Below are 57,671 nucleotides of genomic sequence, written 5' to 3'. Positions count from 1 at the left end.
TATCACGATGGCGCAAATGATCGCAGGATTAGACGAAAGTAGAAACATGCTGCGTTTAAAAAGTTAGCGGGCGAACACAATCGTTAAGTTGGGTTGAATAGGAAATGTTTGGATAAGGTGTTTGGCGGTCAGGCGATAGGGGATTCCACTGAAAGCAACCGCTCACGCAGACGACGGTTACGCGGCACCAAGCCGGTTTGCAGACCCAAGGGGCGGAATACTTGGTTTAGCAGCGCCAGTGTAGGGCTTGCTTTATCGGCTTCCAGATCAGACAAGGTGCGGCGACTGATACCTACCAACTCGGCATATTGTGTCTGCGACATTCCCAACACTTCGCGGCGTAGTTGACGCAGCACCTGCCCTGAGCTGATCTCTTCCCGCAGCAGCTGGGACAATAGCGCCATAAGTAGTGCCTCGCGCTCAATGCTAGAGAGTTCTTTGCGTTTCATACCAGCCCCCAGCGGCGCAGCTTAGCATCCAGATAATTTAACCCCACCGCATTCGATGCTAGCAACGCTTCCGGCACTCCCCGCGCAGCAAGTCGTTCTTTTAGCCCGACTAACTGCCTCCCCAGCGCTTTTAGCTCTGCCATCAACTGCTCGGCTGGCACATAGGCATTTAAGTTCTCCGCAATGGCGACCCAGTTGAATTCAGGACCCTCTTCAAACGGCGCGCCCCAAGTGGTGGTGCGAATAATACCTTCTGGGTCAGCCTTCATGGGCGCAAAATCGTAGACTGGCGCCAGCCAGATTCCCTGAGGCGTTTTCAACAGCGCCGTATTGCGGCCATGGTTATCGCTATTAGCAAAAGCGACATTAAGCAGATCACGTTTCACCCACTCGCTCACGAAACGCGCCGTATCAAAATGACCTCCTAACTCGCGAACGCGGTATTGCTGGCTCAACAGGCCAACCAGTGCCTCAATCACGTCAAAATGGTTTAAGAAGCTTCCCGGCTGACGCTTCATCGCGGAATAAACCGACTCCAGCCCATACAGCGTTCGCTTCCCAGCGGGGTAATCAACATCAAAGCGGGGCAACCAGAGAGATGGATAGCGCTCGCCTTCCAGTAGCCGCATCCCTTGAGTGTCGATCGTCGCTATGCCGAGTGACGCCAGCTCATGATAGAAATGGTATTCGGCGCGAAGGATATTGTTATCAAGCTCGGTGCGCTGGCCGCGAGGAAATTTCACCAGATAGTGCTGGTCGGTATTCGCCGGATCATCCTGATAGGTATCGATCCAGACCTGATCGTTTGGCGAACAGCGTAGCAGTAGCTTAGGCGCTTCGCCGCCAGCGCCGGTCGCCCCCCCCCCAGCGGCTCCCATTTGCTGCGCATAAGCAAGAAAATCGCTATCTCGATCCACAACATCGCGTAAGGCAAAGCGCTGCTGCTCTAGCGTGCTACCTACTGGACGCTCGGGAAGGGCCTCTTTAATACGTAAATTACCCACCGGAGCAATCGTCCCTTTAGCCAATAGGGCGTAATCTTGTTCAGCCTCAGTAAGCGCCGATATCCCCAACTGCGTGACCCAGTAACGACGGCTGGCCCCAGAAGGCATGATATCGTCTAAAAAAGCGAACCAGCGTGGCGATTGATGAGTATTCATGAGTTCAATCGGCAAAAGCAGGCTGCAAGCATGCTCATCATCGCGATCCAACCATTCAAGGGCATAATCGGTGATATAGCCCAAACGCGCAGGTCCTCGACGACCTTGCTCTGGGTGCTCAATCACCAGCTCAGCGGCATCGTGCCACTGGCCATGATGAAATGCCTGGATGGTTAGCAACGTGGGACACCTTAATTGAGCAGTTAATAACTGAGCAGCTTAATGCTCAATAGTGTAGTCCAAGGCTCCGGAATGTGCATTTTAATACTCATAAATATATAAAAACCCAAATAGTGAGCAATATAATACTCATTTTAACCAGGAGTAATAATGCCAGCTAATACCTCATCTTTTAACACGATCGAACACGCCATGGCTGAACTCGTCGAGGCCGACCCCGATATCGCCCACGCCCTACCTCTAGTGGGGGCACCCTCGCCTCGGGAGCGCGATAAAGGCTTTGCGACGTTCTTCTCGACTATCGTTAGCCAGCAGCTATCCACCGAAGCGGCTCGCGCGATTATGGGTCGTGTAAATACACTGCTGCCCGAGCTTCACGCCAAGGCAGTGATGGAGGTAGAGGGCCAAGCGCTACGCGATGCGGGGCTTTCCTGGCGTAAGATCGAGTACGCTAAAGGGCTGGCAGAAGCAGAGTTGGCAGGCACTTTTAGCGCCGTGGGGCTTGAACAGCTAAGCGACGACGAGGCGATTGCCGCGATTACCGAGCTACGCGGCTTTGGCCGCTGGAGCGCTGAGATTTACCTGATGTTCTCGCTGCAACGCCCAGATATTTTCCCCGCTGATGACCTTGCCCTGCGGGTAGCGCTGGGCCGCTTAAAAGGCATGGACGACAAACCCACGCCCAAGCAGGCCCGCCAGTTGGTAGAACACTGGGCGCCCTGGCGCAGCGTGGGTTCGCTGTTTCTGTGGCACTACTATCGCGGCGAGCCGCTTTAAGCATCCAGCCCGCCAAACTTACCGTTCTGGTAGTCCTCGACCGCCTGAACGATCTCTTCACGGGTATTCATTACAAAAGGGCCGTGGGAGTAAACAGGCTCATCGATCACCTCACCATGACCAAACAGCAAGCGCGCGTCGCTACTGGCTTCGATATCGAGGTTATCGCCATCGCGATCTACTTCAATCAGATGGTGCGGCTTGACTGGCTCGCCTCCCACCGTGACATCGCCATCCACCACGTAGAGAAACACCTGCCGTCCAGGTGCTACGGGCAGTTGCTCGTGGCTACCGGCAGGCAGCCGCAGCGTCGACATAAACACGCCGGTTAGCGTGTCGATAGGGCCAGCACTACCCTGCCACTCACCTGAGATCAGGTTCAGCTCACCGCCACCCGGCAACTTAATAGCGGGAATGGATTCTTGCTGCAGCCCCACATAGCGCGGCGCGCTCATTTTCAAGCGCGACGGCAGGTTGATCCATAGCTGCAGAATTTCCAACGGGCCGCCGTCGCGCAAAAACTCCTCCGGCGAAATTTCCGCATGCACAATGCCGCTGCCCGCGGTCATCCACTGCACGCCGCCCGCATTGATCACGCTTTGATGCTTGGCGCTATCGGCGTGGGCCAATGAGCCTTCCAAGATAAAGGTGACCGTTTCAAAGCCCCGGTGCGGATGCGGGCCGAACGGCAGGCCACGATTATTGGCCGGATACGTCTGCGGTCCGTGATGGTTAAGAAACAGAAACGGATCGAGCTGTTCAAGCTGCGGCCCCGGCAGCGGGCGCCGGGTAACTAAATCGCCTATATCATCGCGCTTGGCTGGATGCTGGGCGATCACGCGGCGTGCTGATTGAATAGTGTCTGATGGCATAACTTACTCCTTATCAATACGCCCAGCGTAAAACCTCAACCCGCAGATGAGGAGCGAATAATTTGCCTTGTTTCATTGAAGGAAATTGTTATTAAACGTCTCAGCGGTTTCCTCAAAACTCGGTCACCACCGTCACGCCCGCCCCTTCGAACTTATCCATGTTCATCAGCGCATCAATCGACTGCTCAAGATTGATTCGTTTGCCGATTAGTTTTTCAGGCGCCAGCTTTCCCGACTCGATCATCGCCAGCATGGCGTCATAACGGTGGGCCTGCATGCCGTGGCTACCCAGTATTTCAAGCTCATGGGCAATGACCTTGCTCATGGGAATGGCGGGCGTGCTGTTCTCGGCCAACATCAACCCGACCTGGACATGCTTGCCACGTTTACGCAGGTTACTGATGGAGTTAAAGCAGGTCGTCGGGTGGCCCAGCGCATCCAGCGATACGTGAGCGCCTCCCCGGGTTATCTCTGCAACTGCTTCCACCACATTGGGTACCTTGGCAGCATTCACGGTGGCAGTGGCACCCAGTTGACGGGCCAGATCAAGCGCCTCTTCCGAAATATCGATGGCCACCACGTTAGCACCGACGGCGTTGGCAATCATTACAGCAGAAAGCCCAACCCCACCGCAGCCGTGGACGGCCACCCACTGGCCTGCCGCTGTTTTGCCCTGATCCACCACGGCCCGAAAAGAGGTAACGAACCGGCAACCCAAGCTCGCCGCCGTCGCAAAGTCGAGTGTCTCTGGCAGCGCGACCAAATTCACATCAGCGTAGTGAATACTCACATACTCGGCAAATGAGCCCCAGTGCGTGAAACCGGGCTGAAACTGACTATCGCAAACCTGATGATTGCCGGAGTGGCACTCAGGGCAAGTGCCACAGCCACCCACGAACGGCACCGTGACGCGGTCGCCAATGCGCCACTTTTTTACGTCTTTACCCACAGCTTCGACTACGCCGGAAAGCTCATGCCCCGGCACATGGGGAAGTTGAATATCGGTGTCATGCCCCACCCAGCCATGCCAGTCGCTGCGACAAACTCCGGTCGCCATGACTTTCACCACAACGCCATGCGGCTCAGGGGTGGGATCCGGCAGTTGCTGGATCTGTGGTGGGGCGGAAAATTGCTCAAAAACAACGGCTTTCATAAAGGATTCCTAAACTCTATCGTTCTTCACTTTATAAAGTCTCATGCGGATAAGAAGCAAATTATTGGTCGCTAACGCTTAATCGCCCCACTACCTGAAACAAATCATCCGTTGGACGCACCACGATCATCTCACCCGAGCCAACGCCGCCACCCATCAGTGCGGTGATATTGACCTGATGGGTGAGCAGCAACAAATTCTCCGGCCCCTGCCATGCAGCGATTTGCTCTTGAGCGGCTTGAGTAATTGACGCCTGATCACCGCGCCCGCGGAAGAACGAATCCAGCCAGGGGGGGGGTAGGCGCATGAGAATCACCAAGCCGCCTTCCTCAAGCGCCTGCCAGGTTGCCTCGTTTACCGGGGCAGTGGCCGAGAATATGCTCAACACAGCGAGCAGCAGCTCTCACAACAGCTTACCGAGCGGCTGGGAAAGGGTTTTGATATCTCTCATCTACGCAATATGCGCCAGTTTTATCAAAGCTTTCCAAAACGGAACGCAGTGCGTACCGTTTTGAGCTGGACTCACTATCGGACTCTGCTGCTGTGATCAGTTTCTGTTTATTTGGTTGTAATAGGTGCTAATTTCTCAAGAGAAACATGTGCGGTATTGGCTCTACTCGCTGATCATGCAGAGAGCGCACCTAGCACTTTAACCCTGGGTTCATAAACAACTGAAAAGCTTTGGTTTTCACCTAAAATAGGTGTGCCTGTTATTAGCTGACGATACCCGTTTCAAAAAAAAATAATATTTAACCCAGTAGAAAATTTAAACCAACAACAATCAGTAGACCTGCAAACGTTAGCTTTAGCACTTTAGCTTTAAGGCGGGAGGCGACTAGTGCCCCCAGCTTAGCGCCGGGCATACTAAGGATCACAATCCCAACAAAAGCGGGCCAATAGACATAGCCAGTTGTCCAGCTCACCGAGGTTTTCGTATCGCCGACGACCATAGCGGTAATAGCACCGACGATAGCAATAGGAATACCAGCCGCTGCCGAGGTGCCTACTGCTTGACGCATAGGAATACTGTGTCTTTCTAGAAATGGCACCATCAATGTACCACCACCGATTCCAAATAGAGCCGAGGCTAAGCCGATCGAACTACCCGCTATGAGCATGCCGTTACGACCGGGTAACGGATAACTGCCTACCGAGCGAGAGTTAACCAGCACTTTAATTGCCAATATTAAGAAAAATACTCCCAGTAACAGCGAAAGAGTTTTTCCAGAGAGCACGTCACCCACAACAACACCGTTGATCGCTCCGAAAACCAAGCCAGGCAACAGCAACCACACGCAATCCCTCCGAACATTGCCGTGGCGGTAATGTGCTCGCGCCGATGATATGGAAGTAACGGCGATCGTAGCTAGCGAAGTTCCCACCGCCAGGGATAAGGCTAAATCGTCATCGACCTGTTGCCATCCCAATATCGTAACCAATAACGGCACTATCACTACTCCCCCACCGATACCAAATATACCTGCGAGAAAGCCAGCTAACAGGCCGATAAGCGGATAGATCGCTATTTCATTCACCTGTGCCTCCACGGTGAAATTTTATACAAATAAATTTGACATGTTAAAAACTAAAATACAACCTTACAAAAACCAATCACAAAATATGGAACCTGATGCATGGAAAATATGGCTCTATTTTGGCCCGAAAATTGGCTGGCAAATCGACCACCCTGCTTTGAAGGTCAGCGCTTATTCTCGCGCTATCTCACCATGCGTGATGGGGTTCAGATCGCCATCGACGTACATCTGCCTGGCACAATAGAGGCTGAAAATGACCGCTTCCCGGTAGTGGTATTTTTTACTCCTTATTATCGGCGAATGAAGTTAAAGCCGGGAGCACCAGAGGGAACCGAAGATTGCCCGAATATCGCCATTTTTCGTTCGCTCCTTCTTGCTCGTGGCTATGCATTGGTAGCTGTCGACGTACGCGGTAGCGGGGCATCCTTCGGTACACGAAATGGACTCCGCTCGCCGAATGAACGTGGCGATTATCTGGAAATTGTTGAGTGGATTAACCAGCAACCTTGGTGCAAGGGATCAATAGGGGTTACGGGCATCTCCTACTTGGGCGCTGCTGCCGATTTCACTGCTTCTTGGGCTCATCCCGCTGTAAAAGCTATCGTGCCGCATTCCGCAGTATGGGATACCTGGTCAAACCAGCTCTATCCTGGGGGAGTCATGTGCCGCCGACTAGTTAAGGAGTACGGCAATCTGATGGAGGCTCTTGATGACGACAGAGCTGAAGTCCGCAGTAAATTCCCCTATTTTAAAGGTGATTACTACGATGGCCCCGCACCCGTCGACGAAGATGAAGACGGGAGCATTTTAGAGAAAGCGCTGAAAGATCATGTTGCTAACTTCGACATGGCAGACTTTGTCCATCAGCTAACGTTTAGAGACCGTGCACTACATACCGATCCTGACTTTACATCAGAAATCATTAGTCCCTACTACTACGCCAACCAGACAGCGGATGCACAAACTGCTGTCTATACCATCTCTGGCTGGATGGATGGACACTATTCCCGGGGAGCGGCGCTCCGCTACCAATGGCAGCAAAACCCGCACAAGCGTCTGATGCTTGGGGCCTGGGATCACGGTGCTCGTACCGGCTCTAGCCCTTACCATAACGATAAGACCCCACAGACTAAAGCTTTGGCAGAAACCTTACGCTTCTTCGACGAATACCTAATGGGTCTTGATACTGGAATGAGCGATGAGGCCCCAGTTCACTACTACACCGTAGGTGAAGAGCGATGGAAATCAGCCAATGAATGGCCACCAGCAGAAACTAACTACCGCACACTCTTCTTTCAAGAAAGCCACCGGTTAGGCATAGAGCCACCAGCCACGAAAGAGGCTTTTGACCACTACGTAGGTGATTATAGCTGCGGTACAGGTGAAAGCTCCCGCTACAATCGGCTATATGCTCAAAACGTCGATAATTACTACTCCGACTGGCACGATCGCGATAAACGGATGCTGTGCTACACCACCGATGTTTTTGAGAAGAATATAGAAGTGACCGGTCATCCGATCATTCGGTTGTATCTGACCAGTGATACGCAGGACTGTGCTTTGTTCGTTTATCTGGAGGATATAGATAAGAGTGGCAAGGTTCACTATGTAACCGAAGGAGTTTTCCGAGCTTTACACCGGCGTATTGCAGAAGGCCATACCAATATACCCAACATTGGCCCCAGTCATAGTTTTCTAGAACGTGACGCTCGTTACATGACTCCCGGTGAATGCAGTGAAATCACTTTTGATCTTTTGCCAACCTCGTGGCTGTTTAAGGCTGGCCATCGATTACGGATCGCTATTGCTCTGGCAGATAGCGATCACTTCTCGCGCATTCCAGATGGAGTAATTCCCACAATCGAAGTTTATCGCAACTCAATACAAGCATCCTGCATAGAGTTGCCAATCATTGAGAGTTAGCAACCCCGCCCCCTCAACTATTTGAAGGGCCAAAATCTTAAAAAGGTAAAACAAAATGTCAAAAAGAGATGCCTACATAAGCAAAAGTTGGAGCCCAATGCAGGCTTTAACAAGAATAAGCCTTAAGTTTGTTGAGAAATGCTTGCCTAACGCGTTTCTGCTTGCCATGGTGCTAAGCATTGTAGTCTTTCTTCTTGGCATGATATTTGGGGGGCAAAGTGCCAGCACAATGTTTAACGGGTGGGGAGAAGGTTTTTCAAAACTTTTTACGTTTGCTATGCAAATGTCTCTGATTCTACTTACCGGGTTTGTAATAGCAAAGACGCCTTCCGTATCGAATATGATCGATCGACTTGCGTCTATAGCTAAAACACCTACTCAGGCTATCGGTATTATAGCAGTATTTGGAATGGTCACATTCTACATAAATTGGGGTTTTGGTATGATCGCCGGTGCATTCATGGCCCGAGAAATGGGGCGCCGAGTGCCAGGCTTGCACTTTCCTCTAGCCGTTGCTGCAGCTTATGCTGGTGATATTATTCGTGGTATGACTGCATCTATTCCGTTACTGATGGCGACTGAGGGAAACTTCATGCAAAGTGTGGTGGGAGTTATTCCTGTTACAGATACGCTTTTCTCTTGGTGGAACCTTGGGCTATCTGCTGCCCTGCTTTTTTTAGTTTATTGGGTCTTTACTAGAATCAAACCAGAAGTGGATGAAATAAGGCCGTTTAAAGACGTAATACTAGACACCCCTGCCGAGAAAGTGAATACCAAAGGAATGCCCTGGGTTGAAAAACTTGAGCACTATCGGATTCTTAACCTTGCACTCGCTATATTGCCTATTGGTTACATCATAGTTAATTTTCAACAAATTGGATTCAACCTGAACCTAAACATGTTAATTGTAATTTTTTTAGCAATAGGGTTATTACTTCAACCGAGCCCAGCATCTATTGGAACTGCAGTCAAAGAAGGCGTTCTAGCATGCCGTGGCATCATTATGCAGTTCCCGTTATATGCAGGTATTGCTGGCATGGTTCAAGTATCAGGACTCGCTGATGGAATATCTAATTGGTTTGTTAGCATTGCCAATGTTCATACTTTTCCAATTGTGACATTCATTTCTGCAGGCATTGTTAATATTTTTATACCATCAGGGGGAGGCCAGTGGGCTATTCAAGGGCCGATAATGCTTGAAGCGGCTAAAAATTTAGGCGCCGATATTCCTCAGACGATTATGGCTTTTACTTGGGGCGATGCTTGGACTAACCAAATGCAACCATTTTGGGCTCTTCCACTGCTCGGTGTAGCTGGGCTTTCGGCGCGCGATATCATGGGATACTGCCTTATGTGGACGTTGATCTGCGGGGCGGCAATCATGGCGACTTTCGTGCTGCTATCAATGGTCTAGGCTTTACCATCGAACTGCCGGTAAATGTTAGAATTAGGCGGCGCTGGGATAATATCAACCAGCGCCGTCACGCGTTCAACATGGAACAGTTCATGGCAACAACACAGAAAGGCAGTCTCAACGACCAGGCATTCGATATACTGAGAAGCGACATCATTTCCTGCCACCTCAAGCCTGGAGCCACCATTACAGAGGTATGGCTCACCAAACATTATGCCCTAGGGAAGGCGGCTATACGTCACGCTTTGGCCCGCTTGACCCAGCAGGGATTAACGGTCAACCAGGGACGGCTTGGCTACATCGTCGCTCCAATCACTATTAAGAGCATTCGTGAAAGCTACCAGATACGTCGTTTGGTGGAACCTGAACTCTGCCGACTAGCGGCTGGCAAGCTTGATGCTGAGACTTTAGCGATGCTGCGAACTTGCAGCGAGGCCACCTATGATAGCCAAAAGGCTAGCGAAATAATTACCTTCTCACATGCAAATCACCGTTTTCATTGTCTGATCGCACAAGCCGCTGGTAACGACCGTTTAGCACGCCTAATCCAGGAGCTATCAGACGATCATTTACGTATCTCTTATGTCAGCATGGTATATAACCAATCAGATAAAAGATGGAGCGACGACCACTCTAAAATTGTGGATGCGCTTTATGCCAATAATGGAGAAGAGGCTGCCCAGCTTATGGCTGAGCATTTACTTCTAGGCGAAGAAGCAACTATGCGAGCTATTCTCAACCTTCCAGAGCTGCTGGAGACCTCTTTAAGTTAGGACAGCACAGAAAGAGTAGCCACCATCAATGAAGCACTCTCAACAACCAGCAAATAATCCATGCCCGGTCAGCGAGATATATTCATCAAATCCTTTCCACTACTCAATATTCTGAATCTTAAAATAGAATAAAATAAATTAACTCTTAAAAATAAACAACTTAACAATAAAACAAAATTTTATAAAACAGATTACTACCCATTACACTACCCACTAGGCAAAAACCACACTTTACAGGAGAGCATGCTAGCCTGGATTTCTCATAGCACCTCAGCCAGTACCGCACTCAGGCTCTAACACCGCTAAACACCTATTGGCTCGACTTACATCGGCTACTTTTTAACCACTTTTCGTCGTTCAGACACACCTCCCCCTTCCCCCCATTGCGTCGGGCCGGGGGAGCCCGAGCAGTCAGTTCGGCACCAACCGCCTGACGAGATCGGATAGCGCCGTTTTATAGGGGTAGCTGTCACTCATGAGTACGCGGATTCGACGCGTATTGCGGATGATGACCGCGCCTACTTTGATGAGCTTGAGCCTCAGGTTGCTCGGACTCATGCGCGCGAAGGGCGTGTGCTTCAGGTAAGTCCGTAACCGCTCGAACAGTGTATAAGCGAAGCCCGACAAGATCAGCCGCCACTGATTGGCCCACCAGTGCGTGCTGGAGGTACGGTCAGCGAACAGGCTCAGTTGTTGATCCTTGATCCGGTTCTCCATGTCACCCCGGGCACAGTACTGCTCGTAGTAAAGCTTGAAGCCGTCATCGTAACGGGAACTGATGATAAACCGGGGATTAGAGCCCAGCTCGCCTTCTTCCAGACGGGCCACCACCCAGCGTGGGTATTTCCAGGAGTGTGCTTGATACGGAAAGCGAAACGTCTCTGCCACTTTCCCTCCCACCTGCCATTGGGTCTTGCGTACCAGCATCATGGGCACATCCACTTCCTTGAGCAGCCGGCTGTTCTTGGCGATTCCCACGATGTAGTCGACGTGATGCCGATCGCACCAGTTCAGCATCCGGGGACGACAAAAGTGGCTATCACCTCGTAACACGATGCGGGTATCGGGCCAGTATTGGCGGATAAAGCGTACCAGTAAGGCGAGGATCGCCCAGCTATGGCGGCTGTCGCTGCGGTCACTGGTGCGCAGATAGCTCACCAGTAAGTGGCGCCCACAGAAGACATACAGCGGGAAGTAACAGTGGTGATCGTAATAACGGTTAAAAAACTTGCCGGGTTGCTCGCCATGCACGGGGATGTCGGTGCCATCAAAGTCCAGCACGATCTCCTTTGGTGGTTCGTCATGCTGTTCAATGAAGTGATGCCACAGCAACTCATGGGCCTTCACTATTGCTTGCCGATCGGCGTTCTGCTCCACCCGGCACAGCGTTGACTTGCCTGCCAGCGTATCCTCTTCACCGAGCGCTGTCTGGAGGGCCTGATCATAGCGCAGGGCCTCATGGTCGTTGAAATCTTCGTAGCCAGCGGCGACACCGAACACCCGCTGACGAACCAGAGTGTCGAGCTTATGACGAACCTGTTCCGGTGCACGGGGATCATGAAGCACGGTGGCCAAGCGGCGTGTCAGGCGATGGTGTTTATCGACTTCACGAAGCAGGAGTAATCCGGCGTCCGACGTGATGTGGCCCCCGGAGAAGTCGGCTTCAATTTGGCGGCGTGAGAGTGGCGAGAAGGTCAGCTTTTCAGGTACCATTTTGGAAGCGGCTGTTGGTGCTTGATGGATTGGTTAGGTTCTTGAAATCATAGCACTTTCAGCCGCTTTCCTTTATACCCTGTGAGAAATCCAGGCTAGTAGCTGGCAGGCACTAAGGGTCAGCTTTCGACATGGACTTATATGATGTCCTTAGGTATTTCGTCATCAAGGTATACAAGGCTATTCCTTTGTGCTCTTTTTTCCATCCGAGCGCGCAATTGAGGCACAACACCTTTGCCCTCCTTCTCAATTTCTTGAAGACGCCTTTCTACTAAATCGAGATATGCTTTCTTCGATGTACCGCTCATAGATAGGCCGGGTGTGTTTACTCTACGCACCTCAAGAGTACAGCGACTATCAATCTCGTCTGCCAAAAAATCCAGCAATTTACTTTCAACACTTGAGTATAAAAGTGGCTCATAGTGGTCATCACTCCTTTGACTAATTGGAAGTAACTCCTGTTCCTTCTCTCTTTGCCACAACCTCCCTGTTTGATCATCTGCAGCTTTGCTAATGATTTGGCTTAGGGTCTGTACCTGAGATTGTTTTCGTTTTTTAGCCAAGGCCTTTAGCTGTTTCATGGAGGCTTTTGGCATTTGTAAGGACACCGGGTTGCCATATTTTTTCCGATTTTGGCGGGTTTTCCACGCCCCCTTCATTTTCCCACTTAACTCACGAAACTCTGCATTATTCGGGGCCTCGCCTAACATATTAACCACCTGTTGAGAACCATACTGATTTAGATTCTGCATAAGTAAATCCGGTAGCGAACCACCTAGTGATTGGCGTGCTAAGTAAGCAGCAATCCATTCCAACTGAGCGTGATTGCTCATCTCGATCCAACCAAACGGTGGCGTCATCTGGAGCCCCAAAGCCAAGAGAGTAATTAAAAAGGTGATGAGTAAAATGCGCCCGCACATCGAGCAACAGATGTTTTACTTTGTACAAATACATTGTAACTTTACAATGTATTTGTACAAAGTATAGATACACTGTATCAAATTTCTTCTATAAACAGTCCGTAAAATCGGATTTTTATTTTTCACTGGATGCCGTATATTGCTGTTATGAACACAGCAATTCTGACCTACAAAAACCTTAGATTAACGCCCGAAGCCAGGTGGCTACTGATGCAATGGGCATCCGTGTTTGGCCTTGACCGGAGCGTTGTTTGCCCTTTGCAAACTCTCTTCAAGCGCCTGGGCTTGACCTACGCGCAAGGTCGCCGTGCTTGGGATGTGCTTATTGATAGACACACAGAAAGGCAAGAACGATTCGTTGAAATAGAGCGCCTGCCGACGTCAGGCCGAGGGCGGCCAAGGTCGCGTTATCGCTTATCAGCTAAGCTTGTGAAGGCACTGCAGAGAAGCCCGTCGGCTCCTGAACACCACGCTGCAGAAATTGCCATGCTCGCAAAAACGACTCTTTTGTCTGCTGAAAATATGACGAAGGATCTATCAAGAGATGGCCTTATACGACGCTCCAGATTGACCCTACCTAACAGGTGGCTATTAATGGTGCTGCTAGCACATGCCGATACGCCAAGTGTCGTCACAAGACTTGGAATATCAAAAATGCGCCACTTGACCGGTATGTCACGGGCTCGCATCGATAGACAATTAAAGAAACTGCGCGATTTAGGGCTTATTGCGCACCACCAGCCGGGGCGATACTCCTTCCAGGCCAGTGTCCGTAAAACCTCTATCTACTTGCTTAACCTAACGCATCCGTTGATGGGGGAAGTCAACAGAGAATTCATCAACATTTGTTATTTACCTTCTAGCGCCCAGAATAAGAGAACGGGTCTAGTGGATGGCATTGTTGATGCAGTAATGACTGTCGGAGTATGTAGCCTGCAAATGGACTCATTGCTCAAGGAATACGAAGCTGTTCAAGCCTCTGGAAGTACAACTTCGGAAAGCAATGGAGAGGGCATTGCAGCAAACTACGATCCTTTTCAACTAGATCAAAAATACCAAGATAAATACACCAAGCTTGAAATTATGCAGAAGCACGCCCTAGCACTGCTCCAAATCAAACGTGATAGAAGCGATGACATTGGAAAGCGGCTGAGATACTGCGATGCAGAACTACTTAATAACTACGATTCAGAGGATGCTAACTGGCTGTTGACTAGTGTACACATTGACACTGCTCGACTGCTTTCTTCCGCCTGGTGTGAGTTAGAAAAGGGACTGCTGGGCCCTGAGCAGCCATCTCATGACATCATCGTAGGAACCGCTCGCCGTTTAGGCCTAGAGCCCGCCTACACTATTGAAGAAAGTCACGATAATGAAACCAGGGTTGGTTCTGGAGAAGATTATGCCCCCTCCCTAAGTGAATACGATGAACCAGTATCAAGATCTACAGTGGCAGCCCCACAAGCTAAGAAGCTTTCTTATCACCCATTGGCTCTTTTGTTTTACGCCCTGTCGCATTACTTAGCCAAGAAGCTTCAGACTAATTCCAATCCTGATAGAAAAATGGCTTTCGAATCAATGAGCTATACGCTTTTTCCTGTTTTTACAAAACCACCCAGCAAGCAACAGCTACTCGCGTTTAAGTTGCATGGGTATGGAAATAAAAATTTAGATATCAGTAATGTGCAGTTAGTTATCCCTCTGGTGGATCCTGTTGGTGAGAACCTAAAGACCTATTGGCAAACGCATCAACAGGATTGCCTTTCAGCTATCAGCGATGAGCCAGATGATTCAACGTCAGACTCTCTGGAGCCTGCCGACCAATAGTCCTCGCGTCGCTAGCGCTACTCTCCAATTAAAAAATACTCAGCTTCCTCATGTCATGAACGAATAACAGGAGTTCGTCATGAGCATGAAACTGATCCGCATCAAAGACGTCATGGAACGCACGGGACTGGCCAGATCGACGATCTATAAGTACATCAGCCTTGGGAAGTTCCCCAAACCCGTCAAACAGACCAGTCGGGCTGTTGCCTGGGTTGAAAGTGAGATTGCTGAGTGGATTAATGACTGCATTAAGCGCAGAGATAATGAAGAAGTTTAACCCCAGCTACTTAAATTTATTCTAATTTAATTGAAGAGTTGTTTGTCTACACTTTATTCCTCGCTTACCCCAGCGCCCACCTACATCCGTCGATCTATCATCAACCTTTCCCACCCTTGTTTAATTATTATTATGCTAATCAAAGGGTAACGGGAGGGGCATCAAGCCCTGCACCTAGGCAGCCAACAAAAGGCTAATCATCAAGACATCATCAACGCATTGAATCCAGCACCCGCTGGAGGATTCGTCGTGCCTGTCATAAACGCCCATGCCACAGAAGCCATGGGCCATCATTCCTATCAAGGAGATTAAAATGCTATCGATACGTCACTCAAACGCAAATCTGCACTTCGCCTATACCCCTATCTTCAACGGGCTACGCATCCAAGAGGACTACCTGCCAATGGCAAGTGAATACCTTCAAGCCCTTTACAACACAATGCATAAAGCCCTGGATGACTACCCGCGTGTGTTAGCCGTCCGGATTGATCCTGTCATCCCTACGGAGATAAGCGACAGAATGACGCTAGAGGATCATAAAGGTCTTATCAAAAGGCTCATCGCCTCCTTGAACGCCATTATCAAGCACGACCGAGAACGGAAGCGTCAGAATGGCTGGGTACCAGATACCAAAGTGCGATACGTGTGGAGCCGGGAAGTCGGCATTAATGGTAAGCCGCACTACCACTTCTTACTCCTACTCAACCACGCCGCTTATCACATGCCTGGTAAGGCATGCTCTCCAAATGAAAACCTTATCAGCCGTGTATCACGCGCTTGGTATAGTGCACTAGGGGTCACTTGGAATCCTCAAGAGCCATGGGTTCACGTGCCTGAGCATCCGTACTATTGGATCAATCGGGGTGATGCTAATAGCTTTCAGGAGGCGTTCTATCGCGCCTCTTACCTTTGCAAAGCTGATACGAAACAGTACGGGTTAGGTTTACGAACATTTGGAACCAGTCGTAACTGAAAGCCTCATCATGATCATTGAGCAAGGCTGCTAAGCAGCTCTTTGCTCACATGCCCCAACACCGCTAAACTCGGCTCACTATTTTGTGGGGGCTAGGTATCAACCATGCCCACAGTTGCTGCCATATATGGAACCATCAATGAGCCACACCGTTGCGCTGCAACAGATGGAATCCTTCTTATGAAGCCGCCAATATTCTGCGTGGCAATATGGATGCGTCTGAGTACAAGGATTACATCTTCGGCATGATATTCTTGAAGCACCTTTCGGATACCTTCGAGGAAGCCCAGAAGTCGGTGGTTGAGTATAACTTTAGCAAAGGGGAGGGATAGGCTTGCCACGGGAGCAGCCTCAAGCTTCGAATTCTTTTATACAATCAAAAACTCTGTTGATACTAGAGCTATTACAAGTTCTTCCTGTGTAGCTTGTTGTCATTAAAAGTATTAGCTCATCGACAATAATAAGTTGTCAGCGCATGCAAGTGCGCCATCTAAATCAAGAAAACGTGAGGCAAACTCACTGCACAGCAGTTCTTCGGGAAGATATTGATCATACTTCTCGTTGATCTTGTTCTCCGCCACCGCAGCCAATTCAGCCGCCGACGTTGGCGGATGTGCTAAGGCATGTTCCAACCCCTGTCGTACTATGTCGATACTGCATTTCTGTACCGTGACGGCTATCCCCTCTCGTTCAGCCGCCAATCCCAGTCGTCGCAATAGCAGAGCCAAGGTATTTAGAACCTGATCGCTATGCCAAGGCAGAAGCAGCGTCTGATCCGCCTCCTGAACGATAGAGACTCTCTCAAGCTGAGCTTCGCGAAAGAAAGTGCCCCCCTGTGCAAACAACCGCGCAGCCCCCCGATTGAGAAACCTGGGCGCCTCCCTCTCAATATAGAGCCTACGCATCCGCTCGCGGATCTCACGTCGAATCAAGCCAGCGTTGCCACCGAAGAGCGGCAGGACGCCACCTGTAGAGGACACCAGGGAAATGGCCTTGCGGTCGGCATCGATGTCTTGAATCAACCAACGCCTGCCAGCGAACACCAGCAAACCGCCTGTCTCGATAGGAGAATCAATCGGGAGCTTCCCAATAATTTTGGCGCCATGATAGAGCGTATACTCCTCTGGGGCGGAGAAGGCCGCGTAGAAATCGTAATGGTTGACCAAGCGCTCTCCTATCGGTCCATGCAACAGGAGTCCATCATTGGACTGCACCAGCAGTTCGGCTGCGCCCATGGCACGCAGCAGAGCTGTGAACTGTACCTGACTCAATTGGCGGAAAGGACCTGATTTGATCAGTGCGCGCCACAAGTCGTTGGCGGAGGCCCCACCATACTGAGCAATGAGGGACATGACCTGCTGAATCAATGTTGAGAGGTGCAGATAACCGCTGGGGGGCGGTTCACACCACCCCTCAACCAGGAGTTCGACCATCGCCGCAGCCTGATATAACCCCGGACGGAGTCGATCCAGAAAGGGAGTTTGCGGGGACAAGCTCGACTCGGTGACGTAGAGCCGTAGCACTGCGGGATCACCTCTTCGCCCCGAACGCCCTAGGCGCTGACGCAGGCTTGCCACTTGGTGGGGAGGCCCAACCTGCGCGATGCTAGCAACACTGCCGATATCCACGCCCATCTCGAGCGTAGAGGTGCAGACTACACTCAGTGGTTTCCCCGCTTTCAGCGACTGCTCTACATGGAGACGTAGATCCTTCGATAGCGAGCCGTGATGGACGAAGAACTCCTCTGGGAGACGCTGCTCCTCACTCTTGCGCCTGAGTAACTCGGCATACAACTCGACATCTCGCTTGCGATTAGCAAAGATCAGGTTCGATTTACCACGCAAGTGTCTGAATAAATGATCACGGATGTCCAACTCATCACCGTGGGTGACATCCTCAATCGGGACATTCTTACCTTGGCGACAGAGCGTCTCAGCTTTCTTGAGGGTTGTCTTGGGAGGTAATCGCTCGTAGCCCCGTAACTGGACGTGCAAGGCCTGCTCGCCATGGGTCGAGACGATTGGGATGACGGAATCTCCTTCCCCCGGTCGCAGTTCGTTCGCTGCGAGAGACATGTCCCCCAAGGTGGCGCTGAGCCCGACACGTGGTATACGTCGCTGCAGGACGACCTCCAAACGATTCATCTGGGACTGCAACTGAATCCCACGCTCGGTGCCGATGAAGGCATGCCACTCATCGATAATAATTTGTCGTAGCCCGCCGAACAGCTGTACCATCTCTGTTCCACGCCGCACGAACATCGCTTCGAGCGACTCAGGAGTAATGAGCAACACGCCCCCAGGCTTCTTGCTAAAGCGGGTCTTACCGCTCGTAGAGGCATCGCCGTGCCAGGGTGTCAGCGCCAACTCAGTGCCCTCAGTCAGTAGCTCCAACCTGCTAAATTGATCATTAATTAGAGCCTTGAGGGGCGCCACATAGAGCAGCAAAGGTGCCGGTGCATGACCCGCATCCCGGTCTTGGAGCAATCTGGTCAGCGCCGGAAAGAAGGCAGCCTCCGTCTTGCCGGATGCCGTTGCTGCACCAATAAGCACGTCCCGCTCACCCGCAAGCACGACCGGAATAGCCTGTTCCTGCACGTCGCGCAACTGATCCCACTGTTGACGCCATATCCAGCGCTGGATACGAGGATCCAGGCGAGTGAAACTGCTGGAGGAGGGTTCGCTCATACCCTGCGTTACCTACAATTTGAATGTCGCAAAGTTATCATCTTCCCCATCTTCATCCCCCTGACGAACATCCGCGCTGGCGGCTGGGGTCAATTCAGATGTGGGTGAGACACTGTGTGATGAAGGCGCCTCAGGAATCTGGTCGGTCGACTCCGGCGCAACCTCAACCTTCTTGATCAGGCTGTCCCAGCTCACGTCAGGATTCTGCTCAAGTAGAGAGAGAAACTGAGTGAATTCCTTAACTGAGTTGCGGGGCGTCTTAAAATAGGCATCACCAATCTGGTTATGGCAATGGTCAAGAAAAGCCTCAAGCCCCTCATCAGGCAAAAGATCCGTGCCGGACTCGCCACGGGCGAACACTTGGCGAATGTTTAGCAGCAGCAGGTAGAGATCTTCCTGGGTAAGGTTAGTGAGACGTATCACTGGTCCAGATAGATCCACCAAACCGTCGCGGGCGAAGCGGTTTTCCGCCAAACGTGACTGGAGCGCCTCGTAACTGTAGAGCCCTCGACGGGGATCCATTAGAAACTCAGGCGTCCCGCCGAACATGACACCTAGCCCTTCGGTACTCCCCTGCAGAGCATCGTTGACGATGCCGAGAATCTGCTCGTAATTGGCGTTGCGGGCTTGGCTATTGGAGAGCTTATAAAGGTTAACCATCTCATCAAGAGTGACGAGCAGCCCCTCGAAGCCCGCCAAGCGAACAAAACGAGCCATCAATTTCAGGCTCTGATAGACGTTGGCATCATCGATGATAGTCCTGACCCCCAGCGCCTGACGTGCCTCAGTCTTGGTGCTAAACTCCCCACGCAACCACTGGATCGCCGCCTGCTGAAGCTCAACATTTCCAGTGTCATGCCCCTTCCAATAGGCTTGTACCACCTCGGCGAAGGCATAGCCGCCATGCATCTCCATGAGACTGTCGAGGCCTTCCTTGATCGCTGCCTCGGGGCTAATGCCCGTCTGTTCGGCCTGCTGCAGGGCCTGGGTGACAAAGCGCTCGGTGACACTCGCCAAGGCTCCCCCGTCAGGCTTGGCCCGAGTTGCCATATTGCGCATCAACATGGCGTACAGTGCCCTTCCCTGCCCTCCGGTAGCATGCAGGCGCCTGTCGGGTGAAAGATCTGCCGACACAGTCACCAGTTTCTTCTCTCGGGCAATCGACCCCACCAAGTTGAGAAAGAAGGTCTTACCCGAGCCATACTCCCCAATGATGAAGCGAACCGCCGCCCCCCCATCGGCAAGAGTCACGATATCTGAAATTAAGGCCTTGAGTTCAGCCGCTCTGCCAACCTGAATATGTTGCTGCCCAACACGGGGCACGACTCCTGTCCGCAGTGAATTCAAAATCGCTTGCCTGTCACGCTCACGTAGTCGACTCACCCTCTCATCTCCTCCAGTATTTCGTTGTCCACCACCAATACCTCACCGGCTTCCTCGATAACAGGAGCATCGGTCATTTCAAAAGCGGCTTCGTTGATCCGGTCTAGGGCACCTGCCAACATCAGCTTTAGCTCCGCAGCTTTGGTTTCGGCTTCACTACGAAGCAGGCCTTCCTTCGATTGGGCAATCGATTCCAGGAGAGAAAGATGTACAGCATCGAGCCCTCCCAATAGTCCAGCCGACGCGTCGTCATCGTTTGCCAGCGCCTCCGATGCTCCTTTCTCAGTTGCTTGAAGTTCCTCTCCCTGGTCAGGAGCGCTCCTGGTGCCCTCATCAAAAATGCCATGCAAAACACCGGAAATATGCTCAGTTTCATGGCGCTTGTTCTGAATGGCATCCACATCCAGAGGCTTTCGCTTCGATGGCACCTGGACTCGATCAGCCGCAGGCTCAGGAATACGGAACCCCCTGTCATTGCCGCTGGCTGCCCGAACCAAGGCAGGTTCTGCCATCGCTGAGTGGATTTGCGAATACAAGGCCTCAGGATCCCGACCCAGCAGGCTCGCAGTGCGCCTGAGCTTCTTGAGTTCATGGGTATCGACGACACCATCTGCACTGGCTAACCTCACAAGTACCTGCTCAAGCTCTGTCCTATCCTCATGACTCATGCCATCCACGCGTTTACGCATACCAGCGAGGGTAGACTTCCTTCCCATCTCCCAGAAGAAATAAGCCTTGAGGTGCTGGTTCTCCAAAGGCGTCAGCGATCTGAATCCACCTAAGAAGCCATCAATGACGTCGATATGGTGATCGGTCAGGCTATCAGCCTGCCCATACAGCACAAAGCCTGCAAGCCGCATGACCACGGCAGCGTGCTCGAAATCTTCACTAAGGGGAAACTCGCTCGCTCCCCGAACCACAAAGATGATGCAATCGCCTTCTAATTCGGGCACCGAAGCGGTATAGCGTGCATCAGGCTCTATGCCGATACCGGAAGATTCCAATAAACTGGCCAGCCCCCGCATGCTTTTTGCACTCGGTTTGTTGTTGCTGGCAGAAGCTTCGCCAAGTGCCAAATCGAAGAAGGGCACTCGGCAGAAAGCTTGACCATCCAAACGCTGCCTCAACGAGGCCTCCAAAGTTGCAACATCAGCGGATTTGTTCACGGCGGCAAGCGCCGCTGGCAGCAGTGAGAAGGCCTCAAGACTCTCCTTGCGTTCTGGGTGACGGCCGATAAATCGACTGTAGGCGGCCAGTTCGTCACAACAGGTGTCAATCAAAGCGGCCAGTTTTTTGGTGGGGCCTTTCAGGATAGAAATATTCGGCAGTTCTAAGGGCTCATAAAGATGCCTCAGCCCAGGGCTAGCGGGATGATACTCTACCTTGACCATTGTCTTGTTCGGCTTAACGACGATTCCGTCGCCATGGCGCTCACGATAGAGGACTTTGAATAGCTCCCAGAGCTCGTCGGGACAACGTTCGGCGGCCTTGCGCTGCCGGAACTGAAACTGTGGATCCTGCATAATCCATGCATAAGCCCACTCATCAGGAATAGGGCGCTGATTAACCGAGAATATTCCCAGATCAACCTGCAGAGAGATAGGCACGTGGGAGCCGTACTCGAGGATTGCCGGAGCTTCACCAGGTTGGTTCAGTGAGCCCCTTCTGATCCGTAGAAAACCGAGCAGACTATTCGCATACCCTTGGAAGCTGCGATTACGCTCGTAGACATCAAGCAACCGCTCAATCTCGCCAATCAAATCCCGGTATTCCGCCTCATCGATGCCAGGATGCTGAGCATCAATAAGCAGACGCCGCTCCAACCCGTAGAAATACAGAAATACGAACCCCATAGGGGCCTCAGGATCGTCACGGTCAGTGGCAAGATACTGCAAGAAGCCTGCTCGTGCCTGGGGGCCAAGGCGATGGTATTGAGGCCAGTAGCCAAGCTCGACTCCCTGGTGGTCGCCGCTTTGCAAGTCCACCGTTAAGTTAGGGTTCACCAAGGCAGGCTCGACAATATAGCCGGTCCCAGCGGCAAGCCCGCTCCCCACGAAGATGCGTCCATGCGTAATCGTAACGCCGCACACAGCTCTGTTGGTGTTGGCTGGCACCCAGCAGCTTTGCGCAGTAACGTTCGTATTTGGCAATTGATCGACATCCTCGTCATCTCGACCATAGCGCACCTCAATGGTGAAGCGCGGCTTTGCATCTAAATGCTCTGGGGGGGGCGATGAATGAGCATCAGGCCGTTTATTATGTCCGTTGCGTGACTGTTTTCCGAGCAAACGGCTTAAAAACCAGACTCCTCCAATAGCTAGGATGATGAGCCATACCCCTTCCATATGCCGTCCCCTGCCTATTATCAATATTCTTTTGTACACCAAAGCATACTTGAGCTGATGGTGCCAGCAGATGTTCCCCTTTTATTAGAAGGCAGACCCGTCCTGAATAGGACTGGCAAGTTCTCGTCTTTATTTTGGGGGAGCATGATGATCCAACAAGTTAAGCGTACACAGAGGGATTACACTCTGGGCTTTAAACAGACCGTAGTAGATCAAGTGGAGCAAAGAGAGATGGCCTATAAACAGGCGCAGAGTCGCTGCAGTGTTCAAAGTTGCTCGACGGTACTAATGTTGGTTACGTGGATATGGTCATCAGGACTGGAGTTCCGGTGCTAGCTTGCTGAGCAAAAGGCTCGGTTCTTCGAAGCCGTTGTCGATGTTATAGAGAAAGATTACGGGGTGACCGTAAAAAAGCAGCCAAGCAAGCCCTTCCGCAAGAACGCGTTGCCGGATTGTCGAGTTTGTTCAAGACATTCGACTCTCTCAGCCCCGAATAGGCAACCACAAACTTTATCGTCTGCTACACAGGCAGGCAGAGATCAAGGGCTACACTTGGGCCGGGGTCAGCTGTTCCGAGAGCTTCGTGTTCGGCGTCTGCTGGTGACCTTCGTCCTTGAATACGCTCATATAGGTCTATATGGCACAAACTGGATCCAACCAAGAGCGTATTGCAAACACAGAAACCCAAGGAAGCGAACTCCATTCAAAACTGAAGGTAAATGCTTACCTTTGAAAAACGAAATTTTAATGCCATGAATAATCTGAATAAACCCTGCGGTGTAATAAAATATCGATACAAGTAGTGGTCACGCCAATCTCTGATCCTGACGAGAATCTTATTCTCGATGCATCCGATCAATTAGATAGTGAAGACATAGTAAAGTGATTATACCAAGACTTGAGATCATCCAAGTGTAAATCACCCAATAGCCACATGAAATCCAATCAAAAGCTGGGCTTTTATAAGCACTGCTTATTGATATTGCTGCGGAAAACGATCCTCCCAGAAAAATCATTATCGACATGAATGCGCAATAGCCGAGTAGGATAGAAATAAATCTCCGCCTAGAAATTGGCTCATTTTTTCCGCTATATCTTTCTTTCAGTGTGGTTGGCTTTCCAGCCATTATATTGTCAAGATTGCTGTTAGGAAAGCTTGTTACTGCAGCAAGCGCCGCAATGTAGAAACCGACAAGCACCCCCATCAAAGTTGTCGCGCTCGCGACAACTTTATCAATATCAACGACTAAATAATTTTTAGCCCACTGGTGATAGACAGTAAAAATTACAATCATTATCAATGTCGGGTAAACATATTGAAAGTACAGCAGGTTGTCACCACGAAGGCGGAACAGGGAGAATGCTGTAAATAGGCTCCGAGCATTCACCACAAACCTGCGGCCAATCTTTAGCATCACGCTTCCTCAAGCTCGATAGCTTTTTCGACAAGTTTTGTAACCATGTCGTCGCGGATATTTTCGTAATTTTGGGTAAGCGGAAGTTCGAAGTCGGATACTTTTTCATTAAGCATAAATGCGTTTTCCAAGGCTTCTTGCGTTACTTCGTCAAGATTGCCATCTCCTATTGCCACTTCGACGGTTTTGACTTGTCCTTCGTCGGATTGCAGCCGCACTAATAGTTCCTTAGAATTTGCCTCGACATCTGTCCAGCCACGTACTTTATCAAACCCCAAGCGAAGTAGTCTGCGTGCGCCCTCCGCATCGACTTGGCGACGAACGTCCCATTTGATTTGCCGACTGGTTTCTCTAATCAAATCAGCTTCATCCTGCCCTTGTTCCTGAGCCTCATGCCCGATTAGCTGAAGATCAAGGATGGTACCGGAAGTCATGGCCTGTTGGAGTGTTTTCGACTGAAAGCCATCGATTTCAGATTTCCCCCAATAGGTCTTCTCCTCTTCATCCACATCAAAAGTCTTGGGGGTGGCTCTATTCAGAATCCAATTGAAATGCGCTTTTAGGCTGGAAAAGTTGATGCCTGGTACCTTTTCCAATAGCAGAAGATGCCTACCGCTGGCATCGGGCCGTTTTCGGATCAGAATATGCGCACAGTAGTGGGCCCCCTCTGTGTCACGTTTGCCACTATCTCGCGTTTTGTCGGTTTCGAAGTCGTACCAGGCAGTATCCGAGACATCGCGATCTCCAACCTGAGCCAATACGCAATAGTACTGATCTCGATCGCTAATTGGATGGCACCACATCAGGCGTGTCTGACGTTGATATTCGCGTTTTCCCCCGGATTGCTCCTGAGAACCCCGAAGCGCATTAATCAAGTCCATAAGCTCGTAAGGCGGCGCACCTTCGGGAGAGCGGTTGCGGTTTAGAATTTTAATTTTGCCAACTGAAATCCAGCGGTAATTGGTGGGCAATGCCATAAGTTAACTGGTCCTGTTTTGCTTTAATTATGTTGCAGGATATCGGCGTTGATAGGCGGTCAGCCTGCAGACGACTTCGACGCATACTGCGCAGGCAAGAGTCGCGCATTCATTAGCCTGCCGACAAAATTTTCTTTTCCCAGGCACATTTACACAAATATCAAGGAGATGTGCGTATCATTAGTATTAACTCATCGGTTGCAAGATGCTTAGACGATCGCACATTTTTTGTTGAATACCTCGTCGAGCAATGAAGGTATCAACGCATTAATGTCATTTGTCGACTCAATGCGGATCTGTTGGATACGACGGGCCGTGACGTTCAGAGCATTAAACCACTGCTGCCTGCCCAAAGGTGGGATCGGTACTTCGATCTTCTGGAGCTTCTTCAAGCCCAACGTCCGGTTTCGTCCTGCTCCTCCAGGAGATGCATGATTTAACTGCAAAATTCCTTCAGGGGACTGGAAATAATAGAGAAGGAAATCAGCCGTGGTGATATCAGGTTCGGCGACGCAGGTTAGGAAGCGATGTGAACCGAACCGACCAGCGTCCTCTGGCTGGACAATGGCGACGGCCCCCTCCCATGCGAAGACGATATTGAACACCAGGTCTCCCGGAGACATTTCAAAGAGCTTTTTAGAGCCGACCTCAGTGCCCGGAAGAACCGGCTTGTGGAATGTTCCACGCCCGAATGAGCGAACCCCAAGTTCAGGGTATCCCATGCTTGGATCGATATCGACTGGACGGCGAACCAGTGGAGCGACTTCGGACATGGGGCGGCGGGGAGCGCCGTCGATGCAGCGAGCGAAGGCCTTGGCTAGAAGCTGGTTCAGCTCCGCCTGGGCCGCCGCGATGGCTTCGCTCCGCCGCGCGATCAGCTCGGCCGCGCGGTCAAGTCGCCCGGCGATCCGCTGTTGCTCCTCCAAAGAGGGAAGATCGAGCGTCAGCTTCAAGAAGACATCTTCCTTCAGACGGACGCGGTTGGTCGAGCCTTCACTTGACCGTCTGCATAAGTCAACGAATGTTTCGGACCGCGAGTACCACTGCAAATAGCTCGGCAGGATTTTGGTCTCATCAATCTCGAAGCACGGGAAGTCAGTGCTGACCAAGGCACCATCAAGTTCCGGAGGGACAATTCCGAAAGCGCCATGCCTAGCATCAATCCGTGACAGAAGAAACTGACCCGATTTTGCTCTGATCTGGCGTTTTGCGGCGATCTCGGAACCTGCGACTTCTCTGCGAAGAGTCAGCCCTTTACCCCAGAGGCGGGCGGTGATCTGCTTGTACGTTTCGCTTGGCTTGGGGGAGATCCAGTCATCTGAGCGAGACAATACGCTACCAATTGGCACAGACACTGACCCCATCATACGTCCCCTGCATATTCGTTGCGCAGCTCATCCATGATCGATAGTATTTCCTGCTCGCGCTGGATGATTGCATCGATGATCTCGCGCGGCTTGCGGTGATCCTCGGCCTCCTTGGCATGCGGGTTCTTTACGTCGAGGTTGCAAGCGATGACGCGGCCTTCTTCGTCCTTCTGGATCAGGCCGGGGCCGTCCACTTTCCATGCGAACTCGTTCTCATGCCGGTCATGCCACCAATCGAGACAGCCCTGGAACTCCTCGTAGGCCATTGGCGCGGTCTTAGAATATTTCTTGCGACCTTTGGGGCTGGGCAGCTCATAATACCAGATTTCGCGCGTGGGGCCGCTGGTGTCGAAGAAGATCAGGTTGGCGGGGATATCCGTGTAGGGGGCGAAGACTCCGTCACGCAGGCGAACCACGGTGTGCAGGTTGAACTTCTCCAACAGGTCAGCCTTGATCCTGGCCGAGATGCCGTCGCCGAAGAGCGTGCCGTTAGGCACTACCACGGCGGCGCGTCCCTTTCCGGCCCGCTTCAGCCGACGCATGATAAGCTGAAGAAACAGCATCGCCGTTTCCGTTGTGCGGCGATCCTCAGGAAAGTTGTTGAGGATGCCGACCTCTTCTTCGCCGCCGAAAGGTGGGTTGGTCAGGATGACGTTGACCCGTTGCGCTTCGCCGATTTCGTTCAAACGGAAGCGAAGCGTGTTGCCGGCGTCGATCTTTGGCGCGTGCATGCCATGCAGCAGCAAGTTGAGCTGCGAGAGCAGGAAGGGCAGCGATTTCGCCTCGCCGCCCATGACGGTCTCCTCCTGCAGGATGCGCCGCTTTTCGACAGTATCCGCCTGCGGATCGAGGTGCATGAAAGCTTCGGTCAGGAAGCCGCCGGTGCCGCAGGCCGGGTCGAGAATGGTCTCGCCCAGCTGGGGGTTGGTGACTTCGACCATGAATTTCACGACAGGGCGCGGCGTGTAGAACTCGCCCGAGTCCCCGGCGGCGTCGCGCATCTCGCGCAGAAGCGTCTCGTAGAGGCGGCCGAGAACATGAACCTCTTCGGAGGAATCGAAGTGGATCCCGTCGATTAGGTTGACCACGTCGCGCAGCAGGTAGCCACTTTCCATCCGGTTGGCGAAGCCTTGGAAGACGGTGGCGATCACGTCGCGCCGTTCGCGCCGCCCGTTGTCGCCACGCAGGTTCCGCAGATAGGCGAATAGCCCGGGGCCTTCGCTACCGTCCGGGCGCTCTGCTGTCTCGGCCGTCAAGAAGCTGAGCAGGTCGGGGCCGGTGATACCGTCGACCTCTACCGCCCAGTCTCGCCAGCGGTAGGGCGGCTCGACAATCGGCTTGTAGTCTTTACCCGCAAGCTCTGCCCTGCCTTCCTCAATCTTTTCCATGTCGTCAAGAAATTTGAGGAACATGATCCAGGTCAGCATTGGCAGGCGATCCAGATCGCCGTTGAGGCCCTTATCCTTACGCATGATCTTGCGCGCGGACTTGATGATGCTGTCCAGTCGTTGGGCGGTGGTCAGTTGTTTCGGCGAAGCCTTCTTGCCGGAGGTTTTTGCCATAAGGTTTTTCCTTCAAATTCAGGCAGTGTAGAGCAATCGCTGCAGCTCGGTGACAGCACTACGAAGCTCTCGTCGCCCGCCGAAGCGTTGCGAGATTTCTATAACGTTGCCCCATTCATTGAAAGGCGGAACCTCGAGGAGGTCCGGTAGTTTGAATTGGGCACTGCCGTGCTCGGCATATTTAGCGATGACGGCATTTAGGATTTCTCGCGCTTCGGGAGTGTATTGCGCGAGGAATTCCCCCTGTTCACGCATTAGTCTGTTCGCCCGTTCTCGACGCGTGCGCAGGGGGGTGTTATAGGCGAGGTGGCACAGGAGGTCGAATGGGTCTGCCTCGGGCATGCCGACAGCTTCGGCCAGGCTTTCCAGCTCGATCCCCTTGCCTTCCAGGCGCTCGATGATGACAGCGCGGCGCTCGGGATCCAGCCAGTCGTTGCGCAGCTCGGAGGCATTCGGGTAAAGCGTTCGAACCTTATCGCCGGTGTAGTCGCTCAGTTGGCGGCAGGCGAGCTGACAACCTTCGGCGTCCAGCTCGTAAACGAGGTGCCGGACCACTGAGACTTCACCACCATCGAAGTAGAATTTTCGGGGTAGCCCGTCCGAATCGTCTTCGGGCAGCTCCGTGATGTTGTGATCAGGAAGCTCATCCGGTTCAGGTGACACGTCTTCACCAGGGCGCTCCTCTATGACAGCACCGTCCTCGTCGATGATTACTTCTTCTTCGCGCACGGGGTCACCATCGAAGGCGGGGTCCGCGAACATGCGCGTTGCGGTGCCGGTGTAGTCGATGATGTTGAAGGCAAGCTTCCCGTAGTCCGGGCGCAGTCGGGTCCCGCGTCCGATGATCTGCTTGAACTCGGGCATGGAACCGACGACGCGTGCCAGCACGACGTTTTTGCAGGTCGGAGCGTCCACGCCGGTCGTCAGGAGTTGCGACGTCGTCAGGATAACCGGGGTCTGAGTCTCTACGTCTTGAAAGCGCGCAAGGTGCCCACGTCCGACCTCCTTTTCGTCGGAGGTCACTCGGCAGACATAGTTTGGGTGCTCACGCATGAGGTCGGCATTGAATTCGGCTAAGAAGCCACGCATTTCGAGCGCGTGTTCCTGATCAACGCAAAAGACGATGGTCTTCGCGAAGCGGTCTGTCTCGGCCATGAAATAACTCAGGTGCTGTGCGATGGCTCTAGTTCGCGCTTTAAGTGCCACGACCCGTTCGAAATCGCCGGTCTGATACTCAGCATCTGGAATTTCTCGACCGAACCGATCCATGTCGCCGCTGTTCGGCCGCCAACCCGCAGCATCGTAGTCGGTGATGACACGGTGGACCCGGTATGGCGCCAGAAAACCGTCGGAAATGCCCTGAGCCAAGCTATATTCGAAGATAGGGTCGCCGAAGTAGGTATAGGTGTCGACGTTATCCTCACGTCGAGGCGTTGCCGTCATGCCGATCTGCGTTGCCGGTTTAAACCAGTCTAGGATTTCACGCCAGTTGCTATCGCCCCTGGCGCTGCCCCGATGGCACTCGTCGATGATGATCAGATCGAAGAAGTCGCGCGGGTACTCGCGATAGAGGCCGGGGCGGTTTTCATCCCGCGCAATCGATTGGTAAATCGCGAAATACATGTCTCGGCTTTTGACCGCTTCGCCGCCGCTAATCTTGTGGCGGGCCTCCCCGAATGGGCTAAAGTCCTTGGCCATCGGGTCATCGACCAAAACATTCCTGTCGGCTAGGAAGAGAATCTTAGGTGTCCGGTTTGTGGCCTTTGTGGTCCAGCGGGAAGACCAGAGCTTCCAGCAAATCTGGAATGCGATAGACGTTTTCCCGGCACCGGTGCAGAGCGTCAGGAGTGCGCGTTTGCGGCCCTGAAGGACAGCCTGAACCGTCCTGTTGACGGCAATCTCTTGATAATATCGGAGCGTTTTGGCGCGATCAGGAAAAGACGGGGTCAGAAGCCTCTCCGCGATTGCGGGATCATCTATGTTCTCAGCTTGCTGTAAACGTGTCCAGAGCTCGCCAGGCGTAGGGAAGTCGTGAAGCTCGCGTTCGATGCCAGTGCTGTAGTCAAACTCGACGATGCCCGTACCGTTCGTCGAATAGGCAAACTTGAGGCCCAAGATCTCGGCGTAGTCTTTTGCCTGCTGGAGCCCCTCGGATGGATTGCTGAACTGAGCCTTGGCTTCGACAACCGCAAGTGGAAAGTCCAGACTATATCGCAGGATATAATCTGCGCGTTTCTGCTTGCCCCGCCGAGCTTTGCCTCCCACAAAGACAATCCGGCCGTCCGTGAAGGACCGCTGCTCACTGATTAAGTGAGGGGCGTCATCCCAGCCAGAGGACTGGAGTTTTGGGACAACAAGACGTCGACATGTATCGGCTTCGTTCATAAATTGATTTACTTTCCATTCCCAGAAAGATCCGCGGTTCGCTTCAGTCCTGAGGCTGCCCGCAATATTCACTTGGTTTCTACCGTGCCGCAGAATGCGAAGTCCGACTGACAGGATATAAATTTCAATGACCCACCCTCGTCAGTTCCCAAACAAGGCTTGTTACTTCGATAGCATCAGACGCTGCGCCGGATATGAGCGCCAGTTTCGCGAAACCTCGCAGTTCATTACTAGTCAGGTTGAATGTTTGAAAAGAGCAGTCTTGGACCACTTATCATATCAGGAGGTGCTCCCTACCTCGTCCGCCCCTCCAGTGTGTCGGGATGTTCGGCCGTCTGTGGCCAGCACGCGCTCAAGACAGACGGCGAGCGCATCCAACATCTGCGTACCGCCCTAAGCCGCCTATCGCTCGAGGGCCGTGTTGTCGCTGATCAGCGCCCAAGCACCACCGGCCACGATCAACAGGAACACTACATTCGGCGCGCGCCGGGCACAGCTCACCAACACCCGTTCGCAATCTAATGCAACCCTCAACCTCGTCTATTAGCGGAGGCTTTGTAGAGTGGTGCCCATAGCGTCAATCGATATAACGTTTCAAGCCATCAATATCACCTATGTTGACAGGATTGTTAAACACCGTAAAACAAAAAACAAACGATGGGCATACTGCTAGGCGTCTACCCTAAAGGTAGACGCCTAGCTATTTTCTTTACTAAATCCGTGTTGATCTTGATTAGGCTGCAGCGACAAGCACCATCCGTCGCCCCATCTCTTCACAGAACGCCTCCACTCGCTCTGAAATAGACTGTATCATCGCCTCGTCACGGTAGGCACGTTTGATAAACAGCGGCATGCCTGGCCAATAGCTCACAAAGTCGATCCATTCCCGTTCGCTGACCCATAGCCCGCCCTGGCATTGGGGCATGTGCTCATCGGGTATTTCGCCGCTGAGCAGTACCTCAATCTGGAACTTAGGTAGCTTTGTTTTGATTTCCAGCAGACCGTTAGCACCTACCAGACTGTCAGGCGAGTAGCCCACACCGTGGTTGAGGATAATTCCCACTTCCTCTGGTTTAGGTTCGCCGGTGGCATCCGTGTAAAGCGAACGGGCAACGCCTTCCAGCGTATGCCCACGACGGGTATGCGTATTACCTTGAAAGGGCTCAGCTAACTCACCGGTAATGCGCTCACCGATCAACTGGTTCATATAGGTAATCGCCCCAGTACCAAACCCTCCAGGGCCTTTACCCTTGACCAACAATGTCTTGAGCTCCGACATGGTGACGCGCCCTAAGCGTGCCGCCAGCCATTCGGGCGTGCCTTGTTCCATGTTAAGTACTTGCATAGAAACCTCCTACGAGAGGGTTTAAAACCTCTGTTACTTAACCGCCCGTTTGGAGAGTGAGGCGCGCAGCTTGTCGAAGTCACTCTGAGGCACTTGCACGGCTGATCCGTACTTACCGCTGAACCACTCCTGGGTCGTCGCAGGGCATTGGCTAATGAGCCGCTGGATCTGTCCCGCCTGAAAGGGCGTCACTAGCTTGATGCTCGCTTTGGTACTGGTCTTGCCGTTATCGTCCTGCCCCCGGGTGGTGATATTAAGTATTGCGCAGAGTACGTAGCGCTTGCCGTAGCTGGTGGAAGAGCCAAACGCCTGCACAGCGTTCTTGTTACCGCTCATATCGGCAGGCAGCAGCATGCTGGTCTCTTCACGGTGGCCATCCTTATGCATAAGCACACCGGTCACTTCAATGCCGCGTTCCTGCGTCTGAATACGAAAACTCACCGCAAAGCCGTGTTTCTGCATAATGGGACGCACGGTATCGACGATATCCTCCAAGGTGGCGTAACAGCCGTTGTTAGTCTGCCCGCGCTCCTCGATGCTGGGGAGTTCGGTCTGCATGGCTGCCATGGCCGCGCTGTAAGCCATCATGGCCTGGCGATCCATCACCCGTTTCTGCATCTGCAGTAAGCGTTCCATTTTGTCGATATCGACGTCCGGGTTGAGTGCTGCACGTTCAATCACCTGGATAATGGCAGTGCTCTCCGCAAGATAGGGGGTGGGTGCTGCAGGCACGGCTTGTAAAGAGGATGCAGACGTCTCGTGATTTACCACATTAGTTTTGGTGGCCATGACAAGGCTCCTTCAATAGGGGTTAAAGGTCGGCGGGAAGCTCACTGGGAGGAACGGGGCATAAGTGCAGCTCGGTGCGATACAGCTGGCCCTTTGCCATGACGTAGGTCTCGGCATAAGTTTGTTCCTGGGTTAGCAGTCGTTCCGTCAACTGGGTTAAAGCGATATCTAAATCGGGGCTAAGAGAGGCCATGTTGTGCTCCACGTAAAAAGCAAAAAGCCCAGCCTTGTAGGGGGCTGGGCTTATCGCGCTATCCAATGAGGGGTAAGACAAAAACTAAGAAAATTAGCATTAAAACGATGAGGAACAGCATGTCAGCTCACCAGGACAAGTGCTGTTTGCAATGCCTCCTGCTTCAACTGAGCCCCTTGGCCAAACCACGCTGAATCGAGCCGGGTATCGTTACTTCGCGCACGCTTGTCATGATCCACGTACTCGGTAACAGCATTTAGCAGGCCCCATGCAGTGTCTTTGGCACTATCGAGGTGGGAACCGCGGCCTTCGCCGTGGTAAAGCTTCTGCACCTTATTGAGTGCCCGGTAATTGGGCAGCTTGGAAGGGTCGTCAATCGGCTTATCAATACCGCAGAGCACTGACTGAAAATACTGCTGTGCCTCGCGATGATCGATCTTGCGTTCCGCTAGCACCTTCATGCGGTACATGAAGTCATTCCACTGGGAAACAGAAATACCCAGCTGGCTTTTTACTGCACGAGGATCGAACTCCGACCGGTGGGGCACCTTCACCGCCTGCGAAGTGCCATCCAACGCAATCTGCAACGTGTTGTTGCACACCACCCGCACCGTGGTGGGTGTCGCCATGGTGGCCAACGTGCCATCACACGACGTTGCCAACAGCAGGTAGTCGTTGACCTCATCTTGGCCTTTCAGCGACGTGCTTAAACCACTGCGTGCCAAGGCCCAGAACTTACGGCCACCTTTAAGCACACCTGCGGTTTCCAGTTCATACCCTGCGTATTCGGTCAGGTCGCGATAAAATTCCAGTATTTCCTCGGGCTGCACCACCTTGTAGCGCTGTGAGACGACCGACAGTGGAGCCTTGTTGTCTGAACGATAGAGCACCTTCTGCTCGGGAAAGGAATGGATGCTGCCCAGGTGGCTTGCCCCCTCTGCAATAAAGCGCACCGGGGCTTCTTCAATGTGCCAGTTCATACCGGCCTGTTGCTGCCAGACCTCCAGTGGTTGTTGACGGGATAGCTGTTGCCCCAGGCCATGCCACGGGGTAGCACCGACGTAAGCCATTTGTTCTACGAGATGAGCCATGAGTGAGTCTCCAGACATAAAAAAGCGCTGACAAAAGCCAGCGCTATGGGGTGAGTGAGTAAAAGGCAAAACCAAACAGGCGCGACTCAGTGAGCGGCGGCCAAAGGAGGATAAGACTGTCGAAAGGCGTGCCCACAGGCAAGGCACAGCCAGGGGGTTCCGGTACCAGGTGGCAGCCACTGGGCAAATAGAGATGACGTTGCTCGAACACCTGACTGGCCTCCGGTAACCGCGCCGATCATGGCAGTCGGGAGTTTAGCGAACGGAAAACGCGTCGTTGCCAGTGATAGCGGTTGGGTCACCGCCGTCGCGCGTAAAGCGCCGATAGCACCGCCCACTACGCACCCGCTGATAACGCCAACGCGTTGGGCAGTATCAAGATTAATCAGGCGGGTAGCGGCGCAGCGTTTACAGGGTGGGGGCATTGGCAATACTCCTATGCATCACGAAGCAATTCGTGGGGTGGATTCATAGGAGTGATATAGGTCTGAATTTTTTAGCGTTGACCTTTGATGGTTGCTTCACTCGGCTTCTTTACTGATACTGTTCATTTATACAGTTAAAAATAAGGGCCTATTATGTCATTGAATGTGTCACTGTTGGGCCGGGCAGACGCCATGGCCTCGTCATTACCGTTACCGCTTTACTCCAGCGCCGTGCGCGCGGGGTTTCCCTCACCGGCGGATGACCATCTTGATGCCGATCTAGATTTGCACCAATACGTTGTGAAACGACCGGCGGCGACCTACTTTGTCAGGTCGGAGGGAGACTCCATGCTGGGCGACGGTATTCACCACGGCGACTTACTGGTCGTTGATCGCAGTCTGGAAGCGCTGCCAGGTCGCATCATCGTGATCTGCGTTGACGGAGAGCTCACGGTAAAACGCCTGGAGCGCGTGGGTCAGCGTACCTACCTTCGGGCGAGTAACCCTGCATATCCCCCGATTCCTATTGATGGTCGTGAATCCCACGTTTGGGGTGTTGTAACGTATGTGCTTCACAGCTTTCCAGGGGCAACGCTGCAATGATGGCCACGATAGACAAGCTCAATCGGGAACTCGGTAAAGGAACGGTACAGATGGGCTTGCCCTGTAAAGGGAGCGCTTGGTCATTGCGCAGTGAGCGACGCACTCCACGCTATACAACGCAGTGGAATGAGCTACTCATCGTTAAATAAGAACAAATCACTGCATCAATTCAATACCATCTCAGGCATTAAGAAATATGACAGATTCTGGCAAGGGGGGATTAGTTAGTCTAAGTTTAATACTATTAATTATTAAAAAAAATCAGGCTTTTATAAGTAAAAGGCTTTTTTGTCATAGGTGTGCTTAATAGAACATGCCTTTCCAAACTGAAAAAAAACCAGCCTAAAGACCGCACGCAGACTTAATTGCTAAAATTGCCACTCCCACACCAATTTTTTCGCCAACTGATAGACTCCATTCCCCTGTTTTAGAGAGCGCTTTTAAAACTTTCTCATAGTTTCCTTTATTTGCTTCCAATTCTGCTTCTGCAATTGCGCCAACTTCTACAAACTCTTCTGCTGTACTTACATTTTCTTGCATCTCCTTACGCAACAGGGATAATTCTTCTGCAAGTTTTACAAAATCAACTTTAGTCTCATTATTATTGGAAATTTGATTAAATGTACTGTTTGAGACTGTTCCATTAGGACCTATTATTCCACCTTGATTGTTGTGATATTTGTCACCCATTATTGTGTCTCCAATATTTATATCAGCTCCACGCAAAGCATCGCGCATGTCTAATGCTGAAGCTGCTTTTTCAAGTATTTGACGCCTAATGTCCAATTCGTATTTGAGCTTATTTAAAAGTGCTACTCTGTTACCAGGTAAAGAGCCACTGTCAGTCTGATGAGCAAGTGCTAAAATATCTGTTCCTTCAACACTAGCAGGCAACTTGAAGCACTGCTCAACCACATTATTAAAATAAAGTTGAACTTTTTCAGATTCTACACTGCGTGGCTTTAGCTTCAAATTATCTCCGCTCAGTTCACCAAGAAAAAACTCCAGGCTTTCACGCATAGCATTGAGACGTAACAAACTAACCCTTATTTCTCTCGCGCTAATATTCTGATGCTTATTTTTCGCTAACCACCAGCATCGAATATTTTTATTTTTTTCCTTGAACCAAAAATGTTCAATTTTAAAACCATATAAATCATAGAAGTTTTCTTTAGTCGAATAGAATGGAATATTAATTTTCTCATCATCTAAGGTTTCCAAAAAAAGTAGTGGCGAGCCAGCCTTAACTAGAGAAGAAACATTATCTTTATTAGTTCCATTCAAGTTTTGAGCACTTGATCTTGAATATAGCTTAGCCAATAAATCCCCACAACTTATTAGATCCGAACTTGAAAAACACTTACTATCTTTCGGTACACGAACATTGACTTTAAATATAAATTTAATTAAATTTTTTAATGAATTACTATCTAATCGCTTTCCTTCAGACTCGATATCAACCTTGAAGCCAAATTCAAATTTACCCGTTATATGTCCATCGAAGAAAAACCTTCGAAATTTCGGCGTGACCTTCCACAATTTATCAGACGATATATTGGGAAATATATCCTGAAACCTACAAGCTCGATTCGCTTTGCATAACCGCGACTCCCCAATCCAGTTATCTATGCCGCCCAGCTTTCGAGGATTGATACTGCCTAAGTTTCGAACATATTGGCTATCAGAGGGACAGGGCCACGACGGTGTTTTAATTCTTTTGGGCTCACCTGATGAAAATGATCGTAAATCAGTAATAGGGAATTGAACAACTATAAACATTAGACACCGACCGGCAACGAATCATTTAGATGCCCTCCCTGATAAGCAGAAGAGGGCTTTGGGTAGATGAAAGGCTTCAAAGGAATCGCGAGTACTCTCCCACTGAGCTACACCCCCCCACATGAGGGGGAGGCAGGAGTTGAACCTGCGACCTCTCGCTAGCTCTGAATCTTAAGTATCTACTTGATAGATCAGAAGTCCGATGCTTTTGATCTAAAACAAGTAAAGCTCAACTAACGTGAAGTGTCAAATTCCAAAAAATATGTAATTCTGAAGAAGCCATACCAAGTAAGGACTTGATCTAGATCTAGATCTAGAAAGAATCAAATAAATCCGAACATTCAGAAACTTAAAATCATTTCTAAATATTAGAGATTTATATATCGGAATTAATTGTAGGTACAACCAGCTGTGCAACTTTGATCAAAGCCAATTTCCGCTCATCATAATAGTCATACCTGTCGTAAATCCCCTCCACTCCTTTGAGCTTATGATTCAAACAGCGCTCAGCAACGTGACCCGGTACACCTACAGAAGCCAGCAAGCTGCGGCAGGTACGCCGAAGGTCATGCACGGTAAATTCGGCAATATCGCCCATTCTGTTCTCGGGCTGCTGCTTCTTGCCTGGCTCCTTACCAAATAGCTTGGCAATGGCGCGATTCAGTGTGTCCTTGCCCATATGGGGATGCTTGCTGCTGCGACGGCTAGGAAACACATACGGCGAGCCACAAGCACGAATCTGTAGCTCCTCCAGCCACGCAATAGTTTGTGGAGGGAGAGGTATCGCAATCCCTACACCCGATTTGCTACGTTCGCCCGGTAGATCCCAGCTCGCATCTTTTAGGTCGAACTCTGACCACTTAGCCTCTGTAAGCTCAGTTTTACGCACCCCTAAAACAACGAGCAAAGCACATGCGAGATAGTTATCACGGGTAAAGCTAGTCCGGTTCTCTCTGAACACAGCAAAGGCTTTACTAAGCTCATCGGTGCTTAGCGCCCTGACGCGGCTTTTCTCGACCCCACCCGCATCGTTGACGTTGAAAGCAGAAGCGGGGTTATAGGTAAGCAACCCTAGCTTGATGCTGTGATTAAATAACTGCTTTAAATACATCAAGGCATCATTAGCAATGGTTGGCCGACCGCTGCTAGTCACCTTTCGGACGATGGCACGTATATCCATCGGGGTAACGCTATCCAGCGTTAGCGTACCGATAGCTGGAGCAATATCCCTTTCAAATACGCGTTTCGGTATGTTGGGGTGCTTGAGGCGTTTCTCTAGATCTTGGTACCAATCGTCGAAAAGATCTTGAACCGTACTGATTGTTATTTGCTCATCACGCCTTCGCTCTGCAAGAGGGTCGGTGCCATTACGGATAGCCTTCTGGGTTTCGACCACTTGTTCACGGGCTTCAGCTAGAGAGAGCTGGTGGCACTTACCCAGTGTCATACCCCGGCGTTTACCCGCGAAGGTATAACGGCACATCCAGTAGGCAGCTCCTGCCTTAGGAATCATCAAGTACAAGCCGTTGCCATCACCATAGCGCCCTGGTTTGGCTTCCCTGATCAATGACTGAACCTTCTTGGCAGTAAAGCTTCCCATCCTCCCCCTCCGCTAATGTCCCAAGAATTTTCCATTTTCAACATTACATTCAATGTATTGCGCCAAAAATGGGTAGTACTTTAACGAAAATCTGTCTCACTGGTGGGTAGCATGGCATTTTACCACCCAATTTACTACCCACTCAGTGATGGCTTAGGGTGAATTTCGGTGGACAAGCGTAGACAACGTCTGATATTAAATTATTAAAAAACAATATCTTATACATATAGATAGACACCCATAGACATTACTCAATATTCTGAATCTGCTCCCGCATCTGCTCAATCAACACCTTTAGCTCAACCGCGCAGCGTGTCGTCTCAGCTACCACGGATTTTGATGAGAGGGTGTTGGCTTCGCGGTTGAGTTCCTGCATCAGGAAGTCCAAACGGCGGCCTTTGGGGCCTTTTTGAGAGAGCTGGTGGCCCACTTCTTCTATATGTGCGGTCAGGCGATCCAGCTCTTCATCCACATCGGCTTTTTGCGCCACAAGCACCAGTTCGGCTTCCAGGCGCTGGGGGTCGAGTTCAGTTTTGGCGACTTCCAGGCGTTCCAGTAGTTGGGCGCGTTGGCGCTCAAGAATCTGCGGCAGCAGGCTACGCACGGTGGCTACCTGCTCGCTTACGGCGGTTAGTCGGGTGGTGATCATCTCGGCGAGCTTTGCGCCTTCTCGGGCGCGAGCGTCGATTAGCTCATTCAGTGCCTGATCAAACAGGGTTTTGGCGGCGGCTTTGATGGCGTCTTGGTCGAGATGCTGGGCTTCCATCACACCGGGCTGGTTGAGTAGCGCAAGCGTGGTGGGCGGCACGGCGCTGGGCACTTGTTGCTGTATGGCGGTTAGCGCATCAGCAATAGCGGCTAAGCGGGCGCTGTTAACGGCGGGGGCTTGGGCAGTTTCGGCGCTCTCAAAGCGAACACTGCACTCGACTTTGCCACGGGCTAAACGGGTGCGCAGCGCTTCACGCAGCCCTGGCTCTAGGTCACGCAGGCTTTCATGCAGGCGGAAGTGAGGCTCTAAATAGCGCTGGTTCACCGAGCGAATTTCCACCTGCAGGGTGCCAAACGGGGCAGCCTGCTCGGTGCGGGCAAAGGCGGTCATGCTGTGTACGCGGCTGGAAGTGGCCATGTTTCATCCTGGTAGTGAATAACGGTGTATAAAGCATTGCCAACAGTCGTGTCTAAATGGCTAGCCTATTCATTCGATTCAGTAAATGCTGTGCGAAAGAGCGTATCAAACACCCATTATTTCTGGCTGAACCTCTATGAGCAGACGGGAATCCCGCGGTGGCGTATCAATCAGCTCGAAGACGCGGTCGATCATCTCGATCACATTTTGCCGAACCATCATCAAACGCGGATGAAAGGCAGCGGCAAGAGGATCCCAGTCAAAACAACCAAAAATAATGTCATCTAGATAATAGCCATTTAGCTGTAACCCACGAACGATGCCCTCAAGAGAAATCGTGGAGTTGACGAACATAGCGCTGGGCAGAGTAGACCGGTTACGCATGTATGTTGCCAACGCAGCCTGGGCCTTATCGGCAGCATAATCGCAGGGGAGGATATTCTCTTCCGCCGTCGCCAGCCCCACCTCCTCTCTCGCTTGCTTGAAGCCGGCAATACGCTCGCGGGTATTGTGATCCTCATCACGGCCGCCAATAAATAGCACAGGGTCATCACTGCGCTTCTCTTCAGCAAGGCGGTTGAGGATGGCATGGGTAAGCTGTCGCGCGCCATCACGGTTATTGGAAATCACCGACGGTGCCTTACTGCCAGGAAGATCGAGATTAATGCTTTGCACGCCGCTCTCTGCACACATCTGTGCAATCGTATCCGGATCCGTTGCGCCGGTGCATACCAGGCACTCAACACGGTAAGCCAGCATCATTCGGGCTGCTTCACACTCTTGCTTGGGATCTCGATTCGTACACGAAACAATCGCAAACAGCCCCCGTCGACGTGCTTCTGATTCGAAATGTTGGGCTATCGAACTGAAATAGCGGTTGTCGTACAGCGGCAGGATCATGCCGATGATACCTGAGCGTTCGCGCCGCAAGGCACGGGCCTGCATGTTGGCCGAGTAGCCTTCCGACTGGGCGAGCGAAAGAATTTTGCTGGCAAGTTTCTTGCTGATGCGACGGCGCTGCCAAGTGCCGTTGAGCACGGCACTGACGGTACTGGGCGATGTTTCTGCCAACCTCGCCAGGTCGTAAATAGTCAGCCGCTTGGATGAAGAGTCGCTAACCACGTGGCAGCTCCTTGCGATTAGATAAAAGTAGCATTGACGTGATGATGCAATAGATCAATCCTACGCTATGCACAACCGATTGTGCATTCTCGACTAAATGACAATAACGATAGCGATGACGCATCGCTTAGGCACCACTCAACGTATCCAGCACTGTGTAAAGCTCCTATGCATTGTGAGGCTCGGAAGCGTCTGCGCCATTTTATTTGACCATGACGCAACGTACAGCAGCACTATTAAAGCGCTTCAATGCACTCTATTCCACTGACTGGGTCAGCCAACAGCAAGCAGGAAATCACAATGAAATACAAAGCACTTCTTACCGCAGCTACGCTAACAGGCATTATCGGCAGCACCGGCGCAATGGCTCAGGAGTCTCCTACGATTGCCGTGGTCGCCAAGGTGGGGGGCATCCCCTGGTTCAATGCCATGGAAATGGGCATCGAACAAATGGGTGAAGAGCTTGGAGTAGAAGCCTATATGGTAGGCCCCACCAGTGCTGACCCCGCCCTGCAGGTACGCGCGATAGAGGATCTGATCAGCCGTGGCGTTGATGTCATTGGCGTTGTCCCGAATGATCGTGAGGTTCTTGAGCCGGTATTGGAACGAGCACGTGATCAGGGAATTATCGTACTGACCCATGAAAGCCCCGAATCGGTCAACATCGACTACGACTTTGAAATGATTTCAGCGCAGCAGTTAGGTGAAGAGCACGCCAAGCTATTGGCTGACACCACCGGCTGCGAAGGCTCTTATGCCGTTTACGTTGGCGGCCTCAGCGTTCCCGCTCACAACGCCTGGGCAGATGCTGCCGTGAGCTGGCTCGATGATAACTGCTCGGGCTTGACCCAGGCCGCTGATCGTTTCGGCGTGGCCGAAAGCGTCGATGACAGCCGCAACACCACCCTGGACTTGCTGCGTGCCCACGAAGATTTGGCCGGCATCATGTCATTTGGTAGCCAGGGAACCATCGGCGCTGCTCGGGCCGTGAAAGAGCGGGGGCTGGAAGGGGATGTGGCCGTTATGGGCCTGTTCTCTCCTGGCCAGGGGCGCCGTCTGGTGCACGAAGGTGTGATTACCGGTGGTTTCCAGTGGAGCCCTCTGGACGCGGGCAAAGCGTTCGTTGCCCTGGGTGAAATGCTCTATAACGGCGAAGAGATTACCGATGGCGCCGAATTGCCGGTACTGGGTGAAATTACCCTGGACGGCAAAACGATCTTTGCCTCACAGCCACTCAAGCTGAGCAAAGATACCGTGGATGAGCTGGCAGAGCTCGGCCTGTAAGACTGCGCTTATTGATCGTGTAAAGGCTGCCGCGCTCCTGAAGAGCGCGGCAGTGATGTTGAGAGAGGAGCCTCCAATGGGCGATATCGCGATTCGAGCGCGTCACGTTAGCAAGATTTTCGGTCAAAGCCGGGTGCTCGATGATGTCGAATTCGAACTTCGCCGGGGTGAGGTGCTTTGCCTTGCAGGTGAAAACGGTTGTGGCAAAAGCACGCTCATTAAAATTATTAACGGCGTATACACGCCTGAAGAGGGGGTAGAGCTTTCGTTTGGCGATGAAACGCTCTCTGCCATTAGCCCGATAGAGGCGCGCAACCGGGGCATCCATGTGATCTGGCAAGATCTCGCGCTGTTCCCGCACCTGACCGTCGCGGAAAATATCGTCTTCGATGACTACGTTGCCAAGCCTTGGCGGCCTATTTCCTACAAAGATGCGCTGACGCAATCCCGCGAGATCATTCAGCAGTTTGGCCTCGACCTGGATCCGATGGCCCGTGTTGAAGACCTTTCGATTGCCCATCGTCAACTCGTTGCGATTTGCCGCGTGCTGCGTGCAGGGGCCAGTATCATTTTTATGGATGAGCCCACCGCCTCGCTTACCTATAAAGAGGTGCAGACGCTGCTGGGCATTACCCGCTCACTGGCGGCGAAAGGCATTTCCATTGTCTTGGTCAGCCACCGGCTGGTGGAAGTGTTGGAGGTGTGTCAACGCGTCACCGTGCTCCGCAACGGGAAGTTGGTCGGCACCTACCCCACCGAGGGGATGACCCAGGCACGACTTTCAACCCTGATGACCGGGCTTGAACTTGAGTTTACCCCTCGTGCTGAAACACACAAAGGCGCCCCGGTACTGGAGCTTAAAAACTTAAGTCGTGAAGGGGAATTTGAAAATGTCTCTTTCACCCTGCATCGCGGTGAAATTCTTGGCCTGACGGGTTTGCTGGGCGCAGGGCGTACCGAAATAGCCCACACGATTTTTGGGATGACCCAGCCCACTTCAGGGCAGTTGCTAAAAGAGGGGCAGCCGCTGGCGCTGCGTTCCAACCGCGATGCCGTGCGCCATCGCATTGCCTATCTTTCTGAAGACCGACTCAATCTTGGCCTGGTGCAAAACCAGTCCATCAATATGAATACCGCAGTGACCGTATTACCAAGGCTGGAAAAACCGCGCTTTTTTCTCTCCCCTCAGCGCATCAAGGCACTGACCGCCCACTGGATTGAGCAGCTTAAAACCAAGGTGAGTGATCCCGAGCTTGCGGTCTCCTCATTATCCGGCGGTAACCAGCAACGCATTGCACTCGCCAAATGGCTAGCCACCGAACCCGACGTTCTCATTCTTGACTGCCCGACGATTGGCGTCGATGTAGGCGCCAAAGCCGGTATTTTCGACATCATCAGAAATCTTGCCGACCAGGGCATGGCCATCATTCTGATTTCGGATGAAGCAGGAGAAATCTGGATGAACGCAGACCGTGCGCTCGTATTGCGCGAGGGGCGCATCTACTCCGAGGTTATACCTGCGGAGACCACGGAAGAAGCGCTGGAGGCGATCATCAATGCATAAACGACTGCTAAACAGAAGGATCGGCACTGAAGGTACTCTATTGAGCATCCTCATGCTGCTGTGCGTGGTGTTAGCACTTGCGACCGACAGCTTTCTCACCTTTCAGAACCTGTTTGACCTGCTTAACAATCAGTCGGTCAATATCATCTTTGCAGTGGGCCTGGTCGTCGTTCTGATTGCGGGTGGGATAGATATTTCCTTCGCCGTGGCGGCATCCGTGGTGCAGTACGTGGTGCTGTCACTCCTGATGAATTACCTGGGCGGAGGCAACTGGTTACTTGGCATCCTGCTTTCGATGCTGGTTGGTATGCTACTGGGGCTCTTCAATGCGCTGCTGATCCACCGCTTCCGAATTGTTTCGATCATCGTCACTATCGGCACATTTAACCTGTTTTTCGGCCTCTTGATGTACTTCACCAGCGGGGTATCCATCTACGACATCCCCGATTGGCTCTACTACTCGGTTCCGTTGCTTGACCTACCCGCCGAACGCGGATCAGCCACGCTCTACTTACCCGCGGCAGTTATGGTGGTGATGGTAATACTCACCTGGTTCATTCTGGCCCGCACCGGTTTTGGGCGCGCGATCTACGGTTTCGGATCAAATCCCGAGTCCGCCCGCCGCTCTGGCGTTAGTGTCTGGAAGATCCATGCCTTTGCCTACGGCTGGCTGGGTCTATGCGCGGGGGTGGCGGGCCTGATGCAGGCTCATATCGTACAAGAGGTCGTGCCCAACGCCTTGATAGGCCAGGAGTTGCCAATTCTGGCGGCTGTCGTGCTAGGCGGCGCCACCCTGGGCGGCGGGCGCGGCTCAGTGCTCGGCGCTGTACTGGGCGTGCTGCTTCTCGCCGTTGTCCAAAACGGCCTGAACCTGCTGGGCGTCACTCCTTACGCCTTCCGCATGATTGTCGGGCTGATTATCTTGATTGCGATCACCACCAGCAACCTAGGCAACCTGTTGCCCCGCACCACCAAGGCGAGGAACGTATGAATAAGCGCCTGAATAAACAGCCCTCCACGGCCGGACTCCGCCTGGGGGGCGATAGCATTGAAGTGGCCGCCATGACGGCTCTGCTCATCGGCAGTATTGGACTCTTCTCGCTATTGGCACCGGGCTTTCTGACCGCCACTAATTTTGGCTCGATGTCGATGCAGCTGCCGGAGCTGGGGTTACTCTCACTGGCGATGTTGCTGCCCATCATTTCCGGTGGCCTGAACCTCTCGGTTACCTTTACCGCCAATATCGCAGGGCTGATGACCGCTTGGCTGGTACAGGGGTTACTGGCGGGCATGGGCATACTAAGCGTTCCCATAGCGATTATCGCCGGGCTTGCCGTCGGCGCTGCCGCAGGCTTTTTGATTGGCGTTATCGTTGCCTATGTGGGCGCCCACCCCATTTTGGTTTCCCTTGGGGCAATGATCTTTCTGCAGGGTGTGGGTGAGTTTTTAACCCGCGGTGGCGGTATTTCAGGCATGCCGGAGGTATTTCAAACCATCGGCAGCGGCAGTTTTCTGGGCATACCAATCCCCATGCTGATCTTTCTCGCCGCTGCCGCAGGGTTGATCTACATCATGCATTTCACCCGCACTGGCTTTTCGATTTATATGCTGGGCTCCAACTCTCGGGCGACGGAGTACTCGGGCATTAACGTCAAGCGCGTGCTGATCACCGTCTACACGATTTCCGGCATTTTGGCAGGGTTAGCGGGCATGGTGATGCTCGCCCGCTTTAACTCTGTACGTGTAGGCCACGGCGAGAGCTACCTACTGATTACGGTTTTGGCCTGTTTTCTGGCCGGGGCAAACCCCTTTGGTGGCTTTGGCCGCGTACTGCCACTGGTGCTGGGCTTGATGAGCCTGCAGGTAATCGCTTCCGGCATGAATCTGATGGGCGCCAGCCAGCATCTAGCCACCGCGGTATGGGGGGCTTTTCTAATTATTGTAATGGCACTACGTATGCCATTTATTAAACAGTCGTGAGTAAGGTTTTCCCATGAGTCATCAAGAACATGTTCTAGGCATTGATATCGGTACGGGCAGCGCCCGAGCAGGCATTTTCACGCCGGATGGCGTGATGCTTGCCGAAGCGAAAACACCCATTGCAATGCATCGCCCTGCCGAGCATCACGTGGAGCAAAGCTCAGCGGATATCTGGCGCGCGGTATGCAGTGCAACCCAGTGCGCCCGCGAGGCTGCCGGTGTAACGTCCGATTCCATCACCAGTATGTCGGTGAGCGCCACCTGCTCGTTGGTGCTCCTTGATAAGCAGGATAAGCCGCTAGCACTCTCACCGGGCGATGAGGCGTGGAATATCATTGTGTGGATGGATCATCGGGCAACCGCAGAAGCCGCTGAGTGCACGGCTACCCAGGCAGCGCCGCTGCGCAATCTGGGTGGCGTCATGTCTCCAGAGATGCAGATGCCTAAGCTCATGTGGTTGAAGCGGCACCGGCCCGAGCTCTATGCAAAGATCGGCTACGCTGGTGATCTAGGCGATTGGCTGGGCTTTAAATGCACCGGCTCTCTTGAACGCTCGGTCTGCATGCTCTCCTGCAAGTGGACGTTTGACCCACGCCCTGGTCATGGCTGGGATCACGACTTTCTAAAGCAGATAGATATGCAGGATGTACTCGAGTGCGCCCGATTACCCGACCAAGCCCTTCCCGTGGGCGTAGCACTTGGGCAGTTGACCGAAGAAGCCGCCGATGACTTGGGACTGACGACTCGGTGTACCTTCGCAGTGGGCATGATTGATGCCTATGCCGGTGCGCTTGGCACGCTAGGCAGAAGCCTCGCTGATGCTCCCGAGCGCCGCCTTGCCGTGATTGGCGGCACTTCCACCTGCCATATCGGCGCCCAGCCGGTGCGGCGAGAGGTACCCGGCGTGTGGGGTCCTTATCCGGGGGCGCTATGCGACGGTTTTGTTGCCAACGAAGGGGGGCAAAGCATTACCGGTGCCCTTCTAGATCACCTGGCGGCACTATTTTCAGCCAGCAGTGAATTCGGCGACGATCTTCACGGCGCGTTATCAGACCTTCTACTCGAGCGCTTGGCATCCGGCGACCCAGCTCCTGACACCCATGTTTGTCCTGACTTCATTGGCAACCGCTCACCCTTGGCGGATCCGGAAATTCGCGGCTCCATCACGGGATTGACCCTTGATACTCCTCGCGAGAGCTTCATCAAGGTCTATTGGGCGGCAGCCACCTCGCTGGTTTACGGCACCCGCGCCATCATAGAGCGTATGAATTCCCATGGTTATGCCATCGATACCCTGCACCTCAGCGGAGGGCATGGACGTTCAGCACTGCTGCGAAAGCTCTATGCCGACGGTACCGGTTGTCGGGTTGTGCTGGCGGATGCGCCGGAACCCGTACTACTTGGGGTAGCCGTGGCGGCGCTGGCTGCTCAGGCCAATGGTGAGATGCTTAGCGTTGCCAATGGCCTCGCCCCAGGCGAACAAACATTAGAGCCCGACCAGGCAATGCAGGCGCTGCACACTGCGCGTTATGCCGCTTTCAAGAAACTTTACGAAGGGCGTCTCGACTGACACAGCCAACCTGTTTCATGGGGTCATTACATGAGTAGTGCGTAGGCGTCCGAAATCCGGGAACAAAACATAAACATCGTTCCCACCCGGAGCAATGATGCATCAGCGGTGCAAGGTACAGATTCAGACGGTGCCACGTGCTAATTCATTACTGAGGTCAACCAATTTTAAATAGTCGTGGTATCGCTCCTCTACTGTTGGTGACCCAAACGATACTGAGACGCAGATCCCTCCGTTCTTAGTTGCCGAAACAGATGCCAGGTTGAATATAGCTGGCCACAGCGTGCCCGTTTTCCCGCCAAGATATTGCGGAAGCGAGAATTCCGGTACAGCCCGTCGCGTTGAGGAGTGAAAAGCAGACTTTAAAACCAGCCTGCGCGGCACCGGTCCCGTTATCCCGATAGCAAAAGCTTTGGCCCCCCAAACCCTCGTAATCGGGCCATAGATCAGACATTTCTTCACCAACAATGATAAATCTCGGGCGGTAGATCGTTGTCCGCGTACCGCCAACCCGTGTGGGTTTAGGAATTGCGATTTCGTCATCCCAAGATTTCGAGCGGTCGTGTTCATTTCCGCAACGAAGCGTTGCACGGCGTCGTGACTTGTGCATGTCTTCGATCCCAGCATCATTTGGCCAAATGTCCGCGCAATCAGATTGGCTGCTACATTTGATGACGGCACCAAAAGGTTAGCGATGCTGTCGCCGAGTGAAAGGCGGTCTCCTGCATGAAGGTTACGACCAGATCCTTCGACATCATCTTCAGGAACCATCTCTAGCTTGAAGCTTTTCGGCAACTGGAAGTTACTTGCCATCTCGATAGCAACGATGGCCGTCATCAGCTTGACGATTGACGCAGGCGCCATTGCCTTGTCGGCATCCTTCTCATAGATGATGACATCAGAGCCAGTGGAGTTGTGGGGCAACTGCAAACAGATCGCACTTTTCGCGGCGAGGTCGGGCGTAGGGCCTATTGATTTGCGTTCATCATACGGAGCGTGATTAGCCAATTCCGTTATTCCCTACTGTTGTCGTCAACGGTCACTAGGATTCAGATGACAAAGATGTCGTCTGCGCTCAGCGACGACGAATTTGTCAAAGTTGCAAACCAGATAGCAGTCATCGCTCCGTTGCCATCCGGGTCGTAGGATAGGTGGTTAGCCCATGTCACGTTATCATTTGTGATTGCATCCGCGATTTCTTCAATTGTGGCGACGTAGTTTGGATCGAATGACATGATCTGTTGCCTCTGCTGCGAAATCGATAATGACCATACCCAAGCTGATTTTGCGCAAGGCTGGTTGCTTATGCAATGTTGAATAGGCGACGTTTCCCGCATTTTCTAGGGCGTAGTGGCTTGGCGATTTCCTTTCCCTTGGCTCCAAGCAAATACCGCCAGAGGCCCATAAATCTTATAGCCACCGATTTCCTGCTCACCGAACACATCGCAGATATGGTGCTTTGTTGCCAATTTTGAGCCGCGCAGCAGCTTCTATTCCTTGTTGCGTGAGACGGAAGTACCATCCGTCCATAAGTTCCTATTTCGCTCACGTATTTCGGACGCCTACGTACTACTCTTGAAACGCCCCTTTCAAGACGCTAGCTGGATGTTAAGCCCATCAGCGCACTCCCAGACGTGTACAATGGACGGCTTTTCCCAGTTACGCGTTTATCGAGAGGTAATATTTGTGAGCAGTGCTAAGCGTCCTGATGTTGTGCGCCCCAGTGGTCGCGAAGCCGACCAGCTCCGTGAGATTCGCCTGACCCGCGATTACACCCGTCATGCGGAAGGCTCCGTACTGGTGGAGTTTGGCGATACCAAAGTGCTGTGTAATGCCAGCGTAGAAGCCGGTGTGCCGCGCTGGCTGCGCGGCAAGAATCAGGGCTGGGTCACCGCTGAGTACGGCATGCTGCCCCGCGCCACTCACACCCGTAGTGGCCGTGAAGCGACCCGCGGCAAGCAAGGCGGTCGCACGCTGGAAATCCAGCGTTTGATTGGCCGTAGCCTGCGCGCCGCGGTGAATTTGAAGAAGCTGGGTGAGTTCACCATTACTGTGGATTGCGATGTGATTCAGGCCGATGGCGGTACCCGTACCGCGGCGATTACCGGGGGCTGCGTAGCACTGATCGATGCGATCCGTTATCTGCAACGCGAGAAGAAGATCAAGGGCGATCCCTTCAAGCAGTTGGTGAGCGCCATTTCCGTGGGTATTTATAAAGGCGTGCCGGTGCTGGATCTGGACTACCCGGAAGACAGCAAGGCCGATACCGACCTGAACGTGGTAATGACCGAAAGCGGCGAGCTGATCGAAGTACAGGGAACCGCCGAGGCCGGCGCCTTCACCCGTGCCGAGCTAAATGACATGCTCGATTTAGCCGAGAAAGCAGGCGATGCACTTCGCGACCATCAGCGCGAAGCGCTGGGTATTCGAGGGTAATGAAGGTGAGGTGTGAAGAGTAAGGCGTATAAAAACAACAGGCCAGCTAAATGCTGGCCTGTTGTTTGTCACCCCGGCTAATCAGCAAGGGTGACAGGCGACGCGGGAAAAGTTCGTTGCCTAGCGCTTAAAGCGCTAGGTCGTACTCAACGATTAGCGGTGCGAACTCTGAGAAGGTCGCATCGTAATCGATCCACGCGTCGACCACGTGGCGGCGGAAGTTGGGGCCGACTAACTGATAGTCGATCCGCCAGCCTTCCTGGCGCTCACGAGGCACGTCTTGGTCAAGCTTCGGCCACCAGGTGTACTCACCTGCATCGCGGTTAATTTCGCGGAAGGTGTCGATAAACCCGGTGGGACCAAGCACCTGATCCATCCAGGCGCGCTCTTCCGGGCGGAAGCCTGAGGTCAGTTGATTATCCGACCAGTTAGCCAAATCGACGGTTTTATGGGCAATATGCCAGGTACCGCAGAGGATGTATTCGCGGCGTTTGCGCGACATCTTCGTCAGGTACTCTTGATACTGCTCCATAAACGCCTGTTTGGCTTTTTGGTCACTTCCGTCAGGCATCAGGAAGGAGACGATACTGAAGCGTTCATAATCCGCCTGCAGAAAACGTCCTTCATGATCACACTGTGGAAACCCAAGGCCATACATAATCGCCTTGGGAATTTTGCGGCAATAGAGTGCCACACCGGAGAAACCGTCCTCTTCGGCATCCAGGAAATAGCCTTCATAGCCTTCCGGATACAGAATGTGGTCACCCAGTTCAAAACTTTTTGCCTTGATGTTCTGCACGCAGACCACGTCGACATCCTGCTGAGCCAGCCAGTCCAGGAAGCCACGATCGACGGCATCACGAATACCATTGACATTGATGCTGGCAATTTTCATAAATCGTCCCTTTTGCGTCGCTGCTGTATGATACCCGACGTTTAGACGTTTGGGTAAAGGCAGCTAGTAAAACTTGCCATTTACCCCACTTTTATTGTTGCTTTCGTACTGATTTAAACCTACCGCCTAGTGAGGAATGCCGTGGCCACCACTCTACAACCCTACCAGCGCGATTTCATTGCCTTTGCCATTGAGCAAGGCGTGCTTAAGTTTGGCGAGTTTACGCTTAAATCTGGCCGCGTTAGCCCCTACTTTTTCAACGCAGGGCTGTTTCAAACCGGTCGTGCGCTGGCCAAACTGGGGCGTTTTTACGCCCAGGCGATTGTCGATAGCGGCTTAAACGCCGATGTGTTGTTTGGCCCGGCGTACAAAGGTATCCCACTGGCGGCAGTCACCGCGGCGGCACTGGCCGATCATCACGACCGGGATATGCCCTACGCCTTCAACCGCAAAGAGGCTAAAACCCACGGAGAAGGCGGCAATATTGTGGGCGCACCGCTTGCTGGCGATATTTTGATCATTGATGACGTGATTACCGCGGGCACCGCGATTCGCGAAGTGATGACGCTGATTGAGCAGAGCGGTGCTCAGGCCGCCGGGGTAATTATCGCACTCGACCGTCAAGAGCGCGGCCAGGGCGAGCAGAGCGCGATTCAGGAAGTGCAGGCTCAGTATGCCATGCCGGTGGTCAGTATCGTTACCCTGGAGCAAGTGCTCACTTATCTGGAAGAGCATGCCGGTGGCGAAATGCTCGCCTACGCTGAAGCGATCAGGGCTTATCGTGACCGCTATGGGATTGCTGGCTGATTAGACCTGCAACGCGCCAGCAAAACCTTGCTGGCGCCACGCCTCGTAGCTCACAATAGCCACGGCGTTGGACAGGTTTAGGCTACGGTTGTTCGGCTGCATGGGCAGGCGCAATTTATGCTCCGAAGTTAGCGCTTCATGCACCTGGGGTGAGAGCCCAGCGGTTTCAGAGCCAAACAGCAGTACATCGCCTGGGGCAAAGTCCGCATCGCTGTAGGTGCGCGTGCCTTTGGTAGTGATCGCCCAGATGCGCCGCCCCTGCATGGTTTGCTGAAAGGCGCTAAAATCGGCGTGGCGAGTGACGTTGTCGAGGTCGCGGTAATCCAGCCCGGCGCGACGCAGCTTCTTCTCTTCCAGGTCGAAGCCAAGCGGCTCAATCAGGTGTAACCGGCAGCCATTATTGGCCACCAAGCGCATGATATTGCCCGTATTGGGCGCCATACGCGGTTCAAAAAGCGCTACTTCAAACATCTCCACCTGCCTGTTTATTATGCATTCGCCAAGCGGACGATTGTACTTGAAACCGTACTTGAAATCGTAATTGAAACCGCCTGCAACTCTCGTAGAGGACGACCGACGCCATGACGCCCGCAACGCCCAAGAGCATTCTTAGCCGCATCAAAGGGCTAAACCCGCGCCAACAGGAAGCCGTGCGCTACATTGATGGCCCTTGCCTGGTGTTGGCGGGTGCAGGTTCCGGTAAAACCAGCGTTATCACCACTAAAATTGCCTATTTGGTGCAAGAGTGTGGGATGAGCGCGCGCAGAATCGCCGCGGTGACCTTTACCAATAAAGCCGCCCGAGAGATGAAAGAGCGCGTGGGCCAGATGCTCCACGGCAAGGAGGGCCACGGGTTGACGGTCTCTACCTTTCACACCCTGGGGCTGAATATTATCCGTGGCGAGCTTAAAACCCTGGGCTATAAACCGGGCTTTTCGCTATTTGACCCGGAAGACGCTAAAGCACTACTGCGCGATTTGATGAATAAAGACGCTCAGGTGGACGCCGAGCAGATCAACGCCGTGCAGAGCAAAATTTCCACCTGGAAGAACGACTTGGTGCTGCCCAGCGATGCGCTCTCGTTTGCGGCTGATGACGATGAGCACTTTGCCGCTCGGGTGTATGAAGCCTACGTACGCCATTTAAAAGCCTACAACGCGGTGGATTTCGATGATCTGATTCTGCTGCCGGTGGTACTGCTCAAGAACGATACGGAAGCACTAGAGCGCTGGCGGCGCAAAATCCACTATATGCTCGTCGATGAGTATCAAGACACCAACGTCTCCCAGTACCTGCTGGTGAAACTGCTGATGGCGGAGCGCTCCACCTTTACCGTGGTAGGCGACGATGACCAGTCGATCTACGCCTGGCGCGGTGCACGCCCTGAAAACCTGATTACCCTGGGTGAGGATTTCCCACGCCTGAAAGTCATCAAGCTGGAGCAAAACTACCGCTCTACCGCCACGATACTGCGCGCCGCCAACACACTGATCGCCAATAACCCCCACGTTTACGAGAAGACACTATGGTCTGATATGGGCGACGGCGCGCCTATTCGAGTAATCGTGAATCGTCATGAAGAGGCGGAGTCTGAGCGGGTCGCCAGCGAAATGCTCACCCGGCGTATCAAGGAAAAGGCCGAGTGGCGGGACTTTGCGGTGCTTTATCGGGGCAATTTCCAGGCCCGCTTGTTAGAGCTTAAGCTGCAGCACTACCAAATTCCTTACAAGCTCTCCGGTGGTACGTCGTTTTTCTCGCGCAACGAGATTAAAGACACCATGGCTTACCTGCGCCTGCTGATTAATCCCGCCGACGACAACGCTTTTTTGCGCATTGTGAACGTGCCACGCCGCGAAGTGGGCCCTGGAACGGTAGAGAAGCTCGCCAACTATGCTACAGAACGCTCAATTTCGCTGTTTGCCGCCTGCCATGAGCTTGGGTTGGAGCAAGTATTACCGACCCGAGCCGTGGAGCGGTTGTCGCGCTTTACCCACTTTATCGACGGCGTGCGCAAGCGCATGGATCAAGGCGATGCCATTGCCGCCATTCGCGACATGCTGCGGGATATGGATTACGAAGCTTGGCTGTATCAAAACGCCAGCGCGCCCACCGTCGCCGAACGTCGCATGGCCAACGTGTGGATTCTAATCGACCAGCTAGAAAAATCCCTCAACCGCGACCCAGAGGACGATACCGATTCCACCGAGACCGAAACCGACGGCGTAGAAGCAGCTATTTCACGCTTGGTACTGCGCGATATTCTGGAGCAGCAGGCGGAAGAGGATGACTCGGATAGAGTACAGCTACTCACCATGCACGCCTCAAAAGGCCTGGAGTTCCCCCACGTCTATTTAATGGGCTTGGAAGAGGATCTACTGCCTCACCGCAACGCCATCGAAGTAGGCACTGTGGAGGAGGAGCGGCGGCTGGCCTATGTGGGCATTACCCGGGCGCGGCGCACGCTAACGCTGACGCTTGCCCGCCAGCGCAAAGCCTACGGTGAACTGATGGACTGTACGCCCAGCCGCTTTTTAGACGAGCTTCCCGGGGAGGATTTGGAGTGGGAAGGTCGTGCCGATAAAGAGGATCCGGATAAGAAGCAGGCCCGCGGTAAAGACGCCATTGCCGGGCTGCGTTCGCTGCTGGGGTGATAAAGTGGGAGTTATAAAATTAGGCTTTTAAAAAAAGAATATCCACAGGGCGGCGACTAAAACACCCTGTGGATAAATTTACCAAGCTAAATCATTGCTGCTTACTTTACTGGGCTTCAGCCATTAAATAATCGACAACGGCCATCACTTCTTCATCGGAAAGATTGGGATTACCGCCTTTGGCTGGCATAGCGCCGATACCGTTAATGGCGCTGGCGTAGAGCTCATCAGCCCCCTTCTCTAAACGCGCCGCCCAAGCTTCTGAATCGCCAATTGTCGGTGCGCCAGCAACGCCGTTATCGTGACATGCCACACAGCCAGAGCTTGCGTAGAGGGCTTCACCGTCTAAGTCGCTGCCACCGCTGGCTTCTTTAACTGCTGCCGCGTCTTCTTCACTCGCTGCATCGTCGTTAGAAGCCATTTCTTCAGTTGCCGCTTCACCTTCAGCAGCGGCGGTCTCTTCGGTAGCGGCCTCATCGGCGGCACCTTCGTCGCTAGAAGCTTCGGCCTCTGCAGCAGCTTCATCACCGCCACTCAACTCGGGCACTTCCATAACCGGCTCAACCATATAGGCGACCGCCGCTTCCACTTCTTCATCGGAAAGGTTGGGGTTACCGCCTTTCGCCGGCATGGCGCCAATACCGTTAATAGCGTGATCTAGCAGCGTGGCGAAGCCTTGTTCAGCACGTTCAGCCCAGGCCTCTTCATCACCACGAATAGGTGCGCCCGCAGCGCCCGATTCATGACAGGCGCTACATACATTACCGTAGATGCCCTCACCGTCGATATCACCGCCACTGCTACTATCGCTAGGAGGTGCCGCTGCGGTGCCACAGTCTTGGCCTTGTAAACAGAGTTGACCCACCGGCGCCAAACGCTCGGCAATCGCATCACGTGCGGCGTCATCTTGGGCATAAACACTGGATGTGCCCGCCATGAAGCCGAGGGCCGCCAGCCCGCTCATGATCAGCTTAGCTTTCACTCTCACCACCTCTTGAGTATTGTCATCAAACTTTTATCCTCAACCCCTGTGCGTGGCAGCGCCAATATCGACGGTGCGCAGCTGAGACGCCAAGACGTGCATATAGGACTAGTATAACGGCAACGCAAAGCGCAAGAAAATGCTACTAAGCGCGCCTATTCAACCGTTGACTACTATTGGCAGCTTAATTTGGCAAACTCCTCCTCTCACCACTGCCTTTCCAGGCGAATAAACGTTGCTGCGCATAGCGTATGAAACCCGCCTGCTGGTAAAGCCGTTTAGCCGGTAAATTTATGTCATCTACCGCCAGCGTGACCTCCTGCACGCCAGCCTGCTGGGCAAGCGCGAGGCCTTTATTTAACAACGAGCGCCCCAAGCCTTTGCCACGCCAATTCGGTGTTAGTCCCATTAACATTAGCTCCCAACGGCCTAGCGCAGGGCGCGGCGCAAGCAGTAGCACACCCACCACAGCCTCGTGATAGCCCACTGCGTACCAGTGCTGTGGCGCTTGGGGATCCTGCTGATAAAACCCATTCAATAACTCTTCCACTGAGAGTACGTCGCGCAGGGGTCGGCTATCCAGCGAACCCTGACCCACTGCGGCCAGCAGATTCAGCTGTTCCGCCCAAGAAAACTCGCAAAGAGGCTGCAGTGAAAGCGGCAGCGCTTCATTCATCGCTAAGCGGTAGCGGCTACTGCCGGTTAAATGATCCAAGCAAGCCAAACGCTGCATGCCATGCTCACGTAGCAGCGCTTCTGATACGGGCGCCTGGGATGACAGCTCCAAGTGGCACAAGCGAATATTGTGGGCTTCTACCCATGCATTGGCCGCACGCAATAGCTCGCTAGTATGCACACCCTGTTCGCTGGGCAACGGCTTGGGTAACCATAGCTGCGCCATATTCATGGGCAGAGGTTGTACCCAGATGGCGCTCACTAACTGGCCTGCCTCAATAGTTATCCATAGCCCATCCCACTGGACATCTGGTTGATTGTACATTGCCTTTACGGCAGCGCTCAGTGCCGCTTGCTGTTCAGGGTCATGAGCAGCAGCCAGCTGCAGCAGTGCCTCGCGACGCCGTGCTGGCGGGCAAAGTACTACCTCTGGGCTATTTGAGGGGTCACTAGACGTCATGGCTGATCAATCAAATGCCGAGCTCCGAAGAAGTAATAAAGCGTGCTACGTTATTAGCCTACAATTTATAACCTCATCCTGACGGCCTAAGCCTTTGCACGCCACCCTTATCCGTGCTTATTTCAAAGGTTAATGGCAGCGAATGATTTAAAGGAGTAACCATCCCGCCATGCGTATATTGTTGGTAGAAGACGATCCGAGCTTAGCCTCGGGCATTCGCTTGGCATTAAAGCCCGAGAATTTCACGGTGGATCACCTGAGTGATGGCGTTAGCGCCTTGGCCGCGTTAAAGGAAGGTGAACCTTTTGATGCGGTCATTCTCGATCTGGGGCTACCGCGTATGGATGGTATGCAGGTACTGGAAGCCGTGCGGCGGCAGGGCAATCGCGTGCCCATTTTGGTATTAACCGCTCGCGATGCCGTCGATGAACGTATCGCCGGGTTGGATGCAGGTGCCGATGATTATTTAACCAAGCCGTTTGAGGTCGCTGAATTAAAAGCCCGCCTGAGAGCCTTGTTGAGACGTAGCAGTGACCAGGTAAACAGCGCCCTGGAGTGCCGAGGTATTCGCCTTGATCCGTTAACCATGCAGGTTAGCTACCAGGGGAAACCCGTGGTGTTATCACGACGGGAATTAACCCTGCTGCAAGAGTTTATGAGTCACCCTGGGCGAGTGTTCACCCGCGATACCCTAACGCGCTTGGTCTATGGCTGGGATGAAGATGTAGAAAGCAATGCCATTGAAGTACATGTGCACCACCTTCGGAGAAAATTCTTTCCTCACCTGATTCGCACACTACGCGGCATTGGTTACGTAATGGATAAAACGGACCAGGATCAGCACTCATGACCTCTATCCGCCAACGCACTCTGGGGCTAGCGCTGCTGGTGTTTGGCATTAGCATGCTGGTGATTGGCTTTATCAGCTATCGCTACGCTGCCCATGAAATTGAAGCACTGTACGATGCCAGTCTTGAGCAAAATGCGCGCTTATTAGAAGGTTTGTTGCAAGCACCGCTGCCAGATGAGGCCCGGGGAGTACTGCTCAACAGCCTAGAAAGCGCTCTAGGCAAAACGGCGAGATCTGATCGACGCTTTGCAGGTTACCGGGCGGATAGCCAGCTGGGCTTTCAGCTATGGGAACGGAACCGCCTCCTGTTGCGCTCAGCTAATGCCCCTGAGTCGCCGTTGGCCGATCTCCCTTTGGGTTTCACTAGTCAGTCTATTGATGAGATCCAATGGCGCATTTATGTACTCGACATCCCCAACTCCATACAGCGGATTGTGGTTAGCGAGCGCGAAGACGTTCGCGGGGAGCTGATCAGGGCGGTAGCATTGCGCACGTTACTGCCCGACCTGATTGGCCTGCCGCTACTCACCGCCCTGCTGTGGTGGTCGATTGGCTGGGGCTTGGTACCACTGTTGCGCATGGCCGAGCAAATTCGCAATCGTGATCCGCATAATTTACAGCCCCTCACCCTCAGCCCACTGCCCCAGGAACTAGATACTATCGCCGGTGCGCTCAACCGGCTGTTAGAGCGAATCCGCATAATGCGCGTGCGTGAAAAGCGCTTTATTGCCGATGCCGCGCATGAATTACGTACCCCGTTAGCAGTGCTTGATCTACACGCCCAGAATGCCCTGACTGCCGACAATCTTGAAGATCGTCAGGAGGCGCTCAGTCACCTTCGCGGCGGCGTTGCACGGGCCACGCGCTTGGTTACCCAACTCTTAACGCTGGCTCGCCTGGAGCCTGAAGAGGAGTCGCAGCCTGAATACCGCACTAGCCAGTTGCTTAGTGAAGTGCGTGAGACCCTGGCCAAGCTTTCGCCGCTGGCCGCTGAGCGCGAACAGCAGCTACTGTTAAATGCAGATGAGCAGGCAGATTGGTCGATATTAGAAGAGCCCGGTGCCATTGAAACCCTGGTACAGAATCTGGTCGGTAATGCTATCCAACACTCGCCTAACCATAGTGTCATCAGCATCACCCTAGCGACGACGCCACAAAGCTTTCAATTAACGGTGGATGACCAAGGCCCGGGGATACCAATCAATGAACGCAAAAAAGTGGTTGAGCGCTTTCAACGCTCGGGCCCCAGTGCTGGTTCAGGATTAGGACTTTCCATCGTTGAGCGGCTGGTCACACGCCATAGCGGCACCCTTCAGCTTGATGATGCCCCCAGTGGGGGATTGCGTGTGCGTATTGTTTTACAGCGCCTAAAAGAGG

Annotated in this window: 51 protein-coding genes and 1 pseudogene (1 of these 52 cut by a window edge); 22 read left to right on the top strand and 30 right to left on the bottom strand. The window is 52.8% G+C overall.

All coding sequences use genetic code 11. From position 1 onward, the window contains the following. Nucleotides 1–128: 128 nt before the first annotated feature. Nucleotides 129–449: a helix-turn-helix transcriptional regulator gene (locus tag HZS52_RS04850; protein ID WP_039857806.1), complete on the bottom strand. Its 321-nt coding sequence runs from the start codon at nucleotides 447–449 to the stop codon at nucleotides 129–131. Further along, a complete protein-coding gene (locus tag HZS52_RS04845) occupies nucleotides 446–1,789 on the bottom strand; it encodes a type II toxin-antitoxin system HipA family toxin (RefSeq protein ID WP_190374239.1) in 1,344 nt (447 codons plus the stop codon). Before HZS52_RS04845 ends, HZS52_RS04850 begins: the two co-directional genes overlap by 4 nt. A 150-nt stretch (nucleotides 1,790–1,939) precedes the next feature. Between HZS52_RS04845 and HZS52_RS04840 the strand changes: the two genes are divergently transcribed. Next, the gene (locus HZS52_RS04840) at nucleotides 1,940–2,566 is read left to right on the top strand and encodes a DNA-3-methyladenine glycosylase family protein (RefSeq protein ID WP_009286313.1); all 627 of its coding nucleotides are present in this window, start codon (nucleotides 1,940–1,942) and stop codon (nucleotides 2,564–2,566) included. Here the strand turns inward: HZS52_RS04840 and HZS52_RS04835 are convergent. From HZS52_RS04835 to HZS52_RS04825, 3 genes are all read right to left on the bottom strand, one after another. Next, nucleotides 2,563–3,438 (bottom strand): pirin family protein, encoded by an 876-nt coding sequence (locus HZS52_RS04835; RefSeq protein ID WP_009286314.1) that lies wholly within the window; start codon nucleotides 3,436–3,438, stop codon nucleotides 2,563–2,565. The two genes, HZS52_RS04840 and HZS52_RS04835, sit on opposite strands and share 4 nt — an antisense overlap. Before the next feature lie 112 nt (nucleotides 3,439–3,550). Further along, nucleotides 3,551–4,591 (bottom strand): zinc-dependent alcohol dehydrogenase family protein, encoded by a 1,041-nt coding sequence (locus HZS52_RS04830; RefSeq protein WP_009286315.1) that lies wholly within the window; start codon nucleotides 4,589–4,591, stop codon nucleotides 3,551–3,553. A gap of 61 nt (nucleotides 4,592–4,652) precedes the next feature. After that, a complete protein-coding gene (locus tag HZS52_RS04825; protein WP_051051820.1) occupies nucleotides 4,653–4,979 on the bottom strand; it encodes a hypothetical protein in 327 nt (108 codons plus the stop codon). Between HZS52_RS04825 and HZS52_RS24705 the strand changes: the two genes are divergently transcribed. Continuing rightward, nucleotides 4,929–5,138: a DUF1016 N-terminal domain-containing protein gene (locus HZS52_RS24705; RefSeq protein WP_083868681.1), complete on the top strand. Its 210-nt coding sequence runs from the start codon at nucleotides 4,929–4,931 to the stop codon at nucleotides 5,136–5,138. The genes HZS52_RS04825 and HZS52_RS24705 overlap by 51 nt on opposite strands. A 202-nt stretch (nucleotides 5,139–5,340) precedes the next feature. Here HZS52_RS24705 and HZS52_RS04815 read toward each other — a convergent pair whose 3' ends face one another. Beyond that, nucleotides 5,341–6,126 (bottom strand): sulfite exporter TauE/SafE family protein, encoded by a 786-nt coding sequence (locus HZS52_RS04815; protein ID WP_039857812.1) that lies wholly within the window; start codon nucleotides 6,124–6,126, stop codon nucleotides 5,341–5,343. Between the two features lie 99 nt (nucleotides 6,127–6,225). On the opposite strand from HZS52_RS04815, the gene HZS52_RS04810 reads away from it, so the two are divergent. Genes HZS52_RS04810 through HZS52_RS04800 form a run of 3 tightly spaced genes read left to right on the top strand, consistent with a single transcriptional unit; the run spans nucleotide 6,226 to nucleotide 10,236 of the window. Further along, nucleotides 6,226–8,049 carry a CocE/NonD family hydrolase gene (locus tag HZS52_RS04810; RefSeq protein ID WP_009286317.1) on the top strand — a complete coding sequence of 608 codons (1,824 nt, stop codon included), beginning with the start codon at nucleotides 6,226–6,228 and terminating at the stop codon, nucleotides 8,047–8,049. 55 nt (nucleotides 8,050–8,104) lie between these two features. Continuing rightward, entirely contained in the window at nucleotides 8,105–9,463 is a 1,359-nt protein-coding gene (locus HZS52_RS04805; protein ID WP_223828050.1) for a short-chain fatty acid transporter, read from the top strand. Continuing rightward, nucleotides 9,403–10,236 carry a GntR family transcriptional regulator gene (locus HZS52_RS04800; protein ID WP_051051822.1) on the top strand — a complete coding sequence of 278 codons (834 nt, stop codon included), beginning with the start codon at nucleotides 9,403–9,405 and terminating at the stop codon, nucleotides 10,234–10,236. The genes HZS52_RS04805 and HZS52_RS04800 overlap by 61 nt, the downstream gene beginning before the upstream one ends. Nucleotides 10,237–10,647: 411 nt before the next feature. Here the strand turns inward: HZS52_RS04800 and HZS52_RS04795 are convergent, their stop codons facing one another. Both HZS52_RS04795 and HZS52_RS04790 read right to left on the bottom strand, forming a co-directional pair. Next, nucleotides 10,648–11,949, bottom strand: coding sequence for an IS1380 family transposase (locus tag HZS52_RS04795; protein WP_190373509.1), 1,302 nt, complete (start codon nucleotides 11,947–11,949; stop codon nucleotides 10,648–10,650). A 137-nt stretch (nucleotides 11,950–12,086) separates the two neighbouring features. Continuing rightward, a complete protein-coding gene (locus HZS52_RS04790; protein ID WP_190374238.1) occupies nucleotides 12,087–12,809 on the bottom strand; it encodes a hypothetical protein in 723 nt (240 codons plus the stop codon). A 270-nt stretch (nucleotides 12,810–13,079) separates the two neighbouring features. On the opposite strand from HZS52_RS04790, the gene HZS52_RS04785 reads away from it, so the two are divergent. The 4 genes from HZS52_RS04785 to HZS52_RS04770 all read left to right on the top strand — a co-directional run bounded on the left by HZS52_RS04785 (nucleotide 13,080) and on the right by HZS52_RS04770 (nucleotide 16,278). Then, on the top strand, nucleotides 13,080–14,696 hold the full coding sequence (locus tag HZS52_RS04785) for a hypothetical protein (protein WP_190374237.1): 1,617 nt from the start codon (nucleotides 13,080–13,082) through the stop codon (nucleotides 14,694–14,696). Nucleotides 14,697–14,775: 79 nt separating this feature from the next. Further along, nucleotides 14,776–14,973, top strand: a complete 198-nt coding sequence (locus HZS52_RS04780; RefSeq protein WP_198036742.1) for a helix-turn-helix transcriptional regulator — start codon at nucleotides 14,776–14,778, stop codon at nucleotides 14,971–14,973. 313 nt (nucleotides 14,974–15,286) lie between these two features. Then, nucleotides 15,287–15,946 (top strand): inovirus Gp2 family protein, encoded by a 660-nt coding sequence (locus HZS52_RS04775; protein ID WP_190374236.1) that lies wholly within the window; start codon nucleotides 15,287–15,289, stop codon nucleotides 15,944–15,946. 152 nt (nucleotides 15,947–16,098) lie between these two features. Continuing rightward, nucleotides 16,099–16,278, top strand: a complete 180-nt coding sequence (locus tag HZS52_RS04770) for a type I restriction-modification system subunit M N-terminal domain-containing protein (protein WP_223828049.1) — start codon at nucleotides 16,099–16,101, stop codon at nucleotides 16,276–16,278. Nucleotides 16,279–16,389: 111 nt separating this feature from the next. On the opposite strand, the gene HZS52_RS04765 is transcribed toward HZS52_RS04770, so the two are convergent. Genes HZS52_RS04765 through HZS52_RS04755 form a run of 3 tightly spaced genes read right to left on the bottom strand, consistent with a single transcriptional unit; the run spans nucleotide 16,390 to nucleotide 22,361 of the window. After that, the gene (locus HZS52_RS04765) at nucleotides 16,390–18,633 is read right to left on the bottom strand and encodes a DEAD/DEAH box helicase (RefSeq protein ID WP_190374235.1); all 2,244 of its coding nucleotides are present in this window, start codon (nucleotides 18,631–18,633) and stop codon (nucleotides 16,390–16,392) included. A gap of 12 nt (nucleotides 18,634–18,645) precedes the next feature. Then, a complete protein-coding gene (locus HZS52_RS04760; protein WP_190374234.1) occupies nucleotides 18,646–20,016 on the bottom strand; it encodes an ATP-binding protein in 1,371 nt (456 codons plus the stop codon). After that, complete coding sequence (locus HZS52_RS04755; protein WP_190374233.1) at nucleotides 20,013–22,361, bottom strand: tellurite resistance TerB family protein; 2,349 nt, start codon at nucleotides 22,359–22,361, stop codon at nucleotides 20,013–20,015. The genes HZS52_RS04760 and HZS52_RS04755 overlap by 4 nt, the downstream gene beginning before the upstream one ends. Nucleotides 22,362–22,505: 144 nt before the next feature. Here HZS52_RS04755 and HZS52_RS24745 point away from each other — a divergent pair. Beyond that, nucleotides 22,506–22,686, top strand: a pseudogene (locus HZS52_RS24745) (IS3 family transposase); the annotation flags it as partial. A 511-nt stretch (nucleotides 22,687–23,197) separates the two neighbouring features. Here HZS52_RS24745 and HZS52_RS04750 read toward each other — a convergent pair. The 10 genes from HZS52_RS04750 to HZS52_RS04705 all read right to left on the bottom strand — a co-directional run bounded on the left by HZS52_RS04750 (nucleotide 23,198) and on the right by HZS52_RS04705 (nucleotide 33,910). Next, entirely contained in the window at nucleotides 23,198–23,776 is a 579-nt protein-coding gene (locus HZS52_RS04750) for a hypothetical protein (protein ID WP_190374232.1), read from the bottom strand. Continuing rightward, nucleotides 23,776–24,753, bottom strand: coding sequence for a hypothetical protein (locus HZS52_RS04745; RefSeq protein ID WP_190374231.1), 978 nt, complete (start codon nucleotides 24,751–24,753; stop codon nucleotides 23,776–23,778). The genes HZS52_RS04750 and HZS52_RS04745 overlap by 1 nt, the downstream gene beginning before the upstream one ends. A 209-nt stretch (nucleotides 24,754–24,962) precedes the next feature. After that, a complete protein-coding gene (locus tag HZS52_RS04740; RefSeq protein ID WP_190374230.1) occupies nucleotides 24,963–26,108 on the bottom strand; it encodes a restriction endonuclease subunit S domain-containing protein in 1,146 nt (381 codons plus the stop codon). An 8-nt stretch (nucleotides 26,109–26,116) separates the two neighbouring features. After that, nucleotides 26,117–27,682 carry a class I SAM-dependent DNA methyltransferase gene (locus HZS52_RS04735; RefSeq protein ID WP_190374229.1) on the bottom strand — a complete coding sequence of 522 codons (1,566 nt, stop codon included), beginning with the start codon at nucleotides 27,680–27,682 and terminating at the stop codon, nucleotides 26,117–26,119. Nucleotides 27,683–27,700: 18 nt separating this feature from the next. Continuing rightward, nucleotides 27,701–30,067: an EcoAI/FtnUII family type I restriction enzme subunit R gene (gene hsdR / locus HZS52_RS04730; RefSeq protein ID WP_190374228.1), complete on the bottom strand. Its 2,367-nt coding sequence runs from the start codon at nucleotides 30,065–30,067 to the stop codon at nucleotides 27,701–27,703. Nucleotides 30,068–30,800: 733 nt separating this feature from the next. Continuing rightward, nucleotides 30,801–31,412, bottom strand: coding sequence for a lambda exonuclease family protein (locus tag HZS52_RS04725; RefSeq protein WP_190374227.1), 612 nt, complete (start codon nucleotides 31,410–31,412; stop codon nucleotides 30,801–30,803). A 33-nt stretch (nucleotides 31,413–31,445) separates the two neighbouring features. After that, on the bottom strand, nucleotides 31,446–32,201 hold the full coding sequence (locus HZS52_RS04720) for an ERF family protein (RefSeq protein WP_190374226.1): 756 nt from the start codon (nucleotides 32,199–32,201) through the stop codon (nucleotides 31,446–31,448). A 22-nt stretch (nucleotides 32,202–32,223) separates the two neighbouring features. Then, nucleotides 32,224–32,394, bottom strand: coding sequence for a hypothetical protein (locus tag HZS52_RS04715; protein WP_190374225.1), 171 nt, complete (start codon nucleotides 32,392–32,394; stop codon nucleotides 32,224–32,226). 122 nt (nucleotides 32,395–32,516) lie between these two features. Then, a complete protein-coding gene (locus tag HZS52_RS04710; RefSeq protein ID WP_190374224.1) occupies nucleotides 32,517–33,485 on the bottom strand; it encodes a DUF932 domain-containing protein in 969 nt (322 codons plus the stop codon). A gap of 86 nt (nucleotides 33,486–33,571) precedes the next feature. Further along, complete coding sequence (locus HZS52_RS04705; protein ID WP_190374223.1) at nucleotides 33,572–33,910, bottom strand: hypothetical protein; 339 nt, start codon at nucleotides 33,908–33,910, stop codon at nucleotides 33,572–33,574. Between the two features lie 153 nt (nucleotides 33,911–34,063). Between HZS52_RS04705 and HZS52_RS04700 the strand changes: the two genes are divergently transcribed. Together HZS52_RS04700 and HZS52_RS24700 are read left to right on the top strand one after the other, a co-directional pair. Further along, nucleotides 34,064–34,513, top strand: a complete 450-nt coding sequence (locus HZS52_RS04700; protein ID WP_190374222.1) for a LexA family protein — start codon at nucleotides 34,064–34,066, stop codon at nucleotides 34,511–34,513. Then, the gene (locus HZS52_RS24700) at nucleotides 34,510–34,662 is read left to right on the top strand and encodes a DUF4113 domain-containing protein (protein ID WP_190374221.1); all 153 of its coding nucleotides are present in this window, start codon (nucleotides 34,510–34,512) and stop codon (nucleotides 34,660–34,662) included. Before HZS52_RS04700 ends, HZS52_RS24700 begins: the two co-directional genes overlap by 4 nt. A gap of 193 nt (nucleotides 34,663–34,855) precedes the next feature. On the opposite strand, the gene HZS52_RS04690 is transcribed toward HZS52_RS24700, so the two are convergent. The 4 genes from HZS52_RS04690 to HZS52_RS04675 all read right to left on the bottom strand — a co-directional run bounded on the left by HZS52_RS04690 (nucleotide 34,856) and on the right by HZS52_RS04675 (nucleotide 40,140). After that, nucleotides 34,856–36,292: a hypothetical protein gene (locus tag HZS52_RS04690; RefSeq protein WP_190374220.1), complete on the bottom strand. Its 1,437-nt coding sequence runs from the start codon at nucleotides 36,290–36,292 to the stop codon at nucleotides 34,856–34,858. Between the two features lie 376 nt (nucleotides 36,293–36,668). After that, a complete protein-coding gene (locus tag HZS52_RS04685; RefSeq protein WP_190374219.1) occupies nucleotides 36,669–37,892 on the bottom strand; it encodes a tyrosine-type recombinase/integrase in 1,224 nt (407 codons plus the stop codon). Nucleotides 37,893–38,139: 247 nt separating this feature from the next. Next, nucleotides 38,140–39,018: a YicC/YloC family endoribonuclease gene (locus HZS52_RS04680; protein ID WP_009286318.1), complete on the bottom strand. Its 879-nt coding sequence runs from the start codon at nucleotides 39,016–39,018 to the stop codon at nucleotides 38,140–38,142. Between the two features lie 105 nt (nucleotides 39,019–39,123). Next, nucleotides 39,124–40,140, bottom strand: coding sequence for a substrate-binding domain-containing protein (locus tag HZS52_RS04675; RefSeq protein ID WP_009286319.1), 1,017 nt, complete (start codon nucleotides 40,138–40,140; stop codon nucleotides 39,124–39,126). Between the two features lie 300 nt (nucleotides 40,141–40,440). On the opposite strand from HZS52_RS04675, the gene HZS52_RS04670 reads away from it, so the two are divergent. The 5 genes from HZS52_RS04670 (at nucleotide 40,441) to HZS52_RS04650 (ending at nucleotide 46,538) form a co-directional block, all read left to right on the top strand. Next, nucleotides 40,441–41,424 (top strand): substrate-binding domain-containing protein, encoded by a 984-nt coding sequence (locus tag HZS52_RS04670; RefSeq protein ID WP_039857817.1) that lies wholly within the window; start codon nucleotides 40,441–40,443, stop codon nucleotides 41,422–41,424. Nucleotides 41,425–41,500: 76 nt separating this feature from the next. Further along, a complete protein-coding gene (locus tag HZS52_RS04665; protein WP_223828048.1) occupies nucleotides 41,501–42,988 on the top strand; it encodes a sugar ABC transporter ATP-binding protein in 1,488 nt (495 codons plus the stop codon). After that, the gene (locus tag HZS52_RS04660; protein ID WP_022521073.1) at nucleotides 42,981–43,979 is read left to right on the top strand and encodes an ABC transporter permease; all 999 of its coding nucleotides are present in this window, start codon (nucleotides 42,981–42,983) and stop codon (nucleotides 43,977–43,979) included. The genes HZS52_RS04665 and HZS52_RS04660 overlap by 8 nt, the downstream gene beginning before the upstream one ends. Next, the gene (locus HZS52_RS04655) at nucleotides 43,976–44,968 is read left to right on the top strand and encodes an ABC transporter permease (protein WP_039857823.1); all 993 of its coding nucleotides are present in this window, start codon (nucleotides 43,976–43,978) and stop codon (nucleotides 44,966–44,968) included. The genes HZS52_RS04660 and HZS52_RS04655 overlap by 4 nt, the downstream gene beginning before the upstream one ends. Before the next feature lie 13 nt (nucleotides 44,969–44,981). Then, a complete protein-coding gene (locus tag HZS52_RS04650; protein ID WP_009286321.1) occupies nucleotides 44,982–46,538 on the top strand; it encodes an FGGY family pentulose kinase in 1,557 nt (518 codons plus the stop codon). A 123-nt stretch (nucleotides 46,539–46,661) separates the two neighbouring features. Here the strand turns inward: HZS52_RS04650 and HZS52_RS04645 are convergent, their stop codons facing one another. Continuing rightward, nucleotides 46,662–47,546 (bottom strand): D-alanyl-D-alanine carboxypeptidase family protein, encoded by an 885-nt coding sequence (locus HZS52_RS04645; RefSeq protein ID WP_039857826.1) that lies wholly within the window; start codon nucleotides 47,544–47,546, stop codon nucleotides 46,662–46,664. Nucleotides 47,547–48,251: 705 nt separating this feature from the next. Between HZS52_RS04645 and rph the strand changes: the two genes are divergently transcribed. Beyond that, the gene (gene rph, locus HZS52_RS04640; RefSeq protein ID WP_170834128.1) at nucleotides 48,252–48,974 is read left to right on the top strand and encodes a ribonuclease PH; all 723 of its coding nucleotides are present in this window, start codon (nucleotides 48,252–48,254) and stop codon (nucleotides 48,972–48,974) included. A gap of 127 nt (nucleotides 48,975–49,101) precedes the next feature. On the opposite strand, the gene HZS52_RS04635 is transcribed toward rph, so the two are convergent. Then, complete coding sequence (locus tag HZS52_RS04635) at nucleotides 49,102–49,869, bottom strand: exodeoxyribonuclease III (protein WP_009286323.1); 768 nt, start codon at nucleotides 49,867–49,869, stop codon at nucleotides 49,102–49,104. A 141-nt stretch (nucleotides 49,870–50,010) separates the two neighbouring features. Here HZS52_RS04635 and pyrE point away from each other — a divergent pair, with 141 nt between their 5' ends. Next, nucleotides 50,011–50,676 (top strand): orotate phosphoribosyltransferase, encoded by a 666-nt coding sequence (pyrE, locus tag HZS52_RS04630; protein WP_039857831.1) that lies wholly within the window; start codon nucleotides 50,011–50,013, stop codon nucleotides 50,674–50,676. Here the strand turns inward: pyrE and HZS52_RS04625 are convergent, their stop codons facing one another. After that, entirely contained in the window at nucleotides 50,677–51,147 is a 471-nt protein-coding gene (locus HZS52_RS04625) for a tRNA (cytidine(34)-2'-O)-methyltransferase (RefSeq protein ID WP_022521067.1), read from the bottom strand. Nucleotides 51,148–51,257: 110 nt separating this feature from the next. Here HZS52_RS04625 and rep point away from each other — a divergent pair, with 110 nt between their 5' ends. Continuing rightward, nucleotides 51,258–53,327 carry a DNA helicase Rep gene (gene rep, locus HZS52_RS04620; protein ID WP_009286326.1) on the top strand — a complete coding sequence of 690 codons (2,070 nt, stop codon included), beginning with the start codon at nucleotides 51,258–51,260 and terminating at the stop codon, nucleotides 53,325–53,327. 106 nt (nucleotides 53,328–53,433) lie between these two features. Here the strand turns inward: rep and HZS52_RS04615 are convergent, their stop codons facing one another. Next, nucleotides 53,434–54,309: a c-type cytochrome gene (locus HZS52_RS04615; protein WP_039857834.1), complete on the bottom strand. Its 876-nt coding sequence runs from the start codon at nucleotides 54,307–54,309 to the stop codon at nucleotides 53,434–53,436. 184 nt (nucleotides 54,310–54,493) lie between these two features. Beyond that, nucleotides 54,494–55,444: a GNAT family N-acetyltransferase gene (locus HZS52_RS04610; protein ID WP_009286327.1), complete on the bottom strand. Its 951-nt coding sequence runs from the start codon at nucleotides 55,442–55,444 to the stop codon at nucleotides 54,494–54,496. A 169-nt stretch (nucleotides 55,445–55,613) separates the two neighbouring features. Between HZS52_RS04610 and HZS52_RS04605 the strand changes: the two genes are divergently transcribed. Together HZS52_RS04605 and HZS52_RS04600 are read left to right on the top strand one after the other, a co-directional pair. Next, nucleotides 55,614–56,294: a response regulator transcription factor gene (locus HZS52_RS04605; protein WP_009286328.1), complete on the top strand. Its 681-nt coding sequence runs from the start codon at nucleotides 55,614–55,616 to the stop codon at nucleotides 56,292–56,294. Then, nucleotides 56,291–57,671, top strand: partial view of an ATP-binding protein gene (locus tag HZS52_RS04600; protein WP_009286329.1) — the 5' portion only. The gene runs 5 nt beyond the window's last position; the window shows 1,381 of its 1,386 coding nt (coding positions 1–1,381); it begins with the start codon at nucleotides 56,291–56,293; its stop codon lies beyond the right edge, outside the window. Before HZS52_RS04605 ends, HZS52_RS04600 begins: the two co-directional genes overlap by 4 nt.

Source organism: Vreelandella titanicae (genome assembly GCF_014697095.1).
Taxonomy (GTDB): Bacteria; Pseudomonadota; Gammaproteobacteria; order Pseudomonadales; family Halomonadaceae; genus Vreelandella; species Vreelandella titanicae.
Note: the sequence above shows the minus strand (reverse complement) of the source record. Positions and strands in the feature narration are given on the sequence as shown.

Excerpts from the sequence above, each read along its gene's own strand:
- HZS52_RS04765 (WP_190374235.1), bottom strand. The coding sequence starts at position 18,633 with ATGAGCGAACCCTCCTCCAGCAGTTTCACTCGCCTGGATCCTCGTATC.
- HZS52_RS04670 (WP_039857817.1), top strand. The coding sequence starts at position 40,441 with ATGAAATACAAAGCACTTCTTACCGCAGCTACGCTAACAGGCATTATC.
- HZS52_RS04685 (WP_190374219.1), bottom strand. The coding sequence starts at position 37,892 with ATGGGAAGCTTTACTGCCAAGAAGGTTCAGTCATTGATCAGGGAAGCC.
- HZS52_RS04720 (WP_190374226.1), bottom strand. The coding sequence starts at position 32,201 with ATGGCCACCAAAACTAATGTGGTAAATCACGAGACGTCTGCATCCTCT.
- HZS52_RS04650 (WP_009286321.1), top strand. The coding sequence starts at position 44,982 with ATGAGTCATCAAGAACATGTTCTAGGCATTGATATCGGTACGGGCAGC.
- HZS52_RS24700 (WP_190374221.1), top strand. The coding sequence starts at position 34,510 with ATGATGGCCACGATAGACAAGCTCAATCGGGAACTCGGTAAAGGAACG.
- HZS52_RS04805 (WP_223828050.1), top strand. The coding sequence starts at position 8,105 with ATGTCAAAAAGAGATGCCTACATAAGCAAAAGTTGGAGCCCAATGCAG.
- rep (WP_009286326.1), top strand. The coding sequence starts at position 51,258 with ATGACGCCCGCAACGCCCAAGAGCATTCTTAGCCGCATCAAAGGGCTA.
- hsdR (WP_190374228.1), bottom strand. The coding sequence starts at position 30,067 with ATGAACGAAGCCGATACATGTCGACGTCTTGTTGTCCCAAAACTCCAG.
- HZS52_RS04715 (WP_190374225.1), bottom strand. The coding sequence starts at position 32,394 with ATGGCCTCTCTTAGCCCCGATTTAGATATCGCTTTAACCCAGTTGACG.
- HZS52_RS04745 (WP_190374231.1), bottom strand. The coding sequence starts at position 24,753 with ATGGCATTGCCCACCAATTACCGCTGGATTTCAGTTGGCAAAATTAAA.
- HZS52_RS04700 (WP_190374222.1), top strand. The coding sequence starts at position 34,064 with ATGTCATTGAATGTGTCACTGTTGGGCCGGGCAGACGCCATGGCCTCG.
- HZS52_RS04840 (WP_009286313.1), top strand. The coding sequence starts at position 1,940 with ATGCCAGCTAATACCTCATCTTTTAACACGATCGAACACGCCATGGCT.
- HZS52_RS04680 (WP_009286318.1), bottom strand. The coding sequence starts at position 39,018 with ATGGCCACTTCCAGCCGCGTACACAGCATGACCGCCTTTGCCCGCACC.
- HZS52_RS04795 (WP_190373509.1), bottom strand. The coding sequence starts at position 11,949 with ATGGTACCTGAAAAGCTGACCTTCTCGCCACTCTCACGCCGCCAAATT.
- HZS52_RS04790 (WP_190374238.1), bottom strand. The coding sequence starts at position 12,809 with ATGACGCCACCGTTTGGTTGGATCGAGATGAGCAATCACGCTCAGTTG.
- HZS52_RS04655 (WP_039857823.1), top strand. The coding sequence starts at position 43,976 with ATGAATAAGCGCCTGAATAAACAGCCCTCCACGGCCGGACTCCGCCTG.
- HZS52_RS04750 (WP_190374232.1), bottom strand. The coding sequence starts at position 23,776 with ATGCTAAAGATTGGCCGCAGGTTTGTGGTGAATGCTCGGAGCCTATTT.
- HZS52_RS04780 (WP_198036742.1), top strand. The coding sequence starts at position 14,776 with ATGAGCATGAAACTGATCCGCATCAAAGACGTCATGGAACGCACGGGA.
- HZS52_RS04635 (WP_009286323.1), bottom strand. The coding sequence starts at position 49,869 with ATGAAAATTGCCAGCATCAATGTCAATGGTATTCGTGATGCCGTCGAT.
- HZS52_RS04610 (WP_009286327.1), bottom strand. The coding sequence starts at position 55,444 with ATGACGTCTAGTGACCCCTCAAATAGCCCAGAGGTAGTACTTTGCCCG.
- HZS52_RS04605 (WP_009286328.1), top strand. The coding sequence starts at position 55,614 with ATGCGTATATTGTTGGTAGAAGACGATCCGAGCTTAGCCTCGGGCATT.
- HZS52_RS04830 (WP_009286315.1), bottom strand. The coding sequence starts at position 4,591 with ATGAAAGCCGTTGTTTTTGAGCAATTTTCCGCCCCACCACAGATCCAG.
- HZS52_RS04725 (WP_190374227.1), bottom strand. The coding sequence starts at position 31,412 with ATGCAAGTACTTAACATGGAACAAGGCACGCCCGAATGGCTGGCGGCA.
- HZS52_RS04660 (WP_022521073.1), top strand. The coding sequence starts at position 42,981 with ATGCATAAACGACTGCTAAACAGAAGGATCGGCACTGAAGGTACTCTA.
- HZS52_RS04705 (WP_190374223.1), bottom strand. The coding sequence starts at position 33,910 with ATGCCCCCACCCTGTAAACGCTGCGCCGCTACCCGCCTGATTAATCTT.
- HZS52_RS04625 (WP_022521067.1), bottom strand. The coding sequence starts at position 51,147 with ATGTTTGAAGTAGCGCTTTTTGAACCGCGTATGGCGCCCAATACGGGC.
- HZS52_RS04810 (WP_009286317.1), top strand. The coding sequence starts at position 6,226 with ATGGAAAATATGGCTCTATTTTGGCCCGAAAATTGGCTGGCAAATCGA.
- HZS52_RS04735 (WP_190374229.1), bottom strand. The coding sequence starts at position 27,682 with ATGGCAAAAACCTCCGGCAAGAAGGCTTCGCCGAAACAACTGACCACC.
- HZS52_RS04690 (WP_190374220.1), bottom strand. The coding sequence starts at position 36,292 with ATGTTTATAGTTGTTCAATTCCCTATTACTGATTTACGATCATTTTCA.
- HZS52_RS04835 (WP_009286314.1), bottom strand. The coding sequence starts at position 3,438 with ATGCCATCAGACACTATTCAATCAGCACGCCGCGTGATCGCCCAGCAT.
- HZS52_RS04755 (WP_190374233.1), bottom strand. The coding sequence starts at position 22,361 with ATGGAAGGGGTATGGCTCATCATCCTAGCTATTGGAGGAGTCTGGTTT.
- HZS52_RS04850 (WP_039857806.1), bottom strand. The coding sequence starts at position 449 with ATGAAACGCAAAGAACTCTCTAGCATTGAGCGCGAGGCACTACTTATG.
- HZS52_RS04775 (WP_190374236.1), top strand. The coding sequence starts at position 15,287 with ATGCTATCGATACGTCACTCAAACGCAAATCTGCACTTCGCCTATACC.
- HZS52_RS04785 (WP_190374237.1), top strand. The coding sequence starts at position 13,080 with ATGCAATGGGCATCCGTGTTTGGCCTTGACCGGAGCGTTGTTTGCCCT.
- HZS52_RS04710 (WP_190374224.1), bottom strand. The coding sequence starts at position 33,485 with ATGGCTCATCTCGTAGAACAAATGGCTTACGTCGGTGCTACCCCGTGG.
- HZS52_RS04665 (WP_223828048.1), top strand. The coding sequence starts at position 41,501 with ATGGGCGATATCGCGATTCGAGCGCGTCACGTTAGCAAGATTTTCGGT.